This window comes from Rhodococcus sp. AG1013, from assembly GCF_003350365.1.
Lineage (GTDB): Bacteria > Actinomycetota > Actinomycetes > Mycobacteriales > Mycobacteriaceae > Prescottella.
Map to the genome: position 1 here is coordinate 1 of NZ_QQAT01000032.1, position 51,647 is coordinate 51,647.

Here is a 51,647-nt window from a genome sequence, read left to right on the forward strand (position 1 = left end):
CCTGGCTCGAGTACTACAACACTCGACGACGCCACAGCGCACTCGGAGGACTCCCACCGATCAGCCGACTGCAACCAACCTGATGGCCAGGTACAGCTAGCGCCAGTCCCCGACCTCGGTGAGCCGCCCGGTGGCGACGTCGAACACGAAGCCGCGCAACGACTCGGTGAGCGTGACGAACGGGCTGCTCGCGACGCGGCGCAACGACTGCCGGACGTCTTCCTCCACGTCCGGGAACGCCTCGGCGGACCAGTTCGGCTTGATGCCGGTCTCGTCCTGAATGGCGCGCTTGAACGCGTCGTCGGTGACGACGCCGCCCGCATTGCGGATCACGTGCGCCTCGCCGTCACCGAGCCCGAGGATCCGGTATACGTCCAGTCGCGCGTCCATGCAGGCGACCACCGCGACGTGCCTGCTCGGCGGCAGCGGCAGCGGGCCGGAAAAGGTCTCGGCGTAGCGCTTGTTGTTCTCGAGGTATTCGTCGGTGACCGTCATCGATGTCTCCCGGGTTCCTGGGGGTCGCATGGGTCGAGTACCCGCACACGAGTTCCATGATCGTCGTGGTCACCGGTCTGCGGAACCCTTCCGCTCCCCGCGAGCGGAATAAATGGGTTGCGCGAGCGTTGAACCGCCCATAACGTGTTCGACGTCGATGTTCCCGTTCGATCGGAGAGAGCCCTTGCTCCTGTAGAGGTGACCCCGCGCCAGAGCGCGGCGTGTGCTGCGGCACACGCCTGCGCACCGCACGCAACCTCTCGGAGTATTCATGGCACATCCTTCCTCGTCCGTCGCCCTGTCCGACCTCACGTTCTCGTGGCCCGACGGCACCCCCGTCCTCGACGGACTCGACGCCGTGTTCGGCTCGGGCCGAACCGGCCTCGTCGGTCTCAACGGTTCCGGCAAGTCGACGCTCCTGAAACTGATCGGCGGACGGTTGCGACCGGACCGTGGTTCCGTCACCGCGCACGGCACCGTCGCGTATCTGGCGCAGGACCTGACACTCGACCCGACTGTTCGGGTGGACGTCGTGCTCGGCATCGCCGACATTCGACAGGCGCTGTCGCGCATCGAATCCGGGGCGGGCACCGAATCCGATTTCGCCACGGTCGGCGACTCGTGGGACATCGAGGAACGCGCCGTGTCGACGCTGCACCGCCTCGGACTGCAGCGCATCGTCACCGGCGTCGGCGATCTCGACCGCACGGTGGGCGAGTTGTCCGGCGGCGAGACCACACTGCTCGGGCTCACCGCGCAACTACTGCTCCAACCGGACGTCCTGCTGCTGGACGAGCCCACCAACAACCTCGACGTGGACAGCCGCGACCTTCTCACCGCCGCGGTCCTCCAGTTCCCCGGCACCGTGCTGACCGTCAGCCACGACCGCGGCCTGCTCGAGACGATGGACTCGATCGCCGAACTGCGGGACGGTCGAATTCGCTTGTTCGGCGGCAACTTCAGCGACTACCAGACGGCCGTCGAGGCCGAGCAGGAAGCCGCCCGCGCTGCACTGCGCGACGCCCGCAGCGACGTCCGGAAGCAGGGACGCGAACTCGTCGAGGCGCAGATCAAGCTCGACCGTCGAGCGCGGTACGGCAAGAAGATGTCCGAGAACAAGAGGGAACCGAAGATCGTGATGGGCCTGCGCAAGCGCGCAGCGCAGGAGTCGGCCGGCAAGCTGCGGGGCAATCACATCGAGAAGCTCGACGACGCCAAACGGATTCTCGCCGATGCGCAGGACCGGGTGCGGGACGATCGCGAGATCCGCGTCGATCTGCCCGACACCGAGGTGTTTCCGGGACAGCAGGTGATCGAGCTGACCGGCACGCGCCTGCGTTCCGGTCAGTCAGTCGACCTCACCGTCACCGGTCCCGAGCGGATCGCGTTGACCGGACCGAACGGGATCGGCAAGACCACGGCGCTGCAGGAGATCGCGCGGAGCGGCACGAAGGTTCCGTTCGCGCTACTCCCCCAGCGTCTCGACATCTTCGACGACGAGAAGTCGGTGGCCGCGAATGTTGCCGCCGCCGCCCCACACGCGTCGGCCGAACAAGTCCGCGGCAGTCTGGCGCGATTCCTGTTCCGGGGAGCCGAATCCGACGCGGCGGTCGCGACGCTGTCGGGCGGCGAGCGGTTGCGCGCCGCGCTCGCGATGCTCCTCGCGGCCGATCCCCCGCCGCGGTTGCTGATCCTCGACGAGCCCACCAACAATCTGGACCTGCCGAGCCTTGCCCACCTGGTGCAGGCGATCAACGGGTTCCGCGGGGCGCTGATCGTCGTCAGCCACGATCGGCAGTTCCTCGACGACATCGGTATCACGCGCCGGCTCGAACTGGACGATTCAGGCCTACGGGAAATCGACTGACCCACGAATTGCACGCTGAGCCGGGAGTGACAATTCTCTCCATCTGCGGGCCGATTTCGCCGGCGCTGCCACGAGCGGCCAAGGCGTACCAGTGCCGAAAGACCCCAATGGACTCGGCCGCGTCGAGTCCTGAGAAGAACAGACCATTTTCGTTGAATTCACTGTCGTCAACGAATACGAAAGCGGGTCGGTGGGCCACCCGAATTCCATTAGCATCGAATCCGGCGCAGCGCGACAAAACCCCTTCCAACCAGCACGATCCCATCGAACACGACGAAGTAGTGCGAAAGCCCCAATGAACAGTCTCGATCACCTCGACCCGCAACTCGACCTGATCGATTCGCGGTCCGACGAAACCGATATTCGACGGCCCGCCCGCCCCTCCAGGCGGATCCCGCTGATTCTCTGCGCGGTCCTCTTCACGATCGGCCCGACCGTCCTCGCCCTTGCCATCGGAGTGAGAGTGGCCGAGTCCCTCAGAATCCTGGTCCTGACCGCGACAACGTTGGGATGCGCATACGTCCTCCTGCGCCCCCGATAGATCGTTGGCAGACACCGGAACCGGACGATTCCGGAAAGCCTGTTCAACTGTTCAGATGACTCGATAGACTGCGGGTACCGATCCCCGGCCCCAGGAGGGCACCGTGGTCATCGAATACTCCGCAATGCACATGAGCGACGGCATCCTCGACGCTCCCACGTCGGCCCTGTTCTGGGCTGTCGCGGCCGTGGGTGTCGGCATCGCGATCTGGCGCGCGCGAACCGAATTGGACGAGCGGACCGCCCCGATGGCGGGACTGGTCGCGGCATTCATCTTCGCGGTGCAGATGATCAATTTCCCGATCCTGCCGGGAGTCAGCGGCCACCTGCTGGGGGGCGGTCTCGCGGCGATCCTGGTGGGGCCGTACACCGGCGCGCTGTGCATCACGATCGTGCTGACCGTGCAGGCGCTCCTGTTCGCCGACGGCGGTCTCACCGCACTCGGCGCGAACATCACGAACATGGCGCTCGTCGGGACGGCGGTCGGGTACACCGTGGCCGTCGCGTTGCGGCCCTTGCTGGTTCGAGGCGGCGATGCCGGGATCGGCATCCTCGCGTTCTTCTCGGCCTGGTGTGCAACGGTTCTCGCAGCATCGATGTTCGTGGTGGAGTACGCGATCGGCGGCGCCGCCGTGACGTCGCTGCACACCGTCGCCGCGTACATGTTCGGCACCCACGCGCTGATCGGGGTCGGCGAGGGGATCATCACCGCGTTCACGGTCGTTGCGGTCGCCCGCGCCCGCCCGGACCTGGTGTACCTGCTGCGCGCGCGGCCGGTGCGGGCGGCGGTGACGCCATGACCAGGACCGTCCGCACCCGCTCGTGGTTCCTGGTCGGCTTCGCGGTCGCAGCACTGCTGATCGCGGGCGTGCTCTCGTACTTCGCCAGTTCCAGCCCCGACGGCCTGGACGCGACCACGCAGCGCGGGTGCGAGGTGGTCGAGACCGATGGCGCCGAGCAGTTGGTGGGCGACTGCATCGCGCAGAACGCCACCGATCACCACCTGTCCTCGTCGCCGCTGGCCGACTACTCGATCCGCGGCAACTCCGCGCTCACCGGCGTGGCCGGGATACTCGGGGTGGTGGCCGTGTTCGTGGCGGCCGGATTGCTGTTCCGCGTCCTCGCCCGCCGCCGGGGGCCGTGACGTGTCGGGTTCGCACACCCACCCGCTCTATCTCGAGGGCGCATCCCCGGTACACCGACTGCCCGCCGAGGTGAAGATTCTCGCCGCGTTCGTCGGGGTGTTCGCGATCGTCGCCACACCACGCGAGGCGGTGTGGGCGTTCGCGCTGTACCTCGCGATCCTCGTGGTGGTCTGGTGCATCGCGGGCATCGGATTGCGTTGGCTGGCACCCCGGATGCTCATCGAACTGCCGTTCGTCGTCCTCGCGGTGCTCCTGCCGTTCGCCGAGTCCGGTGACCGGATCACCGCCGTCGGGCTGTCTCTGTCGGTCCCGGGGCTTCTCGCGGCGTGGAACATTCTGGTCAAGGGCACCCTCGGCGTGCTGGTGTCGCTGACGCTGGCCGCCACGACCCCCGTCCGCGCACTGCCGGCCGGGCTGTCCCGGCTGCACGTGCCCGGCATCATCGTCACGGTCGTGACGCTGATGCTGCGCTACGTCAATATCCTTGCCGGGGAGATCGATCGGATGCGGACCGCGCGGATCGCCCGCGGTGACGACCCCCGCACGCTGCATCAGGTGGGAGCCACCGCCCGTGGCGTCGGCGGAGTCTTCCTGCGCGCCTACGAGCGAGGAGAACGCGTGCACCTGGCGATGGCGTCCCGGGGTTTCACCGGCACGGTGCCGCTGTCGAGCGCACCCGCCGGCCGGGTGGACTGGTGTGTGGGCCTGGCGCCGACCGTATGCGCGGTGGCGATCGCGACGACAGCATGGATGGTGTGAGATGGCTGCTCCGACAGCGATAGACGTCCGGCAGCTCACCTTCGAGTATCCGGACCGGCGCCGCGCGCTGGACGGCATCGATCTCACGGTCACCGAGGGCGAACGGGTCGCGGTGCTGGGACCGAACGGCGCCGGCAAGACCACCCTGATGCTCCAGCTCAACGGCGTCCTCACCCCCACCGCCGGCAGCGTGCGGATCGGCGGGCTCGAACTGGGCCGCGATACCGTCCGCGAGATCCGACGCCGGGTGGGTGTCGTCTTCCAGGATCCCGACGACCAACTGTTCATGCCCACCGTCGCCGAGGACGTCGCGTTCGGCCCCGCCAACTTCGGGGTCCGCGGCAGCGACCTCGAACACCGGGTGGCCGACGCCCTCGAACAGGTGGGGATGACCGAGCACGCGCAGCGCAGCGCCGGACACCTCTCCGCCGGGCAGCGCCGCCGGGTCGCCCTCGCGACGGTGCTGGCGTGTCGGCCGGAGGTCCTGGTGCTCGACGAGCCGTCGAGCAATCTCGATCCCGTGGCCCGACGCGAGCTCGCCGAGGTCCTGGGCGGGCTGGACACCACGCTGCTGCTCGTCACGCACGACCTGCCCTACGCGGCGCAGCTGTGCGGGCGGGCCGTCGTACTGGACGACGGGCGCGTGGTCGCCGACGACCGGATCGAGCGGGTCCTCGCCGACGACGCCCTGCTCGCGGCGCACCGCCTCGAACTACCGTGGGGCTTCGTGCTTCCGGCGGCTACACCGGGTCCTGGGACGGGGCACTGACGGCCTCGCTCGCGAGCCGCTCGTTGGTCCGCCCCAGCTGCCAGTCGGTCCAGTGTTCCAGGGACGCCGCCTCGTCGGTGTCGAGCCGGTCGCACACCAGGTCCCAGTGCACCGCCACCCGGTCGCCCATCCGCAGGTCCGGTACGAACGAGCCGGCCGGGACGCGTCGGCGCACCGCCCGGTCCTCGAGCGGGCCCAGCATCAGCTTCGTCCCGTCGAACTGCAGTCCCCGCGAACGCACGATGGCGGTGTCCGGCCGCAACTCCAGGACGACGCCGTTGCGGATCCGGCACGAGTCCAGCACGTGCAGCGGCTGCGGCATCCTGGTGCCGAGCAGTCGGGTCCACGGGTACACCCCGAACACGTGGAAGGCGTGGGTGGGCGCGGCCTCGGGCAACAGGTCGTCGGTGAGGTAGTTCCAGTAGTGTCCGGCCCGCTCCCCCAACCGGACCAGCAACTCCCGGCCGAACCGTTCCCGGTCCACGGCGGCGGTCAGTTCGTTGCCGGTCCAGTAGCCGCGCACCACCCTCTCGTCGAGCGGGTCGTCCATCCCCGCCAGCTCGGCGAGCAACTGCTGGTACGGCCACGCACCACTGAACTGCCGGGCCGCGGCACCGACGTCGACGCCCGATCCGGTCCCGCACGCCACCGCCTCGAGGCCCGCGGCGCCGGGCGGACCGCAGTAGCCCAGCGCGTTCGGCGCATAGGCGTACCGCGCGAACAGGATCCGTCCGGAATCGATGCCGGTGGTCACTCCGGTCTCCGCCCCACCAGCAGCGCCGTCTCGCGGTGCAGCCTGCCGAAGTTGTAGTACGCCGCACACGCGCCCTCCGGCGACACCATGCACGTGCCGATCGGGGTCTCCGGTGTGCACGCGGTACCGAACACCTTGCACTCCCACGGCTTGATGACACCCTTGAGGACCTCTCCGCACTGGCAGGCCTTGGGATCGGCCACCCGCACGCCCGGCATCGAGAACCGTTCCTCCGCATCGAATTCGGCGTAGTCGGGGTGGATCTTCAGGGCGCTCTGCGAGATGAATCCCAGCCCCCGCCACTCGAAGTGCGGTCGCAGCGCGAACGTCTCGCTCATCAGCTTCAGCGCCTGTGTGTTCCCCTCCGGGCGCACCACACGGATGTACTGGTTCTCCACCTCGCAGCGACCGTCCCGGATCTGCTGCAGCAGCATGCAGACCGACGCCAGGATGTCGAGGGGTTCGAACCCGGCCACCACCATCGGCTTGCCGTACACCTCGGGGACGAACCGGTAGGGCCGCAGGCCCACCACCGTCGACACGTGTCCCGGGCCGAGGAACCCGGACAGTCGCAGATCCGGCGACTCGAGGATCGCCTTGATCGGAGGCACGATCGTCACGTGGTTGCAGAAGATGCTGAAGTTGGTCACCCCCATCTGCCGGGCCCGCACCAGGGTCACCGCGGTGGACGGTGCGGTGGTCTCGAATCCGACCGCGAAGAACACCACCTGCTTGTCCGGGTTGTCGACGGCGATCTTGAGGGCGTCGAGCGGTGAGTACACGAACCGCACGTCGGCACCGCGGGCCTTGGCCTCGATCAGGTTGCCGTGCGATCCCGGCACCCGCATCATGTCGCCGAAGGTCGTGAAGATGACGTCCGGCTGCTCCGCGAGGTACATCGCGTCGTCGACGCGGCCCATCGGGATCACGCACACCGGGCAGCCGGGTCCGTGCACCAGTTCCACGGACTGCGGGAGCAGGTGCTCGATGCCGTGCCGGTAGATGGTGTGGGTGTGGCCGCCGCACACCTCCATGAACTTGAACTCGTCGTCGCCGGCGAGTTCGGTGATGGACCGGACCAGCGCGCGAGCAGCCGCCGGGTCGCGGAATTCGTCCACGAATTTCATGCTGCAACCTCCTCGTACCGGTGCCGCTTCAGTTGATGCGCGACGAGTTGAAGGCGTCGATCTCGTTGACGTAGTCGGCGCCCATCTTCTGGACCTGGTCGAGCGTGAGCGCGGCCTCGGCCTCGTCGATCTTCGCCATCGCGAAACCCACGTGGACCAGCACCCAGTCGCCCACCACCAGTCCGTCGTCGGCCAGCAGTCGCACACTGATCGTCCGTTGGACACCGCTGACATCGACCTTCGCGAGGTGTTGCTCGGTGTCCACCATCTGCACCACCTGGCCCGGGATACCCAGACACATGATCGTTTCCTCCTCTCGAACCGCTCGTCCGCTCAACAGATGCGGGGCAACGGATCTCCCACCAGCATGTCCACGATCCGACTGCCGCCGAACGCCGTCCGCAGCGCGACGATGCCCTCGGGCTCGGCGAGCACCTCCCCGACGACGGCGGCGTTCTCGCCACCCGGACAACTGCGCAGCGCCGTGACCGCTGCCTCCGTCTCGGCTTCCGCGACCACCGCCACGAACTTGCCCTCGTTCGCGACGTACAGCGGATCGATGCCGAGCAGGTCGCACGCGCCCAGGACCTGCGGCTGCACCGGCAGCGCCTCCTCGTCGAGGACGACGGCGAACCCGGTGGACTGGGCCAGCTCGTTGCACACCGTGCCGACGCCGCCACGCGTCGCGTCGCGCATCCATCGGGTCGACGGGGCCGCCTCGAGCAGCGCGTGCACCAGACCGTTGACCGGGGCGGTGTCGGAACGGATGTCGGCCTCGATCGCGAGTTCGCCGCGGGCCAGCATCACCGCCATGCCGTGCTCGCCCATGGTGCCGGAGATCAGCAACCGGTCCCCGGGACGGACGTACTCCGGCCCCAGCTTCCGGTCGACGGGCAGTGAGCCGACGCCGGCGGTACAGATGTAAACGCCGTCCGCCGCACCCTTGCCGACCACCTTGGTGTCCCCGGTGACCACGTGGACACCGGCCTGCGCCGCCGAATCGGCGATGTCCCGGACGATCTCGCGCAGCAGCGCGATGGGGAAGCCCTCCTCGATGACGAACGCCGCCGACAGCCACAGCGGCCGGGCACCCGAGACCGCGAGGTCGTTGACGGTGCCGTGGACGGCGAGGTTGCCGATCGATCCTCCCGGGAACTGCAACGGCTGCACCACGAACGAGTCCGTGGAGAACGCGATCCGCTCCCCCGCGGGAAGGGTGAGGGCGGCCGCGTCCCCCAACTGCTCGAGCTGGGGATTGCGCAGCGCCTCGACGAACACCGAGTCCACCAGCGCGGCGGACGATTTCCCGCCCGCTCCGTGCGCCAGGGTCACCACCTCCTCGAGCAGCCGGGGCCGGCGCTTACGGAAGGATGCGATGCGGTCCAGCACCCGGTCCTCACGCTCGGCGGCCGTCGTGGGTTCTGTTGCCATGGCTAACCCTCCTGTCCCGTTGTCGCGGTCGAATGTTCGTGTGACGTGTGTTGCCGTGACATGTGTTCCTGGGCCGCCGACCACAGCCGGTAGCCGACGAGGGCGTGGCTCTCCTGGATGCGGTGGATGCTCTGCGACCGGATGGTGAAGCAGTAGTCCAGGTCGTCGCTGACGGCCATCCGGCCGCCGTCGTGCCCGGCGAAACCGATCGTGAGGAGCCCGCGCCGCCGCGCCTCCGCGAGGGCGATCATCAGGTCGTCCGAGTTGCCGGACGTCGACAACGCGATCGCCATGTCCTGCGAGCGGGCGTGCGCGATGATCTGCCGCGAGAAGATCAGATCGAACCCGACATCGTTGCCGAGCGCGGTGACCACCGCCTGGTCCGCGGCCAGCGACCACGCCGCGACGGGCCGCCCCAGGGCCGGTCGGCTGAAGAGCGACGCGAGCGTGGCGGCGTCCGTGGAACTCCCGCCGTTGCCGAAGGTGTAGAGCCGACCGCCGTCGGCGAACCGCTCGGCCATCCGGGCACCGGCCTCCCGGATCTGCTCGCCCCATTCGGAGATCGAGTCCCGCTGCAGCCGGGCACTTTCCGCGGCCTTGCCCCGGGCCGATGCGGCGAGGTCGTCCAGTAGCGCGTCGGCGCCCTCCTCGTGGGCGTCGATGAAGGGGTACAGGAAGTCCGTGCCCTGCGAGCCGGATTCCGGTGTCGTGCCGGTCATGACCGCGCCTCCTCGTCGGGATGTACCCGGGTGATCGCCGCGCCGCCGTGGATCAGCAGCAGATCCCGTTCGGCGACGTCACCGATCAACGTTGCGTCCACCCGCTCCTCCCCCGCCGCGGTGCGAACGAGTACCTCGTCGAACGAATTCACCGGTACCATCACCACTTCCGCGAGCCTGCCCTCGTCGCTGCACGTGACGCACACGTCGTCGGCACAGTCGGAGGCGTCGGTGCCGTCGGAGGCACGGAGCAGTCCCGGATGCTCGAAGCACACGTGAGTGAGCTCCCACAGCAGGTGGTACATCAGCACGAACCGTCCGGTAGCGGGAACCATCGGGTCGTCGGAGTCCACCCACAGGATGTGGGTGGCCGCGCCTGCGTCGGGTCGTGGTCCCGAGCCGATCCAGATCGTGTCGGTGCCCCACGCCGGAGCGCGGCGCATGATGTCGCGGACCTGCGGCTGGTCCGCGGACGCCACCGCGAGGATCACGTCACCGGGCCGAGCCGCGACGCGGCACTGCGCCACCGGATCCGGTTCCACGAGTGATACCGACGGCAGCGCACGTTTACCCATGATCACCGGGTGCACGAACTCGACCGCCACGTGGTGTGCGTGCGGTTCCCACTGCGGCGAGACCACCCACAACGTCGCGCCGTTCTGGAACCTGCGGGCCAGCGACAGCGCCGCCGACGCCAGATCCGCGGACAGTTCGCGGTCGATCAGTTCGACCCCGGTGTCGCTCGTCGTCATGGTTGCACCCCATCGATCGCTTCGGTCCTTGTCCGGCGCTCCGCCCCGAGTACCGCGAGCCCCAGCACCGCCTGCCCCAGCGAGAGTCCGCCGTCGTTGGGCGGCACCACGTGGTGGGTCAGCACCGTCAGGCCCGCCAGCTCCAACCGGCGCCGCAGCAGCGACGTCAGCAGCCGGTTCTGGAACACTCCGCCCGTCAGTCCCACCGTGTCCATTCCTGCCTCCCCTACGAGGGCGACGGCGAGCCCGGCGGTGGCCTCGGCCAGTGCGCGGTGGAATCCGAGCGCCAACTCCGGAACCGGCACTCCTGCACGGAAACCCGTCACGAGCCCGTCGATCAGGTCCCCGAGGAGCAACTGCCCGTCGGCGACCCGCATCTCGATCGGCGCCGCGATGCGGGCGGTGCGGGCCAGCGCCTCGAGTTCGATCGCGGCCTGCGCCTCGTAGCTGACCCGGTGCCGGACCCCGAGCAACGACGCGACGCCGTCGAACAGCCGACCGACGCTCGTGGTCCGGACGCACCCCCGTCCGGACGCCAATTGGGCGGTGACCACGGCTCGTTCGTTCGCCTGCAGCGCGCGTACGCACGGCAGATCACCCGTGTCCGTCGTGTCGGTGATGTCGATACCGACCTCGTGCAGCAGCGCCAGCGCCACCCGGGCCGGGTTGCGGACCGCGACGTCGCCGCCCGGCAGCGAGAACGACTGCAGGTGCCCCACGCGGTCGGTGTCGAGGAGGTCGGCACCCACCCGGATCAGCTCACCGCCCCACACGGTGCGGTCGCAGCCGTAGCCGGTGCCGTCGAAGGCGATGCCCAGCAACGGCGATCCGATCAGCCGGTGCTCGGCCGCCAGCGCCGCGACGTGCGCGTGATGGTGCTGGACGGTGCACAGGTCCACGCCGGTCCGGGCACTGAAGTCCTCCGCCCAGCTCCGGGTCGAGTACCCGGGATGGTCGTCGGCCACCACCAGTGCGGGCCGGACGTCGTGCAGCGCCGACAGCAGCGTCACCGTCGCGTCGAAGGCGCGTCGGCTCTCCAGGCTGCCCATGTCGCCGAGATGCCCCGAGCAGAAGGCGAAGTCCTGCCGGGTGAGGCAGAAGGTGTTCTTCACCTCGGCGCCCACGGCCAGCACGGTCGGACCGGCCCGGTCCAGCAGCACCGGCAGCGGCGCGTAGCCGCGGGACCGCCGGATCGGCGCCGCGTCGCCGTCCACGACCGTCAGCACCGAGTCCTCGCACGGGACCGCGATGTCCCGGTCGTGCATGAGGAAGACGTCGGCGATGCCGCCGAGCCGGTGCCGCGCATCGTCGTTGTCGAAGCACAGCGGCTCGCCGCCGCGGTTGCCGGACGTCATCACCAGCAGCCGCGGCGGCCGGACGTCGCTGCCCGGCACCGGGGCGAACAGCAGGTGGTGCAGCGGCGCGTACGGCAGCAGGACGCCCAGCTCGTCCAGGCCCGGCGCCACCTCCGGGACTCCTGCGGTCCCGGCCGCCTTCCGCAGCAACACGATCGGCCGCGCCGGGCTCCGCAGAACCTCGCGCTCGGCGGTGCTCACGGTGCACACCTCCTGCGCCACCGACAGGTCCGCCGCCATCACCGCGAACGGCTTGGCGGGACGGTGCTTGCGCTGTCGCAGTCGGCGCACCGCCCCCGGAATGCCGGCATCGCACACCAGGTGGAAACCACCGATCCCCTTGACCGCGACGATGCCGCCCGCCGCGAGCTCCCGGTGCACCCGCTCGAGCACCGCGTCGTCGCCGTCGATCCGACCGCCGTCCGTCTCGAGGAAGATCCGCGGTCCGCAGTCCGGGCAGCAGATCGGTTGCGCGTGATACCGGCGGTCGGTGGGGTCGCGGTACTCGTGGGCGCACCGCGGGCACATCGGGAACACCGCCATCGTGGTTGCGGGCCGGTCGTACGGCAGGTCGGTGACGACGGTGAATCGGGGACCGCAGTTGGTGCAGTTCACGAACGGGTGCCGGTACCGACGGTCGGCGGGGTCGGCCATCTCGCGCGCACAGTCCACGCAGATCCCCACGTCGGGCGGGACGAGGGTGCGCGCACCGACGGTGTGCACGCTGGGCACGATCCGGAACTCCCGGGCACCGTCTCCGTGTGCCGGTATCTCCTCGACCGTCACGCCCAGCACCACGGCCAGCGGCGGCGCGTCACATCTGAGTCGCCGCGCGAACTCGGCCAGTGCACCGGACGGACCCTCGGCCTCGACGAACACGGACACCTCGTCGTTGCCGCAGTGCCCGGCGAGGCCGAGGTCCTCGGCGAGGCGCGCGACGAACGGGCGGAACCCCACCCCCTGCACCACCCCGCGCACGGTCAACCGGTGCCGCACCACGGCGGCCCGGCCCGCGACCACCGCAGTGTCGGCGGCCTCGGCCGTCACGGCGGACCGCCGCGGTCGCCCTGCGGTTCCCGGGGGCGCCCCATCAGTTCCAGACCCGCCATCGCCTGCTCGGCACCGGCCTGGTCGACGCGTTCCACCGCGAAACCCATGTGGATCACCACCCAGTCGCCGGGGGACAGGCTCGCATCGTCGAGCATGCCGATGTTGACCTTGCGTTCGCTGCCGTCCACGTCCACGAGTGCCAGTTGACCGCCGTAGCCCTCGAGCATGCGGACCACCCGCCCCGGGATTCCCAGACACATCGCTCAGCCCTCCACTCCGACACCGGCGCCGAGGTCGGCGAGGACCGCACGAACCACGTCCGCGGCGGCAGGCACTGCCCGCGCGACCGGTGCGGACAAGCCGATCCCCTCGTCGACGTCGCGCACCTGACACCCGACGACGACGGTCCGCGGCAAGGTGCCGCCCAGGGCCGCGAGGCTCGCGAACACCGATGCCGGGTCCATCCCGTGCGCGTCGAGTTGCGGTGCCGTGTCGGGATGTTCGCGGCCCACCTCGAACGCGCGGACCGCGCCGGGCGTACCCCGGTCCGGCACCGCGTCCACCAGGATCAGGCCGTCCCAGCCATCCAGCAGGTCGTACGCCAGGTGCATGCCCCGGATCCCGTAGTCCACCGCGCGCACACCGGCCGGGAGCGGGCCGCCCGCCACCGCCTTCAGCACCGCCGGCCCGAAACCGTCGTCGCCGAGGAAGATGTTGCCGATGCCCGCGAGAAGGACACGCGGCGGGGCGGACGTCATATCGTCACATCCGACGCATCCGCAGATACCGCTGCATGTCCGGGATCGAGCGCACGGCGATCCACGCACCCGCCGCCGCCACCGCCGCGAACAGCACGGTGGAGAACATTCCTACTGCCCTCATGACTCATTCTCCTCTCGCTCGTTCGCCGAAATGCCCTGCGAATCGAGTGGTTCCACTTCGTCCGGCGCGAAATACAGGTAGCGGCCGTACCAGTCGTGCAGTTCGGCCGCGGGATCGTCCACGAGCACCACCCCGACGTGCGTTCCGCCGTCCACATCCGCGTGCACGGTCGCCACCCGGGCCACCTGGCCCGCGAAGAACAGGTCCTGCGCGTCGGCGCGCCGCGACGGCCGCAGCCGCACCAGACTCCCCTTCGCGACCCGCACCCCGCCGACGAGGACACCGTCGACGCCGGGCCGAACGGTGGTGTCGGCGGCGGGATCCCACCACGGGACGTCGTCGGGCACGTCGGGAACGAGGCCACCGGGGGTGACGAACGTCGGGGGCTCGGCGAGCCCGGATCCGAAGGCGCGCGGATCGCGGAGCGCACCGTGCAACTGCTGCATCTCGGCGGGCGTCATGCTGTCGCACCGATCGATGATCTGCGCCGCCCGTGGATCGGTCGCGCGGGCCTGCGCCTTCTCCGCGTCGGTCATCGTCATGACGCGCAGCGTGAGGATCTCGTCGATCTCGGTGGCGTCGAACAGGTCTCCGCCGCTCTCCTGCGCCACCTCCGGGTGGTCGTACAGGATGATCGGCGACGCCAGGACAATGTCGCTGGTCCCCGGCGTGAACGGATCCTGACCGCCCGCGAGCACCGGGTAGCACCGGAACTGGCGGCAGCCGGCCACCGCGTCGGCGAACGTCGCGGGCGGGTCGAGCAGCGACACGAAACGCGCACCGCCGGCCGAGAGGACCAGGTGCGCGCCGATGAACGAGTGCCGGATCGCGGTGTCCTTGTCCGTCACCCCCGACCGCACCAGGTCGTCCAGCCGCCCGTCGTTCGTGACGTCGACGCCCAGCCGGACCGCGCCGTCCACGTCCACGTCCACCGCACGCAGATCGACCCTGCCCCGCAACGGGAACCGCTCGCGGACCAGACGTCCCGCGGCGCCGAGCTGTTCGGTGTCGGTCCCGCCCGGCACCCGGATCTCGCTGCCGGCACCGACGAGCAGTTCGGGCAGCGTGAACGCGCCGAGCGGGATCTCCACCTCCACGGCCTCGTCCCAGTTCACCCACGTCTGCCCGGCCGACACGAGTTCGGGAACGGGCGTGTAGCCGCCCCCCTCTGCCGCCTCTGCCGCCTCTGCCGCCTCTGCTGCCTCGGCCGTGCGGACCTGCAGCTGCAGGAACCGCAGCACCGGCTCGAGCACGACGTCGTCGGATGCTCGGTCCAGCACGCAGTCGACGTGCATCCACGAGTCCTCGCCGATGCCCCGCTCGCCGGCACCGACGGGACCCACGACACCGAACTGCCAGCGCGACTGGTTCTTTCCCGATGTGGACCGATAGGGGTAGAGCAGGTAGCCCTCGTAGAGGACGGCGTCGGCCACCGCCCGCAGCCGCGCCAGATCGCCGACCCCCGTCATGTCGCCACCTCCCCGGCACCGTCGAGCAGTTCGGTCACGGCCTGATCGATCCCGAGCAGGCCCCGGGCCGCCTTGAACCGCGCCAGCGCCGCGATCGTGTCGTGGTCCAGCCGCACCCATCCGTTCGACGGGAAGTTCTGCCGCACCACGTCGCGCCACACCTCGACCGGCATGTCGAACTGCGCCTCGCGATCCCACGGGACCTGCTCCACCGCGAACCCGCCGGCTCCCTTCGTGAAGACGGTGCCGCTGAACAGGAAACTGAGGGGGACCGTGTCACCCTCGAGTGCGTGCAGATACTTCGACGCGGTCACCTCGAAGTCGTACGTGCACGGCATCACCAGTTCGGTCACACATTCACCCGTGAACCCGGGCACCACCGCGGTGGTGTGCAGCCACGGGAAGGTCGACAGCGTCGACCCCCAGCGCTCCCGCGGCCCGAACAGGTCCAGCAGACCCGCCTCCTCGGCGTCCGAATAGCGACGGCGCCGCGGCTCGATCCGGATCTGGCAGCGCAGCACCAGCGCGTGCACGGTCGCGCCCGTGCTCTCGGCGATCCGCACCCGCGCAATCAGGTTGGGGGTCACCGAGAACGGCTCCGGCCCGATCGACAGCACCGAGAAATCCACCGACGTCACAGCGCACCTCCCTCGCCGGCGGCGGCACTGCGGCGTTCGATCCGCGCGAAGAAGTCGTCGAGTTCGCGGCGGGCGTCCTGCCCGCCGTCGAAGCCGCGCCAGCAGCGCCGCAGCCGGCCGACCAGTTCGTAGCACGCGTCGATCGGCAGCAGGTGGCACTCGGCGCCACCGGGTCCGGTGGTCGGGACCCGGATCAGCAACGCCTCCACGTCGGCGACCACGGTGCGGAGCGCGGGATTGGCCGCCACCACCGAATCCCAGGCGGCGATCGGCAGATCGGATTCCGTCGCACCGGCGGGTCCGGGGTAGAACGCGACCGTGCGATCCTGCTCGGAGTTGCGGAAGAAGAAGGCCAGGCCCACCGGGATCTCCAGCCCGTCCCATTCGCCCGGCCCAAGCCGGAAGTCCGGGAACGACAGGTACCGGTCGGGCACGGCCCGATACTTCAGCGCCGCATCGGGTTCGGTGAACAGCAGGTAGCATGGACGGCACACGCACATCAGCTGACGTCCGGCCATGTTCACGACGTGCGAGTGCTCGTCGGCGATCGGGGCCGCACACATCTCGCACCGCTCGCCCACCGGCGCGTCCGGTCTGGTCACCGCGATACGACGCAGCACCCCCAGGGCCGGTCCGGTGGGGGTGCCTGGGCCACGCGGCGCGGTCACCCGGTCACCGCCGTGGGCACGGCCACCGAGAGCACGCCGTCACGCACCAGGACCGGTAGCGGGTCGAGGTGATCGTCCGGCACCTCCACCCCGGCGCCGGCCCGGCGGACGTCGTAGTGAGCGCGACAGCTCGGGCACCGCAGGACCGCATCGTTCACCGGCCCACCGGCGCGGCGCGCCATCGTGGTGCCGGCCATCGAGTTCCCGCACGCGGGGCACCGGTCCCGGTACGCGAAGAGATCGTCGCCGACGCGACAGACGAGCATAGTGAGTCCCCCGACGGTGAACCCGCCGACCTCCCCCGGAGCGAGCTCGGCGAATTCCGGTACCGCCAGCCAGTTTCCGTTCTGCGGAGTGGTCTCACGCACGTGCGAGAGCAGCGAATCGGCAGTGAACACGCCCGGCGTGGGTGCGGTCTCGCGCTCGTCGGTCTCCACCTCGATCGTCGTGGTCTCCGGGGCCGCGGCCTGCACGGCGCCCTCCACCGCGAGCTGCAGCGTCACCGCCGACGACGGACAGCCGTGACAGCTGCCGAGCAGGCGCAGGCGCACGACGCCGTCCGACACGTCCACCAGTTCGACGTCGCCGCCGTGCGAACCCAGGTAGGGGCGGACGCTGTCGAGCGCCGTCCGCACCCGCGTCTCGACGTCGTGCGGATGCAGACCGCTCACCAGCAGCACACTCGACACCAACTCGTCCCGCGCCAGCTCGTCCACCAGCCCGGGGGTGCGGCCGGCGGCGGTCAGGATCCGGTCCAACGCCTCGCCGTACAGGTCCACCACCTCGCGGACGAGCTGCTCGGCCCGTTCACGCGCGACCGGACCTCCCACCGCGGAGGCGTCGAGCAGCGCCTCGATCCGATCGCCGGCTCCCCGCCAGCGATCGGATTCGTGCGCCTGGATCCGTGTCTCGTCGTCTACCGGCCCCATTCCTCACCTCATTCCCCGGTCATGGACTGCGTCGGAGAATGGAGCTTGTCGAGACTCTTCCCGTCGCCGAGGTACATGTGCACACCGCACGGCAGGCAGGGATCGAAGCTGCGCACGGTACGCATGATGTCGATGCCCTTGAAGTCGTCACGGCCGTTCTCCTCGTAGATCGGCAGATCCGTGACCGCGTCCTCGTACGGACCCGGGACCCCTTCGGCATCACGCGGACTCGCGTTCCAGGGCGTGGGCGGGTACGGGTGGTAGTTCGCGATCTTGCCGTCCCGGATCACCATGTGGTGCGACAGCACCCCGCGCACCGCCTCGGTGAAGCCGCAGCCGATGCCCTCGTCGGGCACCTCGAACGACTCCCACGTCTTGGTGCGGCCGGCGTTGATCTCGACGAGCGCCTTGCGCGCGAAGTGCAGGGCCATCGCGGCCGCGTACGCCTGGAAGTAGGTGCGCGCCCGGTTGCGCTCGATCGTGTTGCTCCACTGCGGGATCCGCCACTCGAAGCTGGCCGGGCCCTTCAGCGCCGTCTTCGGGAAGTCGATCTTGACGCTGTGCCCGGTGGCCATGACCTCGTCGGTCTCGACCATCCCGGCCAGCGCGGTGGACCACATCCGGGCCAGGGCACCGCCGCCGGTGTCGAGCGCGAGATTGCTCTTGCCGTCGAACCACCGCGGCGACATCACCCAGCTGTACTTGTCCTCGAGGTCGCGCTTCTGCGGCTTGGGATTGGTGTGCTGGTTCCACGGGTGGCGACGGTCCACGGGATTGCCCAGCGGATCGGTGCTGACGAACATCTCCTGGTCGGACCAGTCGTCGTAGTACGACGACCCCAGCATGATGCGGATGCCCAGGTTGATGTCGACGAGGTCCGTCGTCACCAGCTTGTTGTCCACGATCACGCCCGGGGTGACGAACATCTTCCGACCCCAGTCCGTCATGTCCTTGTACGCGAAATTGCACACCTCGGGATCCTGGAAGGCACCCCAGCACCCGAGCATCACCCGACGCTCGCCGACGTGCTCGTAGCCCGGCAGCGCCTCGTAGAAGAAGTCGAACAGGTCGTCGTGCATGGGCACGACCTTCTTCATGAACTCGATATAGCGCATCAGGCGCGTGGTGTAGTCGGTGATCAACTGCACCGTCGCGACCGTCCCCACTCCACCGGGATACAGCGTCGACGGGTGGACGTGCCGACCCTCCATGAGGCAGAACATCTCTCGGGTCAGTCGACTGACCTGGAGCGCCTCCCGGTAGAAGTCGCCGGTGAACGGGTTCAGTGCCCGCATGATGTCGGCGATGCTCCGGTAGCCGTGCTCGTCGGCGTGCGGCGCCGGGGTGTTCTCGGCCTGGGCGAGCACACCGGGATTGGTCTCGGACACCATCTTCTCGCAGTAGTCCACCGCGACCAGGTTCTCCTGGAAGATGTTGTGGTCGAACATATACTCCGCGGCCTCGCCGAGATTGGCGATCCACTCCCCCAGATGCGGCGGCTGGACCCCGTACGCCATGTTCTGGGCGTAACACGAGCAGGTCGCGTGATTGTCGCCGCAGATCCCGCAGATCCGGCTGGTGATGAAGTGCGCGTCGCGCGGATCCTTACCCTTCATGAACAGCGAGTAGCCGCGGAAGATCGACGACGTGCTGTGGCACTCGGCGACGGTCTTGTTCTTGAAGTCGACCTTGGTGTAGATCCCGAGACTGCCGACGATGCGGGTGATGGGATCCCAGGCCATCTCGACGAGGCCCTTGTCGTCGGTCGCCCCCTGTTTCGGCTCGGGCACGGTTGAAGTCATCGAGATGCCTCTTTTCCCTCGGCGATCGCGTGTGTTCGCGCTACCAGGTGCGGACGGCCCCCGTCCTGAGCAGGCGCCCTGGCGCGCGCCAATGCGGTTCCTTCTCGAGCGTCCTGCCGGTGACGTTCCGCAGCGTGCGGATCACCGATCCGTACACCTCGGACACCGAACTCGAGAGAATGCCGCCTGGGGGTTCGTCCATGAACGGCATGAACTTGTCCGGGAAGCCCGGCATCGTGCATCCGATGCAGATGCCGCCCACGTTGGGACAGCCACCGATGCCGGCCATCCAACCACGCTTGGGCACATTGCATTTCACGACCGGACCCCAGCATCCGAGCTTGACGATGCATTTGGGTGAGCCGTACTCGGTCGCGAAATCGCCTTGTTCGTAGTAGCCGGCGCGATCACAGCCCTCGTGCACCGTCTGCCCGAACAGCCACTGCGGCCGGAGCTGTTCGTCGAGCGGGATCATCGGTGCCTGCTCGGTCACCTGGTACAGCAGGTAGGTCAGGGTCTCGGACAGGTTGTCCGGCTGGATCGGGCAGCCCGGCACGCACACGATCGGCAGGCCCGCCTTGGACTTCCAGTCCCATCCGAGGTAGTCGGGTACGCCCATCGCCCCGGTCGGATTGCCGGCCATCGCATGGATACCGCCGTAGCAGGCGCACGTGCCGGCCGCGACGATCGCCGTCGCCTTCGGCGCGAGCCGGTCGAGCCACTCGCTCGTCGTGACGGGCTGCCCGGTCTCCGGGTTGTTGCCGAATCCGCACCAGTAGCCCTCGTCGTGCAGGTTCTCGTTCGGGATCGAACCCTCGACGACGAGCACGAACGGCTCCAACTCTCCGCGGTCGGCCTTCCAGAACCATTCCAGGAAGTCGTCGGCGCCGCCCTCGGGCCCGCACTCGAAGTCGATCAACGGCCAGTGCACGGCGATCTTGGGCAGTCCCGGCAGTGCGCCGAAGACGATCTCCTCGACGCTCGGCTGGGTGGCGGCGGTGAGCGCGACGGAGTCACCGTCGCAGCTGAGCCCCGCATTGATCCACAGGATGTGGATGAGCCCCTCGTCCGTCTCGTCGGCCTTGGCGTGCTCTGGCTTCTTCGCAGCTTTGGTCGGTGTCGACATGTCGGCCACTCCCCGGGGCTCACCCGCCCCTGCGTCACCGGAGTCGACCCTCGGCCCACTTGCGTGACGCCCACCACAATTAAGGCGCGGACCGGGAGATATGTCAACGGCAGATGATCATCCCAGCCGACGCTCGGCGATCCACCGGTACCACCGGTCCATCCCCTCGCCGCTGGTCGCGGACAGATTCACAACCTGCACACCGGGATTCACCGATCTTGCGTTCCGTTCGCACACCGCAGGGTCGAACGAGACATACGGGAGCAGGTCGGTCTTGTTGACGATCACGAGGTCGGCGACCGCGAAGATGTGCGGGTACTTCAACGGCTTGTCGTCGCCCTCCGTCACCGATATTAGGACAACCTTGCCTTGCTCGCCAAGGTCGAACAGGGCGGGGCACACCAGATTTCCGACATTCTCCACGAACACCAGCGACTCGTTCGCGGGACGCAGTGTGTCGAGCGCGCCGCGCATCATCTCGGCGTCGAGGTGGCATCCCGAGCCCGTATTCACCTGTACCACAGAACATCCCGTGGCCCGGATGCGTTCGGCGTCGAGCAGTGTCTCCTGATCGCCCTCGATCACCGAGACCGGACCGGTATCCGACAGGTCTCGCACTGTGCGCTCGAGCAGCGTGGTCTTTCCCGAGCCGGGCGAGCTCATCAGATTGAACGCGAGCACCCCGCGCTCGGTGAGCCACGCGCGGTTCTCCTCCGCGAGGACGTCGTTCTTGGCCAGGATCTTCTCTTCGAGCGTGATCGTCTCGGTCCCGGTCGGCTCGTGCGAGTGGCCGTGCCCGTGCGCATGGCCGTGACCGTGTTCGTGTTCGTGTTCGTGCGCATGCTCGCGAGGGTCCACGCCGGGGACACTGATCCGGGTTCCGGCCGTCCCGCCGGCCTCGTCGACCTTGCCGCAGCCACACGTTGCACACATGGTTCAACCCACTTCCATCGACATGATCCGCAGTTCACGGCCCGAGAGGACCTCGACGTCGGCGCTGCCGCACGGACACAGCAGAACCAGATCGCGCAGGGGGAAGTCCGTGTCACAGCCGCGGCAGTGCGCCAGTCCGGGAGGCTCCTCGATATCGAGGCGGGCGCCCTCGGCGACCGTCCCCTCCGTGACCAGTTCGAAGCAGAACTGCATCGCATCGGGCACCACCGCGCACAGGCAACCGACCTGCAGTCGGATGCTGCGCACGTCGCGGTCGCCGGCGCGCTCGCACACCGCGTCGACGACACTCTGGGTGATTGCCATCTCGTGCATCACGGGTCCCCTCCGGACGGAGGCTGTCCGAAGTCACGATAGGCCGCACCCGCGACCGGCAACAGGGGATTCGGTGAAGCGACGTCAGCTCGCGTCGTGCTCGTGGAAGTGGGTGGCCCCGATGGTGTGCAGCAGCTCGTGCACGGTGTCGTCGACCAGGCGGTAGCGGACGGTGCGGCCGGACCGCTCGGCCGACACCCAGCCCTGTTGCCGCAACAGACGCAGCGCGTGGGACACCGCGGTGCCCGTCATCCCAAGGGCCACCGCGAGATCGGTGACGCAGATGTCGGGGGCGTGGTGCAGGCACAGCAGCAGCCGCAGCCGGTTGGGGTCGGAGAGCAGCTCGAAGCGGTTGGCCCACGCTCCGATGTCCGGCGTCTCGAGCGCCAGCGCCGCGCGGCGGGCGTGATCCGGGTCGATAGCGGGAATCTCGGGCACGGCCTCAGTGTAGGTCTGCTGATCCCGATCGCGACCTAACGTAGGGGGGTGGTCATGCAGCAGGCAGTCAACCCCGTCGACGGTGTCGGGATCGCGTATCGGGTGATCGGCGACGGGCCACCGTTGGTGCTGGCGCACGGCACCGCGCTGTCCAGCGCGATCTGGCGCGCGTTCGGATACGTCAAGGCCCTGTGGGATCGGTACCAGCTGATCCTGCCGGACATGCGCGGCCACGGCCGCAGCGATACCCCGCACGACCCGGACTCGTACGCGATGGACCTGGTGGTGGGCGACATCGTCGCGGTGCTCGACGCGCTGGGACACGAGCGGGCCCATTACCTGGGCTACTCGTTCGGCGGACGCGTCGGGCTCTCGCTCGCGGTGAGCGCCCCCGAACGCCTGCGCACCCTCACCGTCGGCGGCGGCAGTTCGCGCCCGCAGGCCGGCTCGTTCGACAAACTGTTCTTCCCCGGCTGCATCGACGTCCTCGACCACGAGGGCATGACGGCCTTCCTCGACCGGTGGAACGCGTACCGCCCCTGGCCACTCGACGCCGCCACCCGGGCCGCGTTCGACGCCAACGACACCCGCGCCCTGGTCGCGTACCTCCGCCGGTCCGAGACCGAGCCCGGAGTGCCCGACGCGGCACTCGGGGCCCTCGAGGTTCCGACGATGCTGTTCGTCGGCTCCGAAGACCGGCCCCGACTGTCGGATACGAAGAAGCTGGCGACGCTCATTCCGGGGTCGCGGCTGGCGGTCATTCCCGGCTTCGACCACGCCACCACCGTCGCGGCCTCACCGGAGGTGCTGGCGGTGGTGAAGCCGTTCCTCGAGGAGTACTGATCGGCGCGCCTGCGACAAGAGCCTCAGCGACTGAAGGCACCCTCGAGCCGGTTGCGTGACCCCGGGTGGATCAGCCGGGCAGCACTGACCAGACCCCGTTCGGACCAGGTTCGCCGCCGGATCAGCAGGCACGGCTCACCGCGGTCGATCTGCAACAGACGGCACTCCTCCGGGCTGGCGAGGACGGCCTCGACGACATGCTCACCGCGCACGAGCGGCGCGACCCGGCTTAGGTAGTCGTTGGGGGTGATGGCGGTGAAGTCCTGGTCGAGATAGTCGGGCGCCTCGACGGGATTCACCAACCGGTCCTCCACCTGGATCGGAGTCTCGTCCTCATAGTGCACGAGGACCGAGTGAAACACCCTGGCACCGACCGCATCCCGTAGGAATACCTGCGAGTGGTCGGTCTCCTCTTCGCGCACGAAAATCACCTCGGTGCGGTGCCGGTGACCACGCTCCTGGATCTCGTCCGCGATGTTCTTCACCTCGAACAGTGGTGACGGGGTCTTGGTGCTGGCGACGAACGTGCCGATGCCCATCATCCGCACGATCAGGCCGTCGCCCGTCAGCTCGCGCAACGCGCGGTTGATCGTCATCCGGGACAGCCCCAGTGCGTTGACGAACTGGTTCTCGGACGGCAACTGGTCGCCTTCCGACCAACGGCCCGAACGGATCTGCTCGGCCACCAGCTTCTTGACCCGCTCGTAGGCGGGCACGGACTCGCCGCCGGCCTCGTCGAACAGCGCGGCAAGTTCCGCGTCGACGTCAACCACTGCCATCCGCTGCCCCTGTATCTCGAGAAGTCCCAACGCTCCGTCGGTCGACTCGGCCCACGAAGTCTACCGACCAGTGTGCGGCCGAAACGGTGTGCCTGGTCATCGACTCGTCGTCACCCGAGCGTCGTCCATGATGTCGATCCGGTATGTCCGGGCGCGGTCGAGGATGGCCTCGGCCGCGCGCAGGCGGGGAAGATAGCTTCCGTCGATACTGTCGGTGCGGTTGGCGAGGAGTTCCCTGGCACCTCGTACCTCCTCCGGGCTGGGCGCGAACCCGGTGTTGATCGTGCCGATGTGGTCCGGCTTCACACACAGCATGCCGCCCATCCCGGTTGCAAGGGATCGGCGGCAGTAGCTGCGCAGTCCGCCCACTTCGGCGGCGAGTGACGGTCCGTCGATCGGCGCGGGAAGTCCGGCCGATCGACTCGCCAGGACGAGGTGCGCCCGCGCCCCCATGACCGTTGCCGAATCGTCCGTCGCGGCCGTGTCGTGGCGGAAGTCGCCGCTGCCGAATGCCAAGCGGGTCACCGAGTTCGCGCGCGCGATCGATACCGCGTCCAGCACCCCGGTCGCCGACTCGACCAGAGCGATCAGGCCCCCGTCGAAGTCGCCCAGTTCGGCCGAGGTCGCGTCGATCTGCGCCGCGGACTCGGCCTTCGCCAGCACGACCCCGAGAATCCCCGGACACCGAGCCGCGAATTCGAGGTCCACGCTCCAATCCGCGGTGGTGGCCGCGTTCACACGGATCCATGCCTTCCCGCCCCTCGTGGCCCAGTCGTGGATCTCGTCGCGGGCACGGGACCTGTCCTCGGGGGCGACACCGTCCTCGAGATCGAGAATGACGGCGTCGGGGCCATGCCCTCGAATCGTGTCTTCGAGTTCGTGCGTACCTGTTCCGGGCACCAGCAGCCACGAACGCGCGTCTCGTGAAGAGACCGCTCCGGCGGGCTCACTGGTACTGCGGGAGTTCACGGTAGTGATGGCTTTTCCTCTCGTGGATGGGGAGCGTGTCGGCTCTCCGGCTCTCAACCGACCATCCGCCGCAACTGACGGGACGCGACGGACAGGGCGGCGAGGTCGCGCTGATCGGATCCCGAGATCTCCGCGAGTGTGTTGCGCGCCCGACGCAGACGGGACTCGTTGCGCTCCTCCCAATCTCCGATCATCCGGTCGGTGTCGTCGCCCGGAACCGCATGCGCGAGGACGTCCAGGGTCAGGGCCCGTGCGCTGTCGTACAGCTCGTCACGCAGCGCCAGGCGGGCCAGCGCATCCCATCGGCTCGCCTTGCCGAGCGCGGAGACCCCGTTGAGGAGAGGAACAAGACCGACCCGCTCGCACAGCCGGAAGTAGAGTTCACCCGCGACGGCCAGGTCGCACTCGGCCAGGTCCGCGATCTCGACGACGTCGAGCAGCCCGAACCGGTCGAGAGCCAACTCCACGTCCCGGACCAGGTCTTCGGGGGCGCCGCGCTCGGCGATCGCGCGCGTGCGGTCGCGCAGGTTGGTGCGGTCGGCGCCCACCAGCCATTCCTCGAGATGCGCCGACGCGTCCTCGATCCGGTCCCGGAACCGCGTGATCTCCGCGCCCACCGCGAGCGGCTGAGGTCGCCGGTGCAGCATCCAGCGGGACGCCCGGTCGAGCAGTCGGCGGGTGACGAGCACGAGTTCGTCGGCGACCTCGCTTGGAACGTCGGCGCCGGCGATCCTGGACCACAGGTCGGGCAGCCCGAACACCTCGCTGACCACTCCGAACGCGCGGACGGAGTCGTCCGCCGTCGCGCCCACCTCCTCGGCGAGCCGGAAGACGTAGGAGATACCGCCGCGGTCGACGACGTCGTTGGTCAGTGCCGTCGCGACGATCTCGCGGCGCAGCGGGTGCCGGTCGACGGCCGCCTCGTGATCGCGACGAAGCGGCTGCGGGAAGTACTCGCGAAGAATCGGCAGGTACACGTCGTGGTCGACCAGTTCGCCGGCCAGCAGGGCACCCTTGAGATCGAGCTTGACGTGCGCCATGAGGGTCGCCAGTTCCGGAGCCGACAGGCCGTCGCCGGACCGCTGCAGCGCGGCGAGCGTCTTGGCGTCGGGCAGCACCTCGAGCGCGCGATCGAGCGCCCCGGCGGCTTCGAGTGCCTTGATCTGACGCGCGTGCACGCCCACCATCTCCGACGCGTCCGTGAGGGCGACGCCCATCGCCTCGTTCTGGGAGACGTTGTCCGCCAACACCAGCGCGGCGACCTCGTCGGTCATCTCGGCCAGCAGGCGCGGCCGCACCTCGGCGTCGAGGGTGCCGTCCCCGACCAGGTCGTCGAGCAGGATCTTGATGTTGACCTCGTGGTCGGAGCAGTCCACACCGGCCGAGTTGTCGAGCGCGTCGGTGCCCACCCGTCCGCCCGTGCGAGCGAGCTCGATCCGGGCCGCCTGCGTCAGGCCGAGGTTGCCGCCCTCGCCCACGACCCGGGCCCGCAGATCGCATCCGTCCACGCGCACAACGTCGTTCGCCTTGTCCCCCGCGTCGGCGTGCGACTCGGTCGAGGCCTTGACGTACGTGCCGATTCCGCCGTTCCACAGCAGGTCGACCGGAGCACACAGGATCGCCCGGATCAGCTCGGGCGGCGTCATTTCCGTGACGCCCGGATCCAGACCGAGCACCCGGCGGACGGCGTCGCCGATCGGCACGGACTTGGCGCCGCGCTCCCACACACCGCCGCCCGGACCGATCAGTGACCGGTCGTAGTCGGCCCACGACGACCGCGGCAACGCGAACAGCCGCTCCCGCTCCGCGTACGACAGTTCGGGGTCGGGATCGGGGTCGAGGAACACGTGCCTGTGGTCGAACGCGGCCACGAGCCGAATGTGCCTGCTGCACAGCATGCCGTTGCCGAAGACGTCCCCGCTCATGTCGCCGATGCCGACCGCGGTGAAATCCTGCCGCTGGCAGTCGACACCCAGTTCCCGGAAGCGGCGTTTGACGCTCTCCCACGCGCCGCGAGCGGTGATGCCCATCGCCTTGTGGTCGTATCCCACCGAACCACCGGATGCGAAGGCGTCACCGAGCCAGAAGTCGTACTCGGCCGCAACCGCGTTCGCGATGTCCGAGAACGACGCCGTTCCCTTGTCGGCGGCCACCACGAGGTAAGTGTCGTCGGCGTCGTGCCGGACGACACCCGGTGCCGGCACGACCGCCCCGGTGCCCCGGTCGATGTTGTCCGTGAGGTCGAGCAGGCCGCGGATGAACATGCGGTAGCCCGCCACGCCCGCCTCTCGCTGTGCCGCCCGGTCGGCCTCGACGTCACCGGTGGGCACCGGCGGCCTGCGCAGCACGAAACCGCCCTTGGCGCCGACCGGCACGATCACGGCGTTCTTCACCGCCTGTGCCTTCACCAATCCCAGCACCTCGGTGCGGAAGTCCTCACGACGGTCGGACCACCGCAGGCCCCCTCGGGCGACGGACCCGAACCGCATGTGCACCCCCGCGACGGCCGGCGAGTACACGAAGATCTCGTGCCGGGGCCGAGGCTCGGGCAGTTCCACGATGTTGCGCGAGTCCAACTTGAGCGCCAGGGTCTTGCGCGCGGGAGCCGCGAAGTGGTTGGTGCGCACGGTGTTGCGAACGGTGTCGAGGAGAGCGCGGAAGATGCGATCCTCGTCGAGGCCCGGCACCAGCTCGATCGACGCGGACACCTCGGCGGCCGCCGCCCCACCTCCGTCGTTCGATGCCGTATCCGGGTCGAATCGCTCCGTGAAGAACCTGACCAGACCGGCCGCGATGGACGGGTGACGACACAGTGCGTCCGCGACATACGCGCTGCTGTAGGGCAATCCGCCCTGACGCAGATACTCGACGTACGCGCGCAGCACCGTGACCTCACGCCAGCGCAGGCCCGCCCGGGCCACCAGTTCGTTCAGCCGGTCCGCCTCGGCGTCGCCCCGCCACAGGGCCTCGGCGGCCGCGCCGAACCGGGCCGCGAACTCGTCGAACCCGTCGGCCGGGGCGATCGGGTACCGGACGGTGAACTCGTACACCCAGCACGGCATGTCCGCCGGCGAGGCCAGCGCGTACGGCCGCTCGTCCAGCACCTCCACGCCGAGGCTCTGCAGCAGCGGCATCAGGTCGCCCAGCGACGCCGGATGCCCGCCGACGTACAACGACAGTCGGTGCGTACCGCGCGCCGTCGTGTCGGGCACGATGCGTGCCCGCGCCGCTCCGTCGGTGAGCCCGGCGAGGATGTCGAGGTCGATGCGCGCGCGCTCGGGGGTGATGTCCTGCTTGTACCCGGCGGGAAGGCCGGAGACGAATCGCGCGAGATGCTCACGCGCTGCGGGGTCCGCGTCGGCGAGCACACGCTCGTCCCAACTGCGGAAGACTCGGGCGAGAGCGTCGTCGATCTCGCGGGGGTTCGGCATCGGATCGGTCTGGGTGGAGACGGTGTTCATCTGGGAACCTTCCGCCGGGCGCCACGCTGCACCCGACTGGTCGTCGTGTCCGTTCAACTGGTCGAACATCTCGCGATGTCGGGGGCGGCACTGCAGGGTGCCCCTTGACATCAGCTTGTATAGACAGGAATATACAAGTCATAGTTGCAGAACGTGAGCCAGCGCACAACAGCTACGCCCACACGGACACGGACGACAACGGCGTCGGACCGCGACCGCGTGACACGACCCGCGCCCTCACCGCCCGATCACTAGGAGTTATCCGATGGACATCACCTCACCCGGCCACGAGGCCCGCCCGGTCAGCGCCCCCCGCGGCTCCGAGCTGAACACCCTCGGGTGGCAGCAGGAGGGCGCCCTGCGCATGCTCATGAACAACCTCGACCCCGAGGTTGCCGAGCACCCCGACAACCTGGTCGTCTACGGAGGCACCGGCCGCGCCGCCCGCAGCTGGGCCGCGTTCGACGCCATGGTCGCCACCCTGAAGACGCTGAAGAACGACGAGACCATGCTGGTCCAGTCCGGCAAGCCGGTCGGCGTCTTCCGCACCAACGAGTGGGCGCCGCGCGTGCTGCTCGCGAACTCCAATCTCGTCGGCGACTGGGCCAACTGGGAGCAGTTCCGCAAGCTCGAGGCCGAGGGCCTGATGATGTACGGCCAGATGACCGCCGGGTCCTGGATCTACATCGGCACCCAGGGCATCCTGCAGGGCACCTACGAGACGTTCGGCGCGATCGCCCGCAAGCGCTTCGACGGCACCCTCGCCGGCACCATCACCCTCACCGCCGGCATGGGCGGCATGGGTGGCGCGCAGCCACTGGCCGTCACCATGAACGAGGGTGTCGCGATCTGCGTCGACTGCGACGTCACCCGCATCGACCGCCGCATCGCCCACAAGTACCTCGACACCAAGGCCGACAGCATCGAGCACGCGCTGCAGCTGGCCACCGAGGCCCGTGACGCGCGCAAGCCGCTGTCGATCGGCCTGGTCGGCAACGCCGCCGAGATCTTCCCGGCGCTGCTGGAGATGGACGCGCCGATCGACATCGTCACCGACCAGACGTCGGCGCACGACCCGCTGTCCTACCTGCCGATCGGCGTCGACATCGCCGACATGAAGGATCTGGCCGCGAAGGATCCGGAGAAGTTCACCGAGGACTCGCGCAAGGCGATGGCCGCGCACGTCGAGGCCATGGTCGGCTTCATGGACAAGGGCGCCGAGGTCTTCGACTACGGCAACTCCATCCGCGACGAGGCCCGCAAGGCCGGCTACGACCGCGCGTTCGAGTTCCCCGGCTTCGTCCCGGCCTACATCCGCCCGCTGTTCGAGGAGGGCCTCGGCCCGTTCCGCTGGGCCGCGCTGTCGGGCGACCCCAAGGACATCGCCGCGACCGACAAGGCGATCCTCGAGCTGTTCCCCGAGAACGAGCACCTCAAGCGCTGGATCGAGATGGCCGGCGAGAAGGTCGCCTTCGAGGGCCTGCCCGCCCGCATCTGCTGGCTCGGATACGGCGAGCGCCACAAGGCCGGCCTGAAGTTCAACGAGATGGTCGCCAGCGGCGAGCTGTCGGCGCCGATCGCCATCGGCCGTGACCACCTCGACTCGGGTTCCGTCGCCTCCCCGTACCGCGAGACCGAGTCCATGAAGGACGGCTCCGACGCGATCGCCGACTGGCCGCTGCTCAACGCCCTCGTGAACACCGCCTCCGGCGCGTCCTGGGTGTCGATCCACCACGGTGGCGGCGTCGGCATGGGCCGCTCGATCCACGCCGGCCAGGTGTGCATCGCCGACGGCACCGAGCTGGCCGCGAAGAAGATCGAGGCCGTGCTCACCAACGATCCGGGCATGGGCGTCATCCGCCATGCCGACGCCGGCTACGAGCACGCCATCGACACCGCGCGTGAGCGCGGCGTCCGGATTCCGATGTCCGAGAACAACTGACCGGGAACAACTGATCCCCACACCTGAACACGGCTCACGACGACCAGCGTGAGCCCGAGCCGGCGGCACTGACGTCGACTCCGTGACGAGCGGCAACGCGCAGGACGATCCCCCCTGCGCGTTGCCGCTCGTCGTCGTTTCCGGGCTCGGCGGGACGGACGAACTCCCTCTGGACAAACGACAGGACCGGATGCAATAGTCGTCGCATGCCACTAGATGGCAATCGACTTCCACTAGATGAAATCTAGCGATTCCCCCTCTCGTTCACCCAGGAGTTACCCGTGGCCACTCAGACGCTCGACGACACCCTCGACCTGTCCGAATTCCGCAGCACCGTCCGCGCTTTCGCGAACGCGGAGATCCTTCCCGGCGCGGCCGAGCGCGACGAGTCCAAGGAGTTCCCAGCTCGCCTGATGCGCCGCCTCGCCGAGCAGGACCTGATGGGCATCTCCGTCCCGGAGGAGTTCGGCGGCCTCGGCCTGTCGACCCGCGCCCAGCTGGTTGCGGTCGAGGAGGTCGCCCGCGCCGACGCCGCGCTGGCGTCGATCTACACCGCCCACTACCTGGGCCTCGAGCCGATCCTGGTCGGCGGCACCGAGGAGCAGAAGAAGCGCTGGCTGCCCGGACTGGCCTCGGGTGAGGTCCTCGCCGGCTTCGCGCTCACCGAGCCCGACGCGGGCTCGGACATCGCCTCCATGCGCACCGTGGCGCGCCGCGAGGACGACGGCTGGCACCTCTCCGGCTCCAAGACCTTCATCTCCAACGCCCGCGAGGCCGACCTCGTCGTGCTGTTCGCCAAGACCGACCCCTCGGCCGGCTTCCGCGGCATCACCGCGTTCGCCGTCCCGAAGGGCACGCCCGGCATCAGCTACTCGGAGCCGCAGGACAAGATGGGCATCCGCTCGGCGCCCACCTACACTGTCTACCTCGACGACGTGGTCCTGCCGCACGACGCAGTGATCGGCACCGAGGGCCGCGGCGGCAACATCGCGCTGACCGCCCTCAACCGCGCCCGCATCGACGTCGCCGCGATGGCCAACGGAATCGCGCTGCGCGCTTGGGAACTCGGCCGCGAGTACGCGTCCGAGCGCAAGCAGTTCGGGCACCCCATCTTCGAGTTCCAGGCCATCCAGCTGCTGCTCGGCGAGTGCGACGCCAAGCTCGTCGCCTCGCGGGTGACCGCCGACTGGGCGTCCGACGTCAAGGACGCCGGCCAGGACCTGCGCCGCGCCGCCTCGATCTCGAAGTTCGTGGCGACCGAGGCCTGCTTCTCCATCGTCGATCAGGTCGTCCAGATCCACGGCGGCGCCGGGTTCATGCGCGAGTCCGAGATCGAGCGCCTCTACCGCGACTGCCGGATCCTGCGCATCTTCGAGGGCACCTCGCAGATCCAGCTGCTCACCATCGCGGGCAACGCCCCGTCGATCCGTTCCACCGAGTACTGAGAGGGGAGGCGATCATGGTCACCCCCGCACTCCCCCCGCTCGACGGCGTCCGCGTCGTCGACCTGTCCCGCGTGCTCGCGGGCCCGTTCTGCACCGCGCTGCTCGCTGACGCCGGCGCCGACGTCGTCAAGATCGAGGCGAAGGCCGGTGAGGATTCCCGCCACCTCGGACCGTTCCGTGACGGTGAGAGCATCTACTTCAACGTCCTCAACCGCGGCAAGCGCTCGATCGCACTCGACCTCAAGGACCCCGAGGACCGGGAGTCGCTGCTGCAGTTGATCGCCGACGCCGACGTCGTCGTCGAGAACTTCCGTCCCGGCGTCACCAGCCGGCTCGGCATCGACTACGAGGCTGCGCGCGCCCGCAACCCGAAGATCGTCTACGCGTCGATCTCCGGCTTCGGGCAGAAGGGTCCGATGGCGGGCGCCGCGGCCTACGACCTCGTGGTCCAGGCCCTGTCCGGCGTCATGAGCATCACCGGCACCGAGGACTCCGGCCCCACCCGTCTGGGCGAATCGTTCGGCGACACCATCACCGGCGTCTTCGCCGCGTGGGGCATCAGCACCGCGCTGCTGGCCGCCCGTGCCACCGGCCAGGGGCAGCACCTCGACGTCGCGATGTTCGACAGCATGCTCGCGATGCTGCCCACCGCGCACAGCCAGCTCCAGGCGTCCGGCGCGACCCCAAAGCGGGTCGGTAACCGGCACCCCGTGTCGACGCCGTTCGACACCTACCGCGCCGACGACGGCCTGTTCGTCCTCGCGATCGCCAGCGAGAAGGGCTTCCAGACGCTGGCCCGGACCATGGGCCGCGAGGAACTGATCACCGACCCCCGGTTCACCGAGGACACCCTGCGCACCGAGAACGAGCCCGCGCTGCGCAAGGAGATCGAGGCGTGGGCCGCCGGCCGCACCGTCGCGCAGGTCCTCGAGCTGCTGGACGCGGCCGGCCTGGCCGGCTCCGAGGTGTGGGACGTCCAGCAGGCGCTCGGGTCGGAGCAGGCCCGCTACCGCGGTGTCGTGGAGACATTCGAGCATCCCAAGGCGGGCACGGTGTCGTACGTCCGGCAGCCGGTCGTCTTCGGCGACAGCGCGCGTCCGGCGGTGCGGCGCAGCCCGCTCCTCGACGAGCACCACGACGAGGTCCTCGGCGGAACGCCCACACGATAGATTCGTCGAACGGTCGGCCGAACGGTCGACGCCCTCGGCATGGGAGACACGCATGGCCCCCGGTGACGTGACGCGCAGCGTCAGTCGCACCTTCGAACTGCTCAGCGCGATCATCGAGCACGGTGGACTGACCCTCGCCGACGCCGCGAAGACGACCGACCTCGCGACCAGCACAGCGCTGCGGCTGATCCGCAGCCTCGAGCAGACCGAGTTCGTCCTGCGTGGCGAGGACAACGTGTACCGGGTCGGTCCCCGGCTACTGCAGATCGGCGCGAAGGCCATCGCCGACAACCAACTGCTCCTGCGGGCGCAGCCGGCCATGGCTGAGATCGCCGAGATCACCCGGGAGTCGACGTACCTGTCGGCTCCCGGGCCCCGGGGCACGGCGTTGTACATGGGGCAGATCGAGGGGACCCACGCCATCCGGCACATGGGGTGGGTCGGCCAGACCGTTCCCCTCGTCGGGACCGCGGTGGGCGCGGCCCTGCTCGGCGAGGTGGGCGCGGACGGATACGCCATCGCCCACGACACCATCGAGGACCACTCCACCGGCGTGGCCGCCCCGATCTACGACGCGATCGGCCGGATCGTGGGGGCACTGAGCGTCGTCGGACCCACGTTTCGACTCGACGACGACGTCTGCGCCCAGCACGGGCAGGTCCTCGTCGAGCGCTGCGCGCGACTGTCGGCCGAACTGGGCCGCACCGCCCCGTCGTAGTCCGAAGCCCGCCTGGGCCGCCGGCTGCTGGCTGCTGGCTGCTGGCTGCTGGCTGCTGGCTGCCGGCTGCCGGCTGCCGGCCGAATGTGACATTGGTTCGGTTGGACTGAACGAATGTCACATTCGGCCACCCACGACAGTTCGGAAACCGAGGCGTTTGGTCCACGGTCTCGTATCCGAGACAATGACGCGGCACGCCGGTCAGGACAATGACGCGGCACGCCGGTCAGGACAATGACGCGGCACCCCGGCCGATCGGCCGGGAACGAAAGGGGACGTTCGATGTCGACGAGCCGGGTCAAGTCCGCAGAGCGGGTGCTCGACGTGCTCGATCTGCTCGCCCGGCGGGGTGTGCCCATGGCGGCGACCGAGATCGCGAGTGAACTCGATCTGCCCAAGAGCACCACGCACCACCTGCTCAACGTGATGCGGGACCGGCGCTTCGTCTCCTACTGGCCCGACCAGCGGGCATGGACTCTCGGCGTCTCGGCGTTCGAGGTGGGGGCGTCGTACATGCGGTCCGGACCGCTGCATCGCGAGGGGCAACGCCACATGGTCGCGCTCACCCAGGCCGCGGACGAGACCTCGCACCTGGCGGTGCTGCAGGGGACCGACGTGATCTACCTGGACAAGCGCGAGCCGCTCAAGCCTGGCGTGCGGCTGGTGACGGAGGTCGGGACGCGACTGCCCGCGCATCTGACGGCCGTCGGACGCACGATCCTCGCGCGCCTCGACCCCGAGCAGCTCAGTGCGCTGTACGCCGGGTACACCTGGCCCACGCGTACCGGCGAGGGGCCGACGTCGCTCGACGACCTGCGGGCGCTCCTGAAGGCCGATCGCGAACTCGGGTACGCCGTGGAGCGGGACTCGACCACCAACGGTGTCACTTGCATCGCCGGCCCGGTGGTCACCCGGGAGGGACGTCCGGTCGCCGCGCTGGGTGTCGCGTACCTGACCGGGGCGCGCACTGACGCCGAGACCGCCGAACTGGCCCAGCTCGTCACGGACGCCGCCGCCCACTTCTCGGACAGCCTCAGCGACCGCATGGTCGAGGAATCCATCGAGTCCTGAACCGGAGTCCTGAACCGGCGATCCCCTTCGATCCGCCAATCCCCGCTCGCCTATTGTCTTACATACGAGACTATGGTCTCGTATACGAGACACAATCCTCACGGCCACCGATCCGTCGCGACCGCCGGGCCGTCCCTGCCTTCGGAGTCCCCATGACCCTCACCACCCAGTCCACCGACGTCGTCGACGTCGGACTCGGACCCGTCACGATCGAGGACGTCGTCGACGTCGCCCGCCGCGGCCACGGGGTGCGCCTCACCGACGACGCTCTCGCCGAGATCGCCCGCTCGCGCCGGCGCATCGAGGACCTCGCCGCCGACCCCCGTCCCGTGTACGGCGTCTCGACCGGCTTCGGCGCGCTCGCGACCCGGCACATTCCTCAGGAGATGCGAACCCAACTCCAGCGCAGCCTGGTTCGCTCGCACGCGGCCGGATCCGGGCCGGAGGTGGAACGCGAGGTCGTGCGCGCGCTGATGCTGCTGCGCCTGTCGACCCTCGCCACCGGCCGCACCGGCGTCCGGGTCGAGGTGGCGCAGGCATACGCCGATCTCCTCACGGCCGGGATCACCCCGGTGGTCCACGAGTACGGCAGCCTCGGCTGCTCCGGCGACCTCGCGCCGCTCGCGCACGTCGCCCTGGCGGTCACCGGAGAGGGCACGGTCCGCACCGCGGACGGCCGCCTCGTCGATGCCTCGGTCGCCCTGGCCGAGTGCGGACTCGAGCCCGTCGTCCTCGCCGAGAAGGAGGGCCTGGCGCTCATCAACGGCACCGACGGGATGCTGGGCCAGCTCGCGCTCGCGGTCACCGACCTCGACCACCTGCTCAAACTGGCCGACATCGCGGCCGCGATGAGCGTCGAGGGTTTGCTGGGCACGGATCGGGTGTTCGCAGCCGACCTGCAGGCGCTCCGCCCGCATCCCGGCCAGGCCGCCGCGGCCGCCAACATGTCCCGGCTACTCGACGGCTCCCCCATCGTCGCGAGCCATGCGGGCCCCGAGGACACCCGCGTACAGGACGCCTACTCGCTGCGCTGCGCACCGCAGGTGGCCGGCGGCGCGCGCGACACCGTCGAGCACGCCCGCACGGTCGCTCTGCGCGAACTCGCGTCCGCGGTGGACAACCCCGTCGTCACGGTCGACGGCCGTGTGGAGTCCAACGGCAACTTCCACGGCGCCCCCGTGGCCTACGTCCTCGACTTCCTCGCGATCGTCGCGGCCGACGTCGCGAGCATCAGCGAGCGCCGCACCGACCGGTTCCTCGACGTCGCCCGCAACCACGGGTTGCCGCCGTTCCTCGCCGACGACCCGGGCGTGGACAGCGGTCTCATGATCGCCCAGTACACCCAGGCCGCGATCGTCTCCGAGCTCAAGCGGTTGGCGGCGCCGGCCAGTGTCGACTCGATCCCGTCCTCGGCGATGCAGGAGGACCACGTCTCGATGGGCTGGTCCGGTGCCCGCAAGCTGCGCCGGGCCGTCGACGGTCTCACCCGCGTGCTCGCCATCGAGATCCTCACGGCCGCACGTGGAATCGATCTGCGCGTGCCGCTCGCGCCGGCAATCGGAACCGGCGCGGTGGTCCGCACACTCCGCGAGAGCGTCCCGGGTCCGGGCACCGACCGGTTCCTCGCGCCGGAGATCGAGCAGGCCGTCGCGCTGGCGGCCTCGGGCGCGCTCGTCGCGGCCGTCGAGGACGCGATCGGAGACCTGCAGTGACCCGCTCGATCGCCCTGCCCCGGGCCCGGCCCGAGATCGACGCGCTGCCCACGTATTCGAGGGCCTCGGGTGCCGCGACGGTGCGCTGGCGGGCGTCGAGCAACGAGTCGACCATCGCGCCCTCCCCGGCCGTCGTCGAGGCGATCGCCCGCGCCGGCGCGCACGGCCACCTGTACCCGACGCTGTTCGCGGACGATCTTGTCGCCGCTCTGGCCGATCGACTGTCCGTGCCCGCCGATTCGGTGCTGACGGGCGCCGGTTCGCTGGCGCTGCTGCAGCAGGTTCTCACAGCGTTCACCGGCCCCGGCACCGAGGTGGTCCACGCGTGGCGCAGCTACGAGGCGTACCCGATTCTCATCGGGATCGCGGGTGCCACAGCGGTTCCGGTACCGCTCGACGGGCGGCACCGCCACGACGTCGATGCGATGATCGCGGCGGTGACGCCCCGCACCCGCGCGGTCCTGGTGTGCAATCCGAACAACCCGACAGGCACCGAACTCACGGACTCCGAACTGCGGCACCTCCTCGACAACGTGCCGTCGGACGTCCTGGTGATCCTCGACGAGGCCTACCGCGAGTTCGGCGAGGAGCAGGCCGACGGCGTCGAGCTGCTCCGTGAGTTCCCGAATGTCGTCGTGCTGCGGACGTTCTCGAAGGCGTACGGGCTCGCCGGGCTGCGCGTGGGATACGCGATCGCCGGTTCCGCCGTCGCCGCTCCCCTGCACGCCGCCGCACCCCCGTTCGGTCTGAGTTCGGTCGCGGAGGCGGCGGCGTGCGCCGCCCTCGCCGAGTCGGCACACACCGACCGGATCGTGGAGTCGGTGCGAGCCGGTCGGCACCACGTCCGCTCGGGACTGGCCGCGCACGGATTCGAAACACCCTCCAGTGGAGGCAACTTCGTCTGGATCCCCGTCGGTGACCGGGCCACGACACTCGACGCCGCCTGCGTGGCGCACGGGGTGTCCGTCCGCACGTTCCCCGGCGAGGGCGTACGGGTGACCGTCGGCGACCGCGATGCCGAGGACGCTGTCCTCGCCGCCGTCGGCGACCTGACCTCGCTCCCCGCCGAACACTGACCGACGACGACAAGGAACCCAGATGTCCCTCACCGCGCTCGCCGACGCCCTCGGCTCGAGTCGACTCGTCACCGATCCCGACGTCATGGACGCCTACAGCCGCGACGAGGCACATCTCGCGGAGCCCGGCCGTCCGCTCGCAGTGTTGATCGCGGACTCCACCGACGACGTCGTCGCGGCGATGAAATGGGCCACCGCCCATCGCGTTCCGGTGGTCCCCCGCGGCGCCGGCAGCGGCCTGGCCGGCGGCGCCACCGCGATCGACGGCTGCCTCGTGGTGTCCACCGCCGCGATGCGCACGATCGTCGAAGTGAATCCGGCCGATCAGCTCGCGGTGGTGCAGGCCGGCGTCGTGAATGCCGACCTCGACCGCGCGGCCGCCGAGCACGGACTGATGTACGCCCCCGATCCGAGCAGCTTCCAGATCTCCACGATCGGCGGGAACATCGCCACCAACGCTGGCGGACTCCGCTGCGTCAAGTACGGCGTGACCCGGGACTCCGTCCTGGGTCTGGAGGTGGTCCTGTCCGACGGCCGGATCCTGCGGACCGGGCACCGCACCGTCAAGGGCGTCGCCGGCTACGACCTGACCGGGCTGCTGGTCGGTTCCGAGGGCACCCTCGGGATCGTCACGAGCGCAACCGTCCGTCTGCGGCCGCGGCCGGCTCGGGAGCCCGCGACGATCGTCGGCAGCTTCGCATCGCTGCGCGCTGCCGCGGACGCCGTCGCCGCGGTGGTGCGTGCCGGAATCGGACCGAGCCTGCTCGAGCTGATCGACCGGGCCACACTGGTCGCCGTCGACGAGTGGAAGCGCATCGGCCTGGAGTCCGGGACCGAGCGATGCTCATCGCGCAGGCCGACGGCCCCGACGCCGACGAGGCCGCCGCCGCGATCGAACGACACTTCACCGACGCGGGCGCCGACTTCGTCGCCCTGTCCCGGGACCCGGCCGAGTCGGCGCAGTTGCTCGAGATCCGCCGCCTGGCGTACCCGGCGGCCGAACGGCTCGGGCAGTGCCTGGTCGAGGACGTCGGCGTGCCGCGCTCGCGGCTGCCCGAGATGGTCGAGTCGATCGAGGAGATCTCGCGGCGCCACGGGGTGACCGTGATGACGGTCGCGCACGCCGGGGACGGCAACGTGCACCCGACGTTCGTGTTCGACCGCCTCGCCGACGGGTCCGTCCCGGATGCCGTCTGGACGGCCGCCGACGAGGTGTTCCGGCGCGCGCTCGAGCTGGGTGGCACCCTTACAGGTGAGCATGGCGTCGGGGTGTTGAAGCGACGCTGGATGGCGCTCGAAGTGGGAGAGACAGGTTTGGACATCCATCACGCGGTGAAGGCCGCATTCGATCCGCTCGGTCTGATGAATCCCGGAAAGGGCTTCTGACCGTCGACCAGGACAAACAATCCGGTTACAAACCTGAATGTTGACAGACCTGTATATACAGGCCTATACATTTCCCAGCGACATGGCGTGATCCAGCGCACAAGCACCGAAGAAGGTGGGCATCACCCCCGGAAGTCGACCCCGCCGCACGGTGCGGTCACCGCAGAAAGAGCAGGCCCAATGACACACGACGGCAGCACGTCCGAGGTGCTCCTCGCCCCGGAGCGGCGCACCATCGACGTCGTCCCCGACGACGAACGGCACGGCACTCCCCGCAGCCAGTTCACGCTGTGGTTCGGCGCGAACATGCAGATCACGGCCGTCGTCGACGGCGCCCTGGCCGTCGTCTTCGGCGCCGACGCGCTGTGGGCCATCATCGGCCTGCTGATCGGCAACGTCCTCGGCGGTGCCGTGATGGCCCTCCACTCGGCACAGGGCCCCCGCATGGGCCTGCCGCAGATGATCTCCAGTCGCGCCCAGTTCGGTGTCAAGGGCGCGGTCATCCCGCTCGTGCTGGTGATCCTGATGTACCTCGGCTTCGCCGCCACCGGCACCGTCCTAGCCGGTCAGGCCGTGAACAAGGTCCTCGGCATCGACAACGCCACCGTCGGCATCGTGATCTTCGGGTTGCTCACGGCATTCGTCGCCGTCACCGGCTACAAGCTGATCCACATCGTCGGCCGCATCGCCACCGTCGTCGGCATCATCGGATTCACGTACCTGGCGATCCGTCTCTTCCTCGAGTACGACGTCCTCGATTACGTCGGCGTCGTCGACTTCGACTTCGTGACGTTCCTGCTCGCGATCTCCCTCGGCGCCGGCTGGCAGCTCACGTTCGGTCCGTACGTCGCCGACTACTCCCGCTACCTGCCCCGCGAGACCAGCGAGCGCACCACGTTCTGGTCGACCTTCCTCGGCAGCGTCATCGGTTCGCAGTGGTCGATGACCTTCGGTGCCCTCGTCGCGGCCGTCGCGGGCGACGCCTTCCTCGGCAACCAGGTCGGCTTCATGGGCGACCTCGCCGGTCCCGCCATCATCGCGTTCCTGATCTACCTGGTGATCGTGACCGGCAAGCTGACGGTCAACGTCCTCAACGCGTACGGCGGCTTCATGTCGATCCTCACCACCGTCACCGCGTTCGACGGCCGGTCGCAGATCTCGACGAAGGCCCGCTCGTTCTACATCCTCGGCTTCACCGTCGTCTCGATGTTCATCGCGATCGCGGCGAGCGCGGACTTCCTGGACAACTTCAAGAACTTCGTCCTGGTGCTGCTGATGGTGTTCACGCCGTGGAGCGCGATCAACCTGATCGACTACTACCTGATCTCGAAGGAGCGCATCGACATCCCGGCGCTGTACGACCCGAACGGGCGCTACGGAGCCTGGAACGTCCCGGCGCTGGTCGTCTACGCCGTCGGCGTGCTCGCGCAGATCCCGTTCCTCGCGCAGAAGATGTACACCGGCCCGATCACCGAGATGCTCGGCGGCGCGGACATCTCGTGGATCGTCGGCATCGTCCTGACCGGCGCGATCTACTACCCGGTCGCCAAGCGGACCAACAACCCGCCGGCCGCCATGATCTACCCCGCCCACACCGCGATGGTCGACAGCCGGGTCTGATCCCGGTCACCGACCACCGATTCCCCCTCACCACAGTCACCTAGGAGCCTCACGTGACCACGACCGGTCCCCGGACCACCGCACTGACGAACATCGGCACCCTCGTCACCAACGACCCCACGCTGGGCGAGGGAGCACTGGGTGTCCGGCACGACGCTGCGGTCGTCTTCGAGGACGGCGTGGTCGCGTGGGTGGGTGACTCCGCGGACGCCCCGGCCGCCGACGCCGGTTTCGATCTCGGCGGACGGGCCGTGCTGCCCGGCTTCGTCGAGAGCCACTCGCACCTGGTGTTCGCGGGCGAGCGGGCCGAGGAGTTCGCGGCCCGCATGGCGGGCGAGAAGTACGCGGCGGGCGGCATCCGCACCACGATCGAGGCGACGCGGGCCGCGAGCGACGACCAGCTCGCCGCGAACGTGCGCCGGCTGCTCGACGAGTCGCTGCGCTCCGGCAGCACCACCGTCGAGATCAAGAGCGGTTACGGCCAGAGCACGCGGGACGAGCTGCGCAGCGTGCAGGTCGCGGGCCGGTTCACCGACGAGGTCACGCTGCTGGCCGCGCACGTCCCGCCGCCCGAGTACGCGGGCCGCGGCGACGAGTACGTGGCGATGGCGGTCGACGAGATGATCCCGGCGTGCGCCCCGTACGCGAAGTGGATCGACGTGTTCTGCGAGCGCGGCGCGTTCACCGTCGAGCAGTCGCGCGCCGTCCTCACCGCCGGCGTCGCCCACGGCCTGATCCCCCGCGTGCACGGCAACCAGCTCGGCGAGGGCCCGGGCGTGCAGCTGGCCGTCGAGATGGGTGCGGCCTCGGTCGACCACGTCACCTACGTCACCGACGCCGACATCGACGCTCTCGCCGGTAGCTCGACGGTCGCGACGCTGCTGCCCGGCGCCGACTTCTCCACCCGCAACCAGTACCCCGGCGCCCGCGCACTGCTCGACGCCGGTGTCACCGTCGCGCTGGGCGCGGACTGCAACCCCGGTACCTGCTACACCACGAGCCTGCCGTTCTGCATCGCCATCGCCGTCCGCGACATGCACATGACGCCGGCCGAGGCCGTGTGGGCCGCGACCGCCGGTGGTGCCCGCGCACTGCAGCGCGAGGACGTCGGCAGCCTGCGGATCGGTGCCCGCGCCGACGCGATCGCGCTCGACGCGCCGTCGTACCTGCACCTCGCCTACCGTCCGGGCGTGCCGCTGATCCGCGAGGTGTTCAAGGACGGCGTCCTGGTCGGTGCATCCGCCACTGCTGTCGCCGGGAGCCTCGCATGAGCCACGAGATCGTCGTCGACGTCGCCCCTGCGCCCTGGACCGGCCGCACCGACGGCGACACCCCGGAACACCTGCGCTGGCACCAGGCCATCGCGCCCTACTCCCCCGAACCGGACACCGGCAGCGTGCTGATCGGCTTCGCGAGCGACGAGGGCGTCCGGCGCAACAAGGGACGGCGCGGCGCCGCCGACGGCCCCCGCGCCCTGCGCGCCGCGCTCTCCTCGATGGCGCTCGCCGAGCCCCTGCCCATCGCGGACGCCGGCACGGTGACCGTGACCGGCGAGGAACTCGAAACAGGCCAGGCCGCGCTCGGTCGCGCCGTCACAGCGGCAATCGATGCGGGACGGCTGCCCGTCGTCCTCGGCGGCGGCCACGAGGTCGCGTACGGCACCTATCTCGGCGTGGCACCCTCGCAGCTGCGGAAGCGGCACCCCCGCCTGGGCATCCTCAATCTCGACGCCCACTTCGACCTGCGCAGCGACCCGGTCCCCAGTTCCGGCACCCCGTTCCGGCAGATTGCCGAGGCCGAGGATGCCGCCGGCACCAGCCACCGCTACGACGTGATCGGGATCAGCCAGCCCAGCAACACCACGGCCCTGTTCGACACCGCTGATCGGCTCGGCGTCCGGTACCTCTTGGACGATCGGTGCGGGATCGCGGACCGCGCGGTGGTCGACGAGTTCGTCACCGCTTTCCTCGACGACGTCGACATCGTCTATCTGACAATCGATCTGGACGTGCTGCCCGCCGCCGTCGCACCCGGTGTCAGCGCACCCGCGGCCTACGGCGTGCCGCTGGAGACGATCCAGCGGGTGTGCGATCAGGTGAGCGCGAGCGGGAAGCTGGCGGTTGTCGACGTCGCCGAACTCAACCCGTCGCTCGACGTCGACAACCGGACCGCCCGCACCGCGGCACGGCTCATCCACCGCATCGTCACCGGGCACGTTCCACCGGCGCGCTGAATCGACAACGGCGCCGTCCCGGTTCGGATCTACAGCCAGCGAGGCGGTTGTAGATCCGAACCGGCGGTCATCCCGACCGCCCCACGACCGGACGCCCAGCGCACGACGGACACGAGTGGGCCCACGACCGCGCCCGTGACCGGCGCGTCCTCCTGCACGACCACCAGCCTGCGCCCGCCGACCTCGAGCACGAGCCCCGCACCGTCGCCCCTGCCTCGCCACATCCCGACGATGTCGTCGAGGAGCGAGTCGAGGACGACGTCGGGGAACTCGTCGAAGCGCCCACCGTTCCCGAGGTCGACCGTGTGGATCCACACCTCGCGGCTGCGCATCCATGCGGTCTCCGACGCCGGCACCATCCGCCCCTGTGCGGTCCGCACCTGCGCGGCCCACGCCTCCCGAGGGAGGGTGCGCCACTGCTCGTCGAGCCGGGCGGCTGTGTGGGTGAAGAGGTTTCGCAACGAACCGGCACTCAGCGTGGCGCCCTCGTCGATCTCCCGGGCCCGCTGCTGCATCGATTCGTACATGGGCGTCTCCACACCCGTCGCAGCCCAGTCGAGGATCCGGCACAGCGCGGCGGCGTTGTAGCCGACGTGCGCGACGAGGTGCTTTCGCGTCCACCCTTCGAGCAGGCTCGGACCCGACAGGTCCGCGTCGGACACCGCCGCGAGCCGCTGCGCGAAGTACGCGGTCCCCTCACGCGCGAGGTCCAGTCGCTCGGACAGATCCAGATCGTTGAAGGCCACGAACGCTCCTACCTGACGACGGTCTTGTTGCGCACCGAGCCCAGTCCCTCGATGCTCACCTCGACCGTATCCCCGTCACCGATGTAGCGCGGGCCTGCGGGCGTGTCCGCAACCCTCGAAAACAGCTCGGGCGCTGTGACCGGAAAAGGTCACAGCGCCCGAGAGGGAGATGCCTGAGATCAGGCGCTCTGGCCCTCGCGCTCGGCGACGAGCGTCAGCGCGATGTCGACGAGCATGTCCTCCTGGCCACCGACGAGGCGACGCTTGCCGGCCTCGAGGAGCAGCGTGCGGACGTCGACGCCGTAGCGGGCCGACGCGGCCTCGGCGTGGCGCAGGAAGCTCGAGTACACGCCGGCATAGCCGAGGGTGAGAGTCTCGCGGTCGACGCGGACCGGGCGGTCCTGCAGCGGCCGGACGATGTCGTCGGCGGCATCCTGCAGCGCGAAGACGTCGCAGCCGTGCTTCCACTCGTGCAGGTCGGCGACGGCGATGAAGGGCTCGATGGGGCAGTTGCCCGCACCGGCGCCGTGCCCGGCGAGCGATGCGTCGACGCGGTAGACGCCCTCCTCGACGGCGACGACGCTGTTCGCCACCGACAGGGAGAGGTTCTCGTGCGCGTGGATGCCGATCTCGGTGCCCTCGTTGAGGACCTCCTTGTAGGCGCGGACGCGGTCACGGACACCGTTCATGGTCAGGCGTCCGCCCGAGTCGGTGACGTAGACGCAGTGCGCGCCGTACGACTCCATGAGCTTGGCCTGCTTGGCCAACTCCTCGGCGGGTGCCATGTGGCTCATCATCAGGAAGCCGGAGACGTCCATGCCGATCTCGCGGGCCGTCTCGATGTGCTGCGCGGAGACGTCGGCCTCGGTGCAGTGCGTCGCGATGCGGACCGAGCGCACACCCAGCTTGTAGGCGTGCTTGAGCTCCTCGATGGTGCCGACACCCGGCAGCAGCAGGGTGGTCAGGCGGGCGTTCTCGAGGACGTCGGCCGCAGCCTCGATCCACTCCCAGTCGGTGTTGGAACCCGGGCCGTAGTTCACGGAACCGCCGGCGAGTCCGTCACCGTGCGCGACCTCGATCGCGTCGACACCGGCAGCGTCGAGAGCCTTGACGATGCGCTTGACGTCCTCCGGCGAGATGCGGTGACGCACGGCGTGCATGCCGTCGCGCAGCGTGACGTCCTGGACGAAGATGGTGGGGTTCGTGCTCATCGGGTGGCTTCCTTCTTCTGGGCGATCCGCTCAGCGATCTGCAGTCCGGCAGAGGTCATGATGTCGAGGTTGCCTGCGTAGGCGGGCAGGTAGTGCCCTGCGCCCTCGACCTCGAGGAAAATCGACACCTGGTGGGTCGGGCGATTGCCGCCGTCGATCAGGGTCTCGACCGGCTGATCTGCGGGGATCTCCGAGATCTGGACCTGCTGCTTGAGGCGGTAGCCGGGCACGTACGCCGAGACGTCGCCGACCATCTTCGCGACGGACTCGCGGATCTGGTCGTGGGTGGCCGGGTCCGACGCGTCCACGAGGCAGAAGACCGTGTCGCGCATCATCAGCGGCGGCTCGGCCGGGTTCAGGATGATGATCGCCTTGCCGCGCTTGGCGCCACCGACGGACACGATCGCACTGGACGTGGTCTCGGTGAACTCGTCGATGTTGGCGCGGGTGCCCGGGCCGGCGGACTTCGACGCGATCGACGCGACGATCTCGGCGTAGGCAACCGGGACGACCCGGGAGACGGCCGCGACCATCGGGATCGTGGCCTGGCCACCGCAGGTCACCATGTTGACGTTCGTGGCGTCGAGGTGCTCGTCACCGTTGACGGCGGGCACGACGAACGGGCCGATCGCGGCGGGGGTGAGGTCGATCATGCGCTTGCCCAGCGGGCGCAGACGCGCGTCGTTGACGACGTGAGCCTTCGCCGACGTCGCGTCGAAGACGATGTCGATCTCGTCGAAGTTGGGAAGGCCGACGAGGCCCTCGACGCCCTCGGCGGTGATCGGCACGCCCATGGACGCGGCGCGCGCGAGACCGTCGGATGCGGGGTCGATGCCGACCATCGCGCCCATCTCCAGGTGCTCCGAATGGTTCAGCACCTTGATCATCAGATCGGTGCCGATGTTGCCCGATCCGATGATCGCGACCTTGACCTTGCTCATGCCTCGGTTCCTTCCTTGAAACGGGTGGTCACGACACCGAGTCCGGACACGGAGACGGTGACGACGTTGCCGGCCTGGACCGGTGCCATCGGGCCGAGCGCACCGGACAGGATGACCTGACCGGCCCGCAGCGGCTGGCCCAGCTCGCGCGCCGTGCGGGCGAGCCACACGACGGCCTCGATCGGGTCGCCCAGGCAGGCTGCACCGTTGCCGCTGGACACCTCACGACCGTCGACGGCCATCGACATGACGACGTCCACGGGCTCGAACTCGTCGAGGGTGCGGCGCTGCGTGCCGAGGACGTAGACGCCGGACGACGCATTGTCGGCGACGGTGTCGCCGAAGCGGATGTCCCAGTTCTCGATGCGGCTGTCGCAGATCTCCAGCGCGGCGACCGCGTACTCGATGGCGTCGCGCACCTGCGCGGCGTCGAGCGGTCCGTCGATCAGGTCGGCGCCGAGCACGAAGCCGACCTCGCCCTCGATCTTGGGCTGGATCAGCAGGTTCATCGGGATGTCTTCACCGTCGGCGAACTGCATGTCGTCGAACAGGACGCCGAGATCGGGCTGGTTGACGCCGAGCTGCTGCTGGACAGCCTCCGACGTGAGGCCGATCTTGCGGCCGACGACGACGGCGCCCGCCTGCATGCGCAGGTCGTTGACGCGGTTCTGCACGGCATACGCGGCCGCGAGGTCGTCGGCGCCGATCAGGTCGCGGATGGGCGCACAGGGCACACCGGCCGCGGCGGCCGACGCGAGGCGTTCCGCGGCAGCGGCGATAGCGGACTCGCTCACCGCGGTGGAGTTCGTGGGCTGGCTCATGACGCCTACTGTGCTGGGCGGAAGCCCCGCAGGCCAACCTTTCGTCTCACTCAGCGATACGCTCGATGCATGACCGGAGCCACCAACCTCGACACGGTCCTCGGCAAGGCGGTGACGATCCTGCGTGCCTTCCGCCCCGAGGACCACGTGGTCTCCCTCGCCGAGCTGGTCCGCCGGACCGGACTGCACAAGGCGACCGTGCACCGCCTCGCGAAGGAACTGGTCGCGAACCGACTGCTCGACCGCGTGGACGACGGCTACCGCCTCAGCGGCGGCCTGTTCGAACTCGGCATGCTCGCCTCGCTCGAGCGCAGCCTGCTCGAGATGGCGATGCCGTTCCTGCAGGACCTGTACGAGCGCACCCACGAGACCGTGCACCTCGGGGTGCGCGACGGCCACGACGTGGTCTACGTCGCGAAGATCGGCGGCCACCGCCAGGCGAACGCCCCGTCGCGCACCGGCGGACGGATCCCCCTGCACTGCTCCGCGATCGGCAAGGCACTGCTCGCGAACTCCGATCCGGAGCTGCGCCGCGAGGTCCTCTCCTCCCCGATGGTCCGAAGGACCCCGCACACCGTCGTGGCGCCGGGAATCCTGCGCGGCCAGCTCGACAAGGTGGTGGAGACCGGGGTGGCCTTCGAGCGCGAGGAGTCGGCGCTGGGCATCGCGTGCGTGGCGGCACCGGTCTTCGGACCCGACGACCGCATCGTCGCGGCGATCAGCGTCACCGGGCCCACCAACCGCTACCGGCCCGAGAGCCAGGTCGACGCCGTCCGGGCGGCCGCCGAGGGGCTGCGCAGCACCATGTCCCGCCGCGAGCGGCTCCGCTGACGTCAGCCCCGCGCCCGCCTCCACCGGATCCGACCAGACGTCCATGGGAACGCACTCGACGCTGCGCCCGACGTCGTCGAGGATGCGCCCCATCCGCTCGAAGAACCGGAGGGTGATGGAGCGGTCGAGAATCTCGAGCGACGGCACCGCCCGCCGCAGCAGTTGCTCCACGCGGTGCACGTCCTCGAGCGAACGGACCCACACCGAGTAGAAGAAGTTGGCCGGCGCGCCGGTGACGACGAGGCACGCACGGGTCTCCGGCCACGCGGACAGACGCTTGGCCACGTCGTCGCATTCGTCGACCGGCACGCGGGCCCACATCCACACCGAGACCGGCCATCCCGAGAGCGGTTGCGCGACATCGCAACGCAGCAGCACCGCGTGCCGGTCCAGTAGCGCGTTCAGTCGGCGGCGTGCGGTACTGACCCTGCAGTCGACTTCCGCCGCGATGTCGGCGAGGGGCGTGCGGCCGTCCTGGAACAGGGCCCGGATCAGCGCCCGGTCCGCCTCGCCGAGCGGGCGCGGCGGCGACGCGGCCCGCTGCCCGCGGGCGTCCATCTGTGCACGCTGGTCCGCATCGAGGGCCTGCAACTGCCAGTCGCCGCCCATCGCGTACGGACGGATCACGAGATGCGTTCGGGTCGATCGGATTCCGGGAAGCGACTCGACGGAGGTCAGCAGCATGCCCGCCAGCGACGCCAGGTCGGGCACGCTGACGGTGAGTAGCAGATCCCTTGAGCCACTGGCGTGTTCGACGGTCAGCACGTGCGGCCACCGCACCAGGGCCTCGGCGGTCGCGAGCACCTGTCCGGCCTCGCACTCGATCTCGACGAGCGCGGCCGTCTGCGGCCCTGCGGGATGCACCGTGACCCAGGCCGACGCTCCCGGTGGGCGAGCGCGTGAACATCGACTACGCCTCGACGGTCCCGGGACACATGCACGCATGCGGACACGACCTGCACACGTCGATGCTGGTGGGCGCCGCGCACCTGCTGTCGGCGCGGCGCGAGAACCTCGCCGGCGACATCGTGTTCATGTGCCAGCCGGGCGAGGAGGGATACGACGGTGCCGGACACATGCTGGCAGAAGGAGTCCTCGAGGCGTCCGGCACGCGTCCGGTGGCCGCGTACGGTCTGCACGTGAGGCCTGCGCGTGGACGTCGACTACTCCGAGCAGTATCCGGTGACCGTCAACGACGACACCGAGGCCGAGTTCGTCGCCGATGTCGTCTCGCAGGTGCACGGCCCGGAACGGTTCGCGTGGCAACCGGACCCGGCGAGCTTGTCCGAGGATTTGTCGCGGGTGCTGAACGAGATTCCGGGCGCGTTCGTGTTCCTCGGCGCGTGCCCCGCGGACCGGGATCCGACGGCGGCCGCGTACAACCATTCGCGGCTCGCGGAGTTCGATGACGGCGTCCTCGGCGACGGCGCCGCCCTCTACAGCGAACTGGCGCTGCGCCGACTGGCTGTGGCGGCCCCGGAACAGGCAGCTGATCCGGTCCCCGGTCCGCACGTTTTCCCCGCGCGGGCCGGGGACGGGATCACGTGGCCAGCAGTCCCTTCGAGATGCGCCACCTGAATCTCGTGCTGCCGAGACTTTCAGCCGACCCCGTTGGTCGCGCCGCCTACCCCGAGACCTCGGGCATGCCCGGTACCCGGGTCGCACCGACCATCCTGAGAGCGATCACGACGTACTTCCGGGCGACTACCTCCGGGCTGTGCATGCCCTCCGCGTGGTACCACCGGGGAATCACCTGGCACATACCGAGAATCGCCCGGGTGGTCTCGGCGGGATCGTCCACGTCGAACTCCCCGGTCCCGTTTCCGTCATTCACGATGTCGAGCACCAGGCCCTCGACGCCCTTCCGGACCGCGCGGTAGCGCTCCCAGTTCTCCGGCCCCAGGTACCGCGCTTCGCCCTCGAGGGCAGCCAGCAGTGCACGGTTGGTCATCTGCAACACGATCGTGAAGATCACGTTGGCCAAGCGCTGTACCGGATCGTCGTCGCCTGCGGCGTTCGCAGCGAGCGACCGGGAATGCAGGTCCCCGATGCTGCGCTCGAGAAGCGCGATGAGCAATCCTTCCTTGCTCTGGTGGTGGTAGTACAGGGACGGGACGGTGACGCCGACCCGACGAGCAATCTCCCGCACCGATGCCCCGTGGAAGCCCGACTCGTAGAAGGCGTCGAGCGACGCCGACAGAATGGGCGTCAGCTCCAACCGCTCCAGGCTGCACCAGTCACCCGGATCATCTGCATCTTCAGCCACGTCTGTCGACAACTTCGCCACCTGACCACACCTATCGTTCACGTTGTGCTGATGATCCGAGATTACTCGAGCGTCCTTCGATTTCCGATCGGCTCCGGTACCGCCGGCCGGCCCGGACACCGGAGAGTCAGTGCCCCAACCACTCCCGCAAAACGTCGGGGCCGTCTGCCCCCACCGGCCGCGGCGGGGTCGGCATTCCCGGCGAGCTCCGCGAGAACCGCGGTGCCGGCGCGGCCTGGGTGACGCCGTCGACATCCACGAGTGTGCCGCGCTCTCGGAGATATGAGTCCTCGGCGACCTCGTCGAAGGACAGCACCGGTGTCACGCACGCATCGGTGCCGTCGAACACGTCGATCCAGTGTTCGCAGCCCTTCGAGGCGATGACCTCGGAGAACCTCGCCCGCAACGTCGGCCAACCGGACCGGTCGTTCTGATCCGGCAGGTCCGCATCCGTGAGCCCCAGCCCGTCCAACAGTGCCCGGTAGAACTGCGGCTCGATGGCACCGACCGCCACGGCTCGCCCGTCAGCGCAGGCGTACGTGTCGTAGAACGGCGCGCCACCGTCGAGGAGATTCGTACCTGCGCTCGACGACCACTGACCGAATCCACGCATCGCCCACATCATCTGGGACAGCACGGCTACCCCGTCGAGCATGGCCGCGTCGATCACCTGGCCGCGACCCGACTGCTGTCGCTCGAACAACGCCGACAGGATGCCGACCAGCAGGAACATCGAACCGCCGCCGAAATCGCCCACCAGGTTCAACGGTGGCACGGGGCGCTCGTCCGGCCGCCCGATCGCGTGCAACGCGCCGGTCAGCGAAATGTAGTTGATGTCGTGACCGGCCCGTGAGGCCATGGGGCCGGTCTGCCCCCAACCTGTCATCCGGGCGTAGACCAGCCTCGGATTGACTTCGGCGCACGGTTCGGGCCCGAGCCCGAGACGTTCGGCCACACCGGGCCGGTACCCCTCGATCAACACGTCGGCCTTCGAGATCAGCCGCAGCACCATGTCACGCTCGGCGCTGTTCTTCAGGTCGGCAGCAACCGAACGCCGGTTGCGCAGCATGTGGTCCGGATTGCCGTCCAGTGCGTCGGGGGTGCTGGAACTCGGCCGTTCGATGCGCACGACGTCGGCACCGAGATCACCCAGGATCATCGCGGCGTGCGGTCCGGGGCCGATACCGGCGAGCTCTATCACCCTCAGCCCGTCGAGAGGTCCGGTCATGAATCAGTCCTTTCCCGATCGGCACCCGGATCACTACCGGCACCGTTCAGAGGTTTCAGAGGTTTCGATCGATCGGTGTGTCGACACCGACTACGGTCAGCGCCCGAACCGCGCGGCCCGCTTGTTCTGGAACGCGTCGACGCCCTCCGCGAAGTCCGCGGCGGCGAGCAACTCGAGTTGCCCCTCCCGCTCACGCTCGAAGGCCGTGTCGAGCTGTCCGAGCGTCGCGGCGTTGATCGCGGCCTTGGTCTTTCGGAAGGCCACAGCGGGCCCGGCGGCCAGGCGCCCCGCGAGTGCCTCGACCTCCGTGTCGAATTCGTCGTCGGCGTAGACCTGCGCGATGAGTCCCGCATCCAACGCTTCGGCAGCTCCGAGGCGCTCCGCCAACAGCGCCAACGCCATCGCCCGCGCCCGCCCGACCGAGGCGGCAACCAACGCGGTGGCACCGCCGTCCGGCATCAGGCCGATTCTGGTGAAAGCCAGTAGAAAGTAGCTGGATTCGGATGCCACCGTGAGGTCACAGGCCAATGCCAGCGACACACCGACTCCCGCGGCGGGGCCCCGGACGGCTCCGATCACCGGTTGCGGGAAGGTGCGAATCGTGTCGGCGACCCGGTTGGCGGCATCGATCACTGCCGGCGACGGCGGAGCGGAGAGGTCCAGGCCCGCCAGGTCGGCCCCGGTGCAGAACGCACGACCGGAGCCGGCAAGGACTGCGACCCGAACATCGGGGTCGGCGGAGTGCTTCTCGAACGCATCAGCAATCGCGTCCAGCGTCTCGGTGCGGACGGCGTTCATGCTCGCAGGTCGGTCGATGACGACGCGCAGGACACCGTCCTCGACGGTACTGACGACACCCGGTTCGGTCGTTGTCACAGTGAGCTCCTTCGGTTGTCAGTTGCAGATTCGGAGGGCCACTCGAGCAGTGGCGGATGAGTCTCGCGCAAGGAACGATCCGAGTCACTCGGTGCGTCGGTGCAGCGTCACGATGCCCATCAGATCAACTTAGCGTGCGATAGATAGCACCCGCCGTCGGCACTCCCTGCCCGCCATGGTACCAATTTAGCGATCGTTAAGTAAGTAGGATCATCTTGAAGGAGTCCCATGGCCGACGAGCCGACCAACACTGAGCCCGCCGCGCTGTACGAGCGCCGCGGCAGCGTCGCGATCATCACCCTCAACCGCCCGCGGGCACTGA

49 protein-coding genes and 4 pseudogenes are annotated in these 51,647 nt (G+C 69.3%); 21 read left to right on the plus strand and 32 right to left on the minus strand.

Annotated features, from left to right (window positions below; genetic code table 11):
• Positions 1–83: integrase core domain-containing protein (locus tag DEU38_RS26320; RefSeq protein WP_147283480.1), on the plus strand; the 83-nt coding region annotated here is incomplete at its 5' end.
• 13 nt (positions 84–96) lie between these two features.
• On the opposite strand, the gene DEU38_RS26325 is transcribed toward DEU38_RS26320, so the two are convergent.
• Positions 97–495 carry a carbonic anhydrase gene (locus DEU38_RS26325; protein ID WP_114724323.1) on the minus strand — a complete coding sequence of 133 codons (399 nt, stop codon included), beginning with the start codon at positions 493–495 and terminating at the stop codon, positions 97–99.
• A 271-nt stretch (positions 496–766) separates the two neighbouring features.
• On the opposite strand from DEU38_RS26325, the gene DEU38_RS26330 reads away from it, so the two are divergent.
• From DEU38_RS26330 to DEU38_RS26355, 5 genes are all read left to right on the plus strand, one after another.
• Complete coding sequence (locus DEU38_RS26330; RefSeq protein ID WP_114724324.1) at positions 767–2,362, plus strand: ATP-binding cassette domain-containing protein; 1,596 nt, start codon at positions 767–769, stop codon at positions 2,360–2,362.
• A 665-nt stretch (positions 2,363–3,027) separates the two neighbouring features.
• Entirely contained in the window at positions 3,028–3,702 is a 675-nt protein-coding gene (locus DEU38_RS26340; protein WP_114724364.1) for an energy-coupling factor ABC transporter permease, read from the plus strand.
• Positions 3,699–4,046 (plus strand): PDGLE domain-containing protein, encoded by a 348-nt coding sequence (locus tag DEU38_RS26345; RefSeq protein ID WP_114724326.1) that lies wholly within the window; start codon positions 3,699–3,701, stop codon positions 4,044–4,046. Before DEU38_RS26340 ends, DEU38_RS26345 begins: the two co-directional genes overlap by 4 nt.
• A 1-nt stretch (position 4,047) precedes the next feature.
• Positions 4,048–4,806: a cobalt ECF transporter T component CbiQ gene (gene cbiQ / locus DEU38_RS26350; protein WP_114724327.1), complete on the plus strand. Its 759-nt coding sequence runs from the start codon at positions 4,048–4,050 to the stop codon at positions 4,804–4,806.
• Between the two features lies 1 nt (position 4,807).
• A complete protein-coding gene (locus DEU38_RS26355) occupies positions 4,808–5,575 on the plus strand; it encodes an energy-coupling factor ABC transporter ATP-binding protein (protein WP_114724328.1) in 768 nt (255 codons plus the stop codon).
• Here DEU38_RS26355 and DEU38_RS26360 read toward each other — a convergent pair.
• From DEU38_RS26360 to DEU38_RS26445, 19 genes are all read right to left on the minus strand, one after another.
• A complete protein-coding gene (locus DEU38_RS26360) occupies positions 5,547–6,329 on the minus strand; it encodes a DUF6390 family protein (protein ID WP_114724329.1) in 783 nt (260 codons plus the stop codon). The genes DEU38_RS26355 and DEU38_RS26360 overlap by 29 nt on opposite strands.
• Positions 6,326–7,456, minus strand: coding sequence for a hydrogenase formation protein HypD (gene hypD, locus DEU38_RS26365; RefSeq protein WP_114724330.1), 1,131 nt, complete (start codon positions 7,454–7,456; stop codon positions 6,326–6,328). Before hypD ends, DEU38_RS26360 begins: the two co-directional genes overlap by 4 nt.
• Before the next feature lie 28 nt (positions 7,457–7,484).
• Positions 7,485–7,757, minus strand: a complete 273-nt coding sequence (locus DEU38_RS26370; protein ID WP_114724331.1) for a HypC/HybG/HupF family hydrogenase formation chaperone — start codon at positions 7,755–7,757, stop codon at positions 7,485–7,487.
• 32 nt (positions 7,758–7,789) lie between these two features.
• Complete coding sequence (gene hypE, locus DEU38_RS26375; RefSeq protein ID WP_114724332.1) at positions 7,790–8,887, minus strand: hydrogenase expression/formation protein HypE; 1,098 nt, start codon at positions 8,885–8,887, stop codon at positions 7,790–7,792.
• A 2-nt stretch (positions 8,888–8,889) separates the two neighbouring features.
• Entirely contained in the window at positions 8,890–9,606 is a 717-nt protein-coding gene (locus tag DEU38_RS26380) for an SIS domain-containing protein (protein ID WP_114724333.1), read from the minus strand.
• Positions 9,603–10,358: a hydrogenase assembly protein HupF gene (locus DEU38_RS26385; RefSeq protein ID WP_114724334.1), complete on the minus strand. Its 756-nt coding sequence runs from the start codon at positions 10,356–10,358 to the stop codon at positions 9,603–9,605. The genes DEU38_RS26380 and DEU38_RS26385 overlap by 4 nt, the downstream gene beginning before the upstream one ends.
• Entirely contained in the window at positions 10,355–12,760 is a 2,406-nt protein-coding gene (gene hypF / locus DEU38_RS26390) for a carbamoyltransferase HypF (RefSeq protein ID WP_114724335.1), read from the minus strand. The genes DEU38_RS26385 and hypF overlap by 4 nt, the downstream gene beginning before the upstream one ends.
• Positions 12,757–13,023, minus strand: coding sequence for a HypC/HybG/HupF family hydrogenase formation chaperone (locus DEU38_RS26395; protein WP_114724336.1), 267 nt, complete (start codon positions 13,021–13,023; stop codon positions 12,757–12,759). The genes hypF and DEU38_RS26395 overlap by 4 nt, the downstream gene beginning before the upstream one ends.
• 3 nt (positions 13,024–13,026) lie before the next feature.
• Positions 13,027–13,521, minus strand: a complete 495-nt coding sequence (locus tag DEU38_RS26400) for a hydrogenase maturation protease (protein ID WP_114724337.1) — start codon at positions 13,519–13,521, stop codon at positions 13,027–13,029.
• A gap of 4 nt (positions 13,522–13,525) precedes the next feature.
• A complete protein-coding gene (locus tag DEU38_RS29930) occupies positions 13,526–13,645 on the minus strand; it encodes a DUF6893 family small protein (RefSeq protein WP_397484761.1) in 120 nt (39 codons plus the stop codon).
• A complete protein-coding gene (locus DEU38_RS26405; RefSeq protein ID WP_114724338.1) occupies positions 13,642–15,114 on the minus strand; it encodes a hypothetical protein in 1,473 nt (490 codons plus the stop codon). The genes DEU38_RS29930 and DEU38_RS26405 overlap by 4 nt, the downstream gene beginning before the upstream one ends.
• Positions 15,111–15,752, minus strand: coding sequence for a DUF6084 family protein (locus DEU38_RS26410; RefSeq protein ID WP_114724339.1), 642 nt, complete (start codon positions 15,750–15,752; stop codon positions 15,111–15,113). Before DEU38_RS26410 ends, DEU38_RS26405 begins: the two co-directional genes overlap by 4 nt.
• Entirely contained in the window at positions 15,749–16,420 is a 672-nt protein-coding gene (locus DEU38_RS26415; RefSeq protein ID WP_114724340.1) for a DUF5947 family protein, read from the minus strand. The genes DEU38_RS26410 and DEU38_RS26415 overlap by 4 nt, the downstream gene beginning before the upstream one ends.
• Positions 16,417–17,349 (minus strand): NifU family protein, encoded by a 933-nt coding sequence (locus DEU38_RS26420; RefSeq protein ID WP_114724341.1) that lies wholly within the window; start codon positions 17,347–17,349, stop codon positions 16,417–16,419. Before DEU38_RS26420 ends, DEU38_RS26415 begins: the two co-directional genes overlap by 4 nt.
• Before the next feature lie 8 nt (positions 17,350–17,357).
• Positions 17,358–19,151, minus strand: coding sequence for a nickel-dependent hydrogenase large subunit (locus DEU38_RS26425; protein WP_114724342.1), 1,794 nt, complete (start codon positions 19,149–19,151; stop codon positions 17,358–17,360).
• A 40-nt stretch (positions 19,152–19,191) separates the two neighbouring features.
• Positions 19,192–20,277: a hydrogenase expression protein HypE gene (locus tag DEU38_RS26430; RefSeq protein WP_114724365.1), complete on the minus strand. Its 1,086-nt coding sequence runs from the start codon at positions 20,275–20,277 to the stop codon at positions 19,192–19,194.
• A 117-nt stretch (positions 20,278–20,394) separates the two neighbouring features.
• The gene (gene hypB, locus DEU38_RS26435) at positions 20,395–21,210 is read right to left on the minus strand and encodes a hydrogenase nickel incorporation protein HypB (RefSeq protein ID WP_114724343.1); all 816 of its coding nucleotides are present in this window, start codon (positions 21,208–21,210) and stop codon (positions 20,395–20,397) included.
• Between the two features lie 3 nt (positions 21,211–21,213).
• Positions 21,214–21,543 carry a hydrogenase maturation nickel metallochaperone HypA gene (locus DEU38_RS26440; protein WP_114724366.1) on the minus strand — a complete coding sequence of 110 codons (330 nt, stop codon included), beginning with the start codon at positions 21,541–21,543 and terminating at the stop codon, positions 21,214–21,216.
• Positions 21,544–21,627: 84 nt separating this feature from the next.
• Positions 21,628–21,981, minus strand: coding sequence for a metalloregulator ArsR/SmtB family transcription factor (locus DEU38_RS26445; RefSeq protein ID WP_114724344.1), 354 nt, complete (start codon positions 21,979–21,981; stop codon positions 21,628–21,630).
• Between the two features lie 54 nt (positions 21,982–22,035).
• Here DEU38_RS26445 and DEU38_RS26450 point away from each other — a divergent pair, with 54 nt between their 5' ends.
• On the plus strand, positions 22,036–22,824 hold the full coding sequence (locus tag DEU38_RS26450) for an alpha/beta fold hydrolase (RefSeq protein WP_181818957.1): 789 nt from the start codon (positions 22,036–22,038) through the stop codon (positions 22,822–22,824).
• 23 nt (positions 22,825–22,847) lie between these two features.
• On the opposite strand, the gene hutC is transcribed toward DEU38_RS26450, so the two are convergent.
• The 3 genes from hutC to DEU38_RS26465 form a co-directional block, all read right to left on the minus strand.
• Positions 22,848–23,603: a histidine utilization repressor gene (hutC, locus tag DEU38_RS26455; RefSeq protein WP_114724346.1), complete on the minus strand. Its 756-nt coding sequence runs from the start codon at positions 23,601–23,603 to the stop codon at positions 22,848–22,850.
• Positions 23,604–23,699: 96 nt separating this feature from the next.
• Positions 23,700–24,572, minus strand: a complete 873-nt coding sequence (locus DEU38_RS26460; RefSeq protein WP_114724347.1) for a CoA ester lyase — start codon at positions 24,570–24,572, stop codon at positions 23,700–23,702.
• A 53-nt stretch (positions 24,573–24,625) separates the two neighbouring features.
• Positions 24,626–28,033 (minus strand): NAD-glutamate dehydrogenase domain-containing protein, encoded by a 3,408-nt coding sequence (locus DEU38_RS26465; protein WP_114724367.1) that lies wholly within the window; start codon positions 28,031–28,033, stop codon positions 24,626–24,628.
• A 265-nt stretch (positions 28,034–28,298) separates the two neighbouring features.
• On the opposite strand from DEU38_RS26465, the gene hutU reads away from it, so the two are divergent.
• From hutU to hutG, 11 genes and pseudogenes are all read left to right on the plus strand, one after another.
• Positions 28,299–29,975 carry a urocanate hydratase gene (gene hutU, locus DEU38_RS26470; protein WP_114724348.1) on the plus strand — a complete coding sequence of 559 codons (1,677 nt, stop codon included), beginning with the start codon at positions 28,299–28,301 and terminating at the stop codon, positions 29,973–29,975.
• 281 nt (positions 29,976–30,256) lie between these two features.
• On the plus strand, positions 30,257–31,420 hold the full coding sequence (locus DEU38_RS26475; RefSeq protein WP_114724349.1) for an acyl-CoA dehydrogenase family protein: 1,164 nt from the start codon (positions 30,257–30,259) through the stop codon (positions 31,418–31,420).
• Positions 31,421–31,434: 14 nt separating this feature from the next.
• Positions 31,435–32,589 carry a CaiB/BaiF CoA-transferase family protein gene (locus tag DEU38_RS26480; protein ID WP_114724350.1) on the plus strand — a complete coding sequence of 385 codons (1,155 nt, stop codon included), beginning with the start codon at positions 31,435–31,437 and terminating at the stop codon, positions 32,587–32,589.
• A gap of 52 nt (positions 32,590–32,641) precedes the next feature.
• Complete coding sequence (locus tag DEU38_RS26485; RefSeq protein WP_114724351.1) at positions 32,642–33,307, plus strand: IclR family transcriptional regulator; 666 nt, start codon at positions 32,642–32,644, stop codon at positions 33,305–33,307.
• A gap of 282 nt (positions 33,308–33,589) precedes the next feature.
• Positions 33,590–34,378 (plus strand): IclR family transcriptional regulator, encoded by a 789-nt coding sequence (locus DEU38_RS26490; RefSeq protein ID WP_114724352.1) that lies wholly within the window; start codon positions 33,590–33,592, stop codon positions 34,376–34,378.
• A 152-nt stretch (positions 34,379–34,530) separates the two neighbouring features.
• Positions 34,531–36,090 carry a histidine ammonia-lyase gene (gene hutH, locus DEU38_RS26495; RefSeq protein WP_114724353.1) on the plus strand — a complete coding sequence of 520 codons (1,560 nt, stop codon included), beginning with the start codon at positions 34,531–34,533 and terminating at the stop codon, positions 36,088–36,090.
• Positions 36,087–37,166, plus strand: coding sequence for a histidinol-phosphate transaminase (locus DEU38_RS26500; protein ID WP_114724354.1), 1,080 nt, complete (start codon positions 36,087–36,089; stop codon positions 37,164–37,166). The genes hutH and DEU38_RS26500 overlap by 4 nt, the downstream gene beginning before the upstream one ends.
• Before the next feature lie 22 nt (positions 37,167–37,188).
• Positions 37,189–38,552, plus strand: a pseudogene (locus DEU38_RS26505) (FAD-binding oxidoreductase).
• Positions 38,553–38,732: 180 nt separating this feature from the next.
• A complete protein-coding gene (locus tag DEU38_RS26510) occupies positions 38,733–40,172 on the plus strand; it encodes a cytosine permease (RefSeq protein WP_114724355.1) in 1,440 nt (479 codons plus the stop codon).
• A 53-nt stretch (positions 40,173–40,225) separates the two neighbouring features.
• Complete coding sequence (hutI, locus tag DEU38_RS26515) at positions 40,226–41,443, plus strand: imidazolonepropionase (RefSeq protein WP_114724356.1); 1,218 nt, start codon at positions 40,226–40,228, stop codon at positions 41,441–41,443.
• A complete protein-coding gene (gene hutG, locus DEU38_RS26520; RefSeq protein WP_114724357.1) occupies positions 41,440–42,405 on the plus strand; it encodes a formimidoylglutamase in 966 nt (321 codons plus the stop codon). The genes hutI and hutG overlap by 4 nt, the downstream gene beginning before the upstream one ends.
• A 29-nt stretch (positions 42,406–42,434) precedes the next feature.
• Here hutG and DEU38_RS26525 read toward each other — a convergent pair whose 3' ends face one another.
• The 5 genes and pseudogenes from DEU38_RS26525 to DEU38_RS26545 all read right to left on the minus strand — a co-directional run bounded on the left by DEU38_RS26525 (position 42,435) and on the right by DEU38_RS26545 (position 46,124).
• Positions 42,435–43,151 (minus strand): maleylpyruvate isomerase family mycothiol-dependent enzyme, encoded by a 717-nt coding sequence (locus tag DEU38_RS26525; RefSeq protein ID WP_114724358.1) that lies wholly within the window; start codon positions 43,149–43,151, stop codon positions 42,435–42,437.
• An 8-nt stretch (positions 43,152–43,159) separates the two neighbouring features.
• Positions 43,160–43,265, minus strand: a pseudogene (locus DEU38_RS29565) (2-hydroxyhepta-2,4-diene-1,7-dioate isomerase); the annotation flags it as partial.
• Between the two features lie 65 nt (positions 43,266–43,330).
• Entirely contained in the window at positions 43,331–44,362 is a 1,032-nt protein-coding gene (gene dmpG / locus DEU38_RS26535) for a 4-hydroxy-2-oxovalerate aldolase (protein ID WP_114724359.1), read from the minus strand.
• Positions 44,359–45,303, minus strand: coding sequence for an acetaldehyde dehydrogenase (acetylating) (locus DEU38_RS26540; RefSeq protein ID WP_114724360.1), 945 nt, complete (start codon positions 45,301–45,303; stop codon positions 44,359–44,361). Before DEU38_RS26540 ends, dmpG begins: the two co-directional genes overlap by 4 nt.
• Positions 45,300–46,124 (minus strand): 2-keto-4-pentenoate hydratase, encoded by an 825-nt coding sequence (locus tag DEU38_RS26545; protein WP_114724368.1) that lies wholly within the window; start codon positions 46,122–46,124, stop codon positions 45,300–45,302. The genes DEU38_RS26540 and DEU38_RS26545 overlap by 4 nt, the downstream gene beginning before the upstream one ends.
• 69 nt (positions 46,125–46,193) lie before the next feature.
• Between DEU38_RS26545 and DEU38_RS26550 the strand changes: the two genes are divergently transcribed.
• On the plus strand, positions 46,194–46,955 hold the full coding sequence (locus DEU38_RS26550; RefSeq protein ID WP_114724361.1) for an IclR family transcriptional regulator: 762 nt from the start codon (positions 46,194–46,196) through the stop codon (positions 46,953–46,955).
• A gap of 405 nt (positions 46,956–47,360) precedes the next feature.
• Here DEU38_RS26550 and DEU38_RS29570 read toward each other — a convergent pair.
• A pseudogene (locus DEU38_RS29570) lies at positions 47,361–47,900 on the minus strand (Lrp/AsnC ligand binding domain-containing protein); the annotation flags it as partial.
• Here DEU38_RS29570 and DEU38_RS29575 point away from each other — a divergent pair.
• Positions 47,891–48,043: pseudogene (locus DEU38_RS29575) on the plus strand (M20/M25/M40 family metallo-hydrolase); the annotation flags it as partial. The pseudogenes DEU38_RS29570 and DEU38_RS29575 sit on opposite strands and share 10 nt — an antisense overlap.
• Before the next feature lie 64 nt (positions 48,044–48,107).
• The gene (locus DEU38_RS29580; protein WP_258558176.1) at positions 48,108–48,533 is read left to right on the plus strand and encodes a M20/M25/M40 family metallo-hydrolase; all 426 of its coding nucleotides are present in this window, start codon (positions 48,108–48,110) and stop codon (positions 48,531–48,533) included.
• Between the two features lie 46 nt (positions 48,534–48,579).
• Here DEU38_RS29580 and DEU38_RS26565 read toward each other — a convergent pair whose 3' ends face one another.
• The 3 genes from DEU38_RS26565 to DEU38_RS26575 all read right to left on the minus strand — a co-directional run bounded on the left by DEU38_RS26565 (position 48,580) and on the right by DEU38_RS26575 (position 51,325).
• Complete coding sequence (locus DEU38_RS26565; RefSeq protein WP_114724369.1) at positions 48,580–49,221, minus strand: TetR/AcrR family transcriptional regulator; 642 nt, start codon at positions 49,219–49,221, stop codon at positions 48,580–48,582.
• Between the two features lie 127 nt (positions 49,222–49,348).
• A complete protein-coding gene (locus DEU38_RS26570) occupies positions 49,349–50,449 on the minus strand; it encodes a CaiB/BaiF CoA-transferase family protein (protein WP_114724362.1) in 1,101 nt (366 codons plus the stop codon).
• 96 nt (positions 50,450–50,545) lie between these two features.
• The gene (locus tag DEU38_RS26575) at positions 50,546–51,325 is read right to left on the minus strand and encodes an enoyl-CoA hydratase (RefSeq protein ID WP_114724363.1); all 780 of its coding nucleotides are present in this window, start codon (positions 51,323–51,325) and stop codon (positions 50,546–50,548) included.
• Positions 51,326–51,647 lie beyond the last annotated feature (322 nt).

Coding starts and splice junctions, on each gene's coding strand:
- DEU38_RS26325 (WP_114724323.1), bottom strand. CDS start 495: ATGACGGTCACCGACGAATACCTCGAGAACAACAAGCGCTACGCCGAG.
- DEU38_RS26330 (WP_114724324.1), top strand. CDS start 767: ATGGCACATCCTTCCTCGTCCGTCGCCCTGTCCGACCTCACGTTCTCG.
- DEU38_RS26340 (WP_114724364.1), top strand. CDS start 3,028: ATGCACATGAGCGACGGCATCCTCGACGCTCCCACGTCGGCCCTGTTC.
- DEU38_RS26345 (WP_114724326.1), top strand. CDS start 3,699: ATGACCAGGACCGTCCGCACCCGCTCGTGGTTCCTGGTCGGCTTCGCG.
- DEU38_RS26355 (WP_114724328.1), top strand. CDS start 4,808: ATGGCTGCTCCGACAGCGATAGACGTCCGGCAGCTCACCTTCGAGTAT.
- hypD (WP_114724330.1), bottom strand. CDS start 7,456: ATGAAATTCGTGGACGAATTCCGCGACCCGGCGGCTGCTCGCGCGCTG.
- DEU38_RS26370 (WP_114724331.1), bottom strand. CDS start 7,757: ATGTGTCTGGGTATCCCGGGCCAGGTGGTGCAGATGGTGGACACCGAG.
- hypE (WP_114724332.1), bottom strand. CDS start 8,887: ATGGCAACAGAACCCACGACGGCCGCCGAGCGTGAGGACCGGGTGCTG.
- DEU38_RS26380 (WP_114724333.1), bottom strand. CDS start 9,606: ATGACCGGCACGACACCGGAATCCGGCTCGCAGGGCACGGACTTCCTG.
- DEU38_RS26385 (WP_114724334.1), bottom strand. CDS start 10,358: ATGACGACGAGCGACACCGGGGTCGAACTGATCGACCGCGAACTGTCC.
- DEU38_RS26395 (WP_114724336.1), bottom strand. CDS start 13,023: ATGTGTCTGGGAATCCCGGGGCGGGTGGTCCGCATGCTCGAGGGCTAC.
- DEU38_RS26400 (WP_114724337.1), bottom strand. CDS start 13,521: ATGACGTCCGCCCCGCCGCGTGTCCTTCTCGCGGGCATCGGCAACATC.
- DEU38_RS29930 (WP_397484761.1), bottom strand. CDS start 13,645: ATGAGGGCAGTAGGAATGTTCTCCACCGTGCTGTTCGCGGCGGTGGCG.
- DEU38_RS26405 (WP_114724338.1), bottom strand. CDS start 15,114: ATGACGGGGGTCGGCGATCTGGCGCGGCTGCGGGCGGTGGCCGACGCC.
- DEU38_RS26420 (WP_114724341.1), bottom strand. CDS start 17,349: ATGGGGCCGGTAGACGACGAGACACGGATCCAGGCGCACGAATCCGAT.
- DEU38_RS26425 (WP_114724342.1), bottom strand. CDS start 19,151: ATGACTTCAACCGTGCCCGAGCCGAAACAGGGGGCGACCGACGACAAG.
- DEU38_RS26430 (WP_114724365.1), bottom strand. CDS start 20,277: ATGTCGACACCGACCAAAGCTGCGAAGAAGCCAGAGCACGCCAAGGCC.
- hypB (WP_114724343.1), bottom strand. CDS start 21,210: ATGTGTGCAACGTGTGGCTGCGGCAAGGTCGACGAGGCCGGCGGGACG.
- DEU38_RS26440 (WP_114724366.1), bottom strand. CDS start 21,543: ATGCACGAGATGGCAATCACCCAGAGTGTCGTCGACGCGGTGTGCGAG.
- DEU38_RS26450 (WP_181818957.1), top strand. CDS start 22,036: ATGCAGCAGGCAGTCAACCCCGTCGACGGTGTCGGGATCGCGTATCGG.
- hutC (WP_114724346.1), bottom strand. CDS start 23,603: ATGGCAGTGGTTGACGTCGACGCGGAACTTGCCGCGCTGTTCGACGAG.
- DEU38_RS26465 (WP_114724367.1), bottom strand. CDS start 28,033: ATGAACACCGTCTCCACCCAGACCGATCCGATGCCGAACCCCCGCGAG.
- hutU (WP_114724348.1), top strand. CDS start 28,299: ATGGACATCACCTCACCCGGCCACGAGGCCCGCCCGGTCAGCGCCCCC.
- DEU38_RS26480 (WP_114724350.1), top strand. CDS start 31,435: ATGGTCACCCCCGCACTCCCCCCGCTCGACGGCGTCCGCGTCGTCGAC.
- DEU38_RS26485 (WP_114724351.1), top strand. CDS start 32,642: ATGGCCCCCGGTGACGTGACGCGCAGCGTCAGTCGCACCTTCGAACTG.
- DEU38_RS26490 (WP_114724352.1), top strand. CDS start 33,590: ATGTCGACGAGCCGGGTCAAGTCCGCAGAGCGGGTGCTCGACGTGCTC.
- hutH (WP_114724353.1), top strand. CDS start 34,531: ATGACCCTCACCACCCAGTCCACCGACGTCGTCGACGTCGGACTCGGA.
- DEU38_RS26510 (WP_114724355.1), top strand. CDS start 38,733: ATGACACACGACGGCAGCACGTCCGAGGTGCTCCTCGCCCCGGAGCGG.
- hutG (WP_114724357.1), top strand. CDS start 41,440: ATGAGCCACGAGATCGTCGTCGACGTCGCCCCTGCGCCCTGGACCGGC.
- dmpG (WP_114724359.1), bottom strand. CDS start 44,362: ATGAGCACGAACCCCACCATCTTCGTCCAGGACGTCACGCTGCGCGAC.
- DEU38_RS26540 (WP_114724360.1), bottom strand. CDS start 45,303: ATGAGCAAGGTCAAGGTCGCGATCATCGGATCGGGCAACATCGGCACC.
- DEU38_RS26545 (WP_114724368.1), bottom strand. CDS start 46,124: ATGAGCCAGCCCACGAACTCCACCGCGGTGAGCGAGTCCGCTATCGCC.
- DEU38_RS26550 (WP_114724361.1), top strand. CDS start 46,194: ATGACCGGAGCCACCAACCTCGACACGGTCCTCGGCAAGGCGGTGACG.
- DEU38_RS26570 (WP_114724362.1), bottom strand. CDS start 50,449: ATGACCGGACCTCTCGACGGGCTGAGGGTGATAGAGCTCGCCGGTATC.